The organism is Methylobacterium brachiatum, from assembly GCF_900113845.1.
GTDB classification, from domain to species: domain Bacteria; phylum Pseudomonadota; class Alphaproteobacteria; order Rhizobiales; family Beijerinckiaceae; genus Methylobacterium; species Methylobacterium brachiatum.
The window spans coordinates 168,108-223,779 of the sequence record NZ_FOQW01000012.1; the positions used below are offsets into that span (position 1 = coordinate 168,108).

The 55,672-nt window shown below is 70.9% G+C and carries 55 protein-coding genes (2 of these 55 only partly in view); 33 read left to right on the forward strand and 22 right to left on the reverse strand.

The features are described 5' to 3' along the window. Positions 1-232, forward strand: partial view of a penicillin-binding protein 1A gene (locus tag BMZ47_RS17350; RefSeq protein ID WP_007565241.1) — the 3' portion only. Its footprint begins 2,186 nt before the window's first position; the window shows 232 of its 2,418 coding nt (coding positions 2,187-2,418); its start codon lies beyond the left edge, outside the window; its stop codon occupies positions 230-232. 413 nt (positions 233-645) lie between these two features. Here the strand turns inward: BMZ47_RS17350 and purQ are convergent, their stop codons facing one another. The 5 genes from purQ to BMZ47_RS17375 form a co-directional block, all read right to left on the reverse strand. Then, positions 646-1,326, reverse strand: a complete 681-nt coding sequence (gene purQ / locus BMZ47_RS17355; RefSeq protein ID WP_007565239.1) for a phosphoribosylformylglycinamidine synthase subunit PurQ — start codon at positions 1,324-1,326, stop codon at positions 646-648. Continuing rightward, positions 1,326-1,565 carry a phosphoribosylformylglycinamidine synthase subunit PurS gene (gene purS, locus BMZ47_RS17360; RefSeq protein WP_007565237.1) on the reverse strand — a complete coding sequence of 80 codons (240 nt, stop codon included), beginning with the start codon at positions 1,563-1,565 and terminating at the stop codon, positions 1,326-1,328. Before purS ends, purQ begins: the two co-directional genes overlap by 1 nt. A 147-nt stretch (positions 1,566-1,712) precedes the next feature. Beyond that, positions 1,713-1,946: a hypothetical protein gene (locus BMZ47_RS17365; RefSeq protein WP_007565235.1), complete on the reverse strand. Its 234-nt coding sequence runs from the start codon at positions 1,944-1,946 to the stop codon at positions 1,713-1,715. Positions 1,947-2,064: 118 nt separating this feature from the next. Beyond that, positions 2,065-2,664, reverse strand: coding sequence for an ActR/PrrA/RegA family redox response regulator transcription factor (locus tag BMZ47_RS17370; RefSeq protein WP_007565233.1), 600 nt, complete (start codon positions 2,662-2,664; stop codon positions 2,065-2,067). 58 nt (positions 2,665-2,722) lie between these two features. Continuing rightward, positions 2,723-4,108 (reverse strand): ActS/PrrB/RegB family redox-sensitive histidine kinase, encoded by a 1,386-nt coding sequence (locus tag BMZ47_RS17375; RefSeq protein WP_007565232.1) that lies wholly within the window; start codon positions 4,106-4,108, stop codon positions 2,723-2,725. Positions 4,109-4,401: 293 nt separating this feature from the next. Between BMZ47_RS17375 and BMZ47_RS17380 the strand changes: the two genes are divergently transcribed. From BMZ47_RS17380 to sorB, 12 genes are all read left to right on the forward strand, one after another. Then, positions 4,402-5,682: a polyhydroxyalkanoate depolymerase gene (locus BMZ47_RS17380; RefSeq protein WP_091863613.1), complete on the forward strand. Its 1,281-nt coding sequence runs from the start codon at positions 4,402-4,404 to the stop codon at positions 5,680-5,682. Positions 5,683-6,180: 498 nt separating this feature from the next. Further along, a complete protein-coding gene (locus BMZ47_RS17385; RefSeq protein WP_091863564.1) occupies positions 6,181-7,767 on the forward strand; it encodes an ABC transporter substrate-binding protein in 1,587 nt (528 codons plus the stop codon). 264 nt (positions 7,768-8,031) lie between these two features. Next, complete coding sequence (locus BMZ47_RS17390) at positions 8,032-8,973, forward strand: ABC transporter permease (protein WP_091863565.1); 942 nt, start codon at positions 8,032-8,034, stop codon at positions 8,971-8,973. Further along, positions 8,970-9,944, forward strand: a complete 975-nt coding sequence (locus BMZ47_RS17395) for an ABC transporter permease (protein WP_208601065.1) — start codon at positions 8,970-8,972, stop codon at positions 9,942-9,944. The genes BMZ47_RS17390 and BMZ47_RS17395 overlap by 4 nt, the downstream gene beginning before the upstream one ends. Beyond that, positions 9,941-10,954 carry an ABC transporter ATP-binding protein gene (locus tag BMZ47_RS17400; protein WP_039903295.1) on the forward strand — a complete coding sequence of 338 codons (1,014 nt, stop codon included), beginning with the start codon at positions 9,941-9,943 and terminating at the stop codon, positions 10,952-10,954. The genes BMZ47_RS17395 and BMZ47_RS17400 overlap by 4 nt, the downstream gene beginning before the upstream one ends. A 262-nt stretch (positions 10,955-11,216) precedes the next feature. Then, positions 11,217-12,221 (forward strand): ABC transporter ATP-binding protein, encoded by a 1,005-nt coding sequence (locus BMZ47_RS17405; protein ID WP_244536850.1) that lies wholly within the window; start codon positions 11,217-11,219, stop codon positions 12,219-12,221. Between the two features lie 37 nt (positions 12,222-12,258). Beyond that, positions 12,259-13,398: an amidohydrolase/deacetylase family metallohydrolase gene (locus tag BMZ47_RS17410; protein ID WP_091863615.1), complete on the forward strand. Its 1,140-nt coding sequence runs from the start codon at positions 12,259-12,261 to the stop codon at positions 13,396-13,398. Between the two features lie 300 nt (positions 13,399-13,698). Next, the gene (locus BMZ47_RS17415) at positions 13,699-14,469 is read left to right on the forward strand and encodes an ABC transporter ATP-binding protein (protein ID WP_007565223.1); all 771 of its coding nucleotides are present in this window, start codon (positions 13,699-13,701) and stop codon (positions 14,467-14,469) included. Then, positions 14,462-15,385, forward strand: a complete 924-nt coding sequence (locus BMZ47_RS17420; protein WP_091863567.1) for an ABC transporter permease — start codon at positions 14,462-14,464, stop codon at positions 15,383-15,385. The genes BMZ47_RS17415 and BMZ47_RS17420 overlap by 8 nt, the downstream gene beginning before the upstream one ends. Before the next feature lie 54 nt (positions 15,386-15,439). Continuing rightward, the gene (locus BMZ47_RS17425) at positions 15,440-16,432 is read left to right on the forward strand and encodes an Ldh family oxidoreductase (protein ID WP_007565220.1); all 993 of its coding nucleotides are present in this window, start codon (positions 15,440-15,442) and stop codon (positions 16,430-16,432) included. Positions 16,433-16,600: 168 nt separating this feature from the next. Beyond that, positions 16,601-17,803, forward strand: coding sequence for a SorA family sulfite dehydrogenase catalytic subunit (gene sorA / locus BMZ47_RS17430; RefSeq protein WP_091863568.1), 1,203 nt, complete (start codon positions 16,601-16,603; stop codon positions 17,801-17,803). An 11-nt stretch (positions 17,804-17,814) separates the two neighbouring features. Further along, the gene (gene sorB, locus BMZ47_RS17435; protein WP_091863569.1) at positions 17,815-18,141 is read left to right on the forward strand and encodes a SorB family sulfite dehydrogenase c-type cytochrome subunit; all 327 of its coding nucleotides are present in this window, start codon (positions 17,815-17,817) and stop codon (positions 18,139-18,141) included. A gap of 14 nt (positions 18,142-18,155) precedes the next feature. On the opposite strand, the gene BMZ47_RS17440 is transcribed toward sorB, so the two are convergent. Next, positions 18,156-18,398 (reverse strand): hypothetical protein, encoded by a 243-nt coding sequence (locus tag BMZ47_RS17440; protein WP_007565213.1) that lies wholly within the window; start codon positions 18,396-18,398, stop codon positions 18,156-18,158. Positions 18,399-18,544: 146 nt separating this feature from the next. Between BMZ47_RS17440 and BMZ47_RS17445 the strand changes: the two genes are divergently transcribed. Then, on the forward strand, positions 18,545-19,627 hold the full coding sequence (locus BMZ47_RS17445) for a YeiH family protein (RefSeq protein WP_425285072.1): 1,083 nt from the start codon (positions 18,545-18,547) through the stop codon (positions 19,625-19,627). A 251-nt stretch (positions 19,628-19,878) separates the two neighbouring features. Beyond that, positions 19,879-20,328, forward strand: a complete 450-nt coding sequence (locus BMZ47_RS17450) for a Ros/MucR family transcriptional regulator (RefSeq protein ID WP_007565209.1) — start codon at positions 19,879-19,881, stop codon at positions 20,326-20,328. 40 nt (positions 20,329-20,368) lie between these two features. On the opposite strand, the gene BMZ47_RS17455 is transcribed toward BMZ47_RS17450, so the two are convergent. The 6 genes from BMZ47_RS17455 to BMZ47_RS17480 all read right to left on the reverse strand — a co-directional run bounded on the left by BMZ47_RS17455 (position 20,369) and on the right by BMZ47_RS17480 (position 27,521). Next, positions 20,369-20,635 carry a hypothetical protein gene (locus BMZ47_RS17455; protein ID WP_091863571.1) on the reverse strand — a complete coding sequence of 89 codons (267 nt, stop codon included), beginning with the start codon at positions 20,633-20,635 and terminating at the stop codon, positions 20,369-20,371. 210 nt (positions 20,636-20,845) lie between these two features. After that, positions 20,846-22,450, reverse strand: coding sequence for an ABC transporter ATP-binding protein (locus BMZ47_RS17460; RefSeq protein ID WP_091863572.1), 1,605 nt, complete (start codon positions 22,448-22,450; stop codon positions 20,846-20,848). Between the two features lie 3 nt (positions 22,451-22,453). Next, positions 22,454-23,875 (reverse strand): M20 family metallopeptidase, encoded by a 1,422-nt coding sequence (locus BMZ47_RS17465; RefSeq protein ID WP_091863573.1) that lies wholly within the window; start codon positions 23,873-23,875, stop codon positions 22,454-22,456. Positions 23,876-23,924: 49 nt separating this feature from the next. Beyond that, the gene (locus BMZ47_RS17470; RefSeq protein WP_007565200.1) at positions 23,925-24,866 is read right to left on the reverse strand and encodes an ABC transporter permease; all 942 of its coding nucleotides are present in this window, start codon (positions 24,864-24,866) and stop codon (positions 23,925-23,927) included. A gap of 13 nt (positions 24,867-24,879) precedes the next feature. After that, positions 24,880-25,797, reverse strand: a complete 918-nt coding sequence (locus BMZ47_RS17475) for an ABC transporter permease (protein WP_091863574.1) — start codon at positions 25,795-25,797, stop codon at positions 24,880-24,882. Positions 25,798-25,988: 191 nt separating this feature from the next. Then, positions 25,989-27,521 (reverse strand): ABC transporter substrate-binding protein, encoded by a 1,533-nt coding sequence (locus BMZ47_RS17480; protein ID WP_091863575.1) that lies wholly within the window; start codon positions 27,519-27,521, stop codon positions 25,989-25,991. Positions 27,522-27,697: 176 nt separating this feature from the next. Between BMZ47_RS17480 and BMZ47_RS17485 the strand changes: the two genes are divergently transcribed. After that, complete coding sequence (locus BMZ47_RS17485) at positions 27,698-28,600, forward strand: LysR family transcriptional regulator (protein ID WP_091863576.1); 903 nt, start codon at positions 27,698-27,700, stop codon at positions 28,598-28,600. Between the two features lie 9 nt (positions 28,601-28,609). On the opposite strand, the gene BMZ47_RS17490 is transcribed toward BMZ47_RS17485, so the two are convergent. Next, entirely contained in the window at positions 28,610-29,365 is a 756-nt protein-coding gene (locus tag BMZ47_RS17490) for a CDP-diacylglycerol diphosphatase (protein ID WP_091863577.1), read from the reverse strand. A gap of 109 nt (positions 29,366-29,474) precedes the next feature. Between BMZ47_RS17490 and BMZ47_RS17495 the strand changes: the two genes are divergently transcribed. Then, complete coding sequence (locus tag BMZ47_RS17495) at positions 29,475-30,479, forward strand: DUF2891 domain-containing protein (protein ID WP_091863578.1); 1,005 nt, start codon at positions 29,475-29,477, stop codon at positions 30,477-30,479. A 196-nt stretch (positions 30,480-30,675) separates the two neighbouring features. Here BMZ47_RS17495 and BMZ47_RS17500 read toward each other — a convergent pair whose 3' ends face one another. Beyond that, complete coding sequence (locus tag BMZ47_RS17500) at positions 30,676-32,718, reverse strand: ATP-binding protein (protein WP_244536853.1); 2,043 nt, start codon at positions 32,716-32,718, stop codon at positions 30,676-30,678. A 376-nt stretch (positions 32,719-33,094) separates the two neighbouring features. Here BMZ47_RS17500 and BMZ47_RS17505 point away from each other — a divergent pair, with 376 nt between their 5' ends. The 3 genes from BMZ47_RS17505 to BMZ47_RS17515 all read left to right on the forward strand — a co-directional run bounded on the left by BMZ47_RS17505 (position 33,095) and on the right by BMZ47_RS17515 (position 38,538). Next, the gene (locus tag BMZ47_RS17505) at positions 33,095-34,243 is read left to right on the forward strand and encodes an acyl-CoA dehydrogenase family protein (RefSeq protein WP_091863616.1); all 1,149 of its coding nucleotides are present in this window, start codon (positions 33,095-33,097) and stop codon (positions 34,241-34,243) included. A 137-nt stretch (positions 34,244-34,380) separates the two neighbouring features. Next, positions 34,381-37,695, forward strand: a complete 3,315-nt coding sequence (locus tag BMZ47_RS17510) for a DEAD/DEAH box helicase (RefSeq protein WP_208601066.1) — start codon at positions 34,381-34,383, stop codon at positions 37,693-37,695. Between the two features lie 408 nt (positions 37,696-38,103). After that, positions 38,104-38,538, forward strand: a complete 435-nt coding sequence (locus BMZ47_RS17515; RefSeq protein ID WP_091863580.1) for a GlcG/HbpS family heme-binding protein — start codon at positions 38,104-38,106, stop codon at positions 38,536-38,538. 18 nt (positions 38,539-38,556) lie between these two features. On the opposite strand, the gene BMZ47_RS29180 is transcribed toward BMZ47_RS17515, so the two are convergent. After that, positions 38,557-39,111 carry a PAS domain-containing protein gene (locus BMZ47_RS29180; RefSeq protein WP_091863581.1) on the reverse strand — a complete coding sequence of 185 codons (555 nt, stop codon included), beginning with the start codon at positions 39,109-39,111 and terminating at the stop codon, positions 38,557-38,559. Positions 39,112-39,396: 285 nt separating this feature from the next. Here BMZ47_RS29180 and BMZ47_RS17525 point away from each other — a divergent pair, with 285 nt between their 5' ends. The 3 genes from BMZ47_RS17525 (at position 39,397) to BMZ47_RS17535 (ending at position 41,311) form a co-directional block, all read left to right on the forward strand. Beyond that, positions 39,397-39,627, forward strand: a complete 231-nt coding sequence (locus BMZ47_RS17525; RefSeq protein ID WP_091863582.1) for a hypothetical protein — start codon at positions 39,397-39,399, stop codon at positions 39,625-39,627. Positions 39,628-39,733: 106 nt separating this feature from the next. Next, positions 39,734-40,993 (forward strand): Zn-dependent hydrolase, encoded by a 1,260-nt coding sequence (locus BMZ47_RS17530; RefSeq protein ID WP_091863583.1) that lies wholly within the window; start codon positions 39,734-39,736, stop codon positions 40,991-40,993. Between the two features lie 15 nt (positions 40,994-41,008). Further along, positions 41,009-41,311, forward strand: a complete 303-nt coding sequence (locus BMZ47_RS17535) for a hypothetical protein (protein ID WP_007565174.1) — start codon at positions 41,009-41,011, stop codon at positions 41,309-41,311. 22 nt (positions 41,312-41,333) lie between these two features. On the opposite strand, the gene BMZ47_RS17540 is transcribed toward BMZ47_RS17535, so the two are convergent. Next, a complete protein-coding gene (locus BMZ47_RS17540; protein WP_007565173.1) occupies positions 41,334-41,585 on the reverse strand; it encodes a hypothetical protein in 252 nt (83 codons plus the stop codon). Positions 41,586-41,744: 159 nt separating this feature from the next. On the opposite strand from BMZ47_RS17540, the gene BMZ47_RS17545 reads away from it, so the two are divergent. The 3 genes from BMZ47_RS17545 (at position 41,745) to BMZ47_RS17555 (ending at position 43,587) form a co-directional block, all read left to right on the forward strand. After that, positions 41,745-42,473, forward strand: coding sequence for a polyamine aminopropyltransferase (locus BMZ47_RS17545; protein WP_091863584.1), 729 nt, complete (start codon positions 41,745-41,747; stop codon positions 42,471-42,473). A 56-nt stretch (positions 42,474-42,529) separates the two neighbouring features. Further along, positions 42,530-42,745, forward strand: a complete 216-nt coding sequence (locus BMZ47_RS17550; protein WP_007565171.1) for a hypothetical protein — start codon at positions 42,530-42,532, stop codon at positions 42,743-42,745. Between the two features lie 398 nt (positions 42,746-43,143). After that, positions 43,144-43,587 carry a hypothetical protein gene (locus tag BMZ47_RS17555; protein WP_244536851.1) on the forward strand — a complete coding sequence of 148 codons (444 nt, stop codon included), beginning with the start codon at positions 43,144-43,146 and terminating at the stop codon, positions 43,585-43,587. Positions 43,588-43,619: 32 nt separating this feature from the next. Here the strand turns inward: BMZ47_RS17555 and BMZ47_RS17560 are convergent, their stop codons facing one another. Further along, positions 43,620-43,982: a cupredoxin domain-containing protein gene (locus tag BMZ47_RS17560; RefSeq protein ID WP_091863586.1), complete on the reverse strand. Its 363-nt coding sequence runs from the start codon at positions 43,980-43,982 to the stop codon at positions 43,620-43,622. A gap of 176 nt (positions 43,983-44,158) precedes the next feature. Then, positions 44,159-45,124, reverse strand: a complete 966-nt coding sequence (locus tag BMZ47_RS17565) for a LysR family transcriptional regulator (protein WP_091863587.1) — start codon at positions 45,122-45,124, stop codon at positions 44,159-44,161. Positions 45,125-45,225: 101 nt separating this feature from the next. Here BMZ47_RS17565 and BMZ47_RS17570 point away from each other — a divergent pair, with 101 nt between their 5' ends. The 5 genes from BMZ47_RS17570 (at position 45,226) to BMZ47_RS17590 (ending at position 48,268) form a co-directional block, all read left to right on the forward strand. Then, complete coding sequence (locus BMZ47_RS17570; RefSeq protein WP_091863588.1) at positions 45,226-45,834, forward strand: YceI family protein; 609 nt, start codon at positions 45,226-45,228, stop codon at positions 45,832-45,834. 28 nt (positions 45,835-45,862) lie between these two features. Then, positions 45,863-46,471, forward strand: coding sequence for a cytochrome b (locus BMZ47_RS17575; protein ID WP_091863589.1), 609 nt, complete (start codon positions 45,863-45,865; stop codon positions 46,469-46,471). Then, positions 46,468-47,061, forward strand: coding sequence for a YceI family protein (locus BMZ47_RS17580; protein ID WP_091863590.1), 594 nt, complete (start codon positions 46,468-46,470; stop codon positions 47,059-47,061). The genes BMZ47_RS17575 and BMZ47_RS17580 overlap by 4 nt, the downstream gene beginning before the upstream one ends. Positions 47,062-47,338: 277 nt before the next feature. Then, a complete protein-coding gene (locus tag BMZ47_RS17585) occupies positions 47,339-47,605 on the forward strand; it encodes a hypothetical protein (protein ID WP_007565163.1) in 267 nt (88 codons plus the stop codon). 141 nt (positions 47,606-47,746) lie between these two features. After that, on the forward strand, positions 47,747-48,268 hold the full coding sequence (locus BMZ47_RS17590; protein ID WP_091863591.1) for a lysozyme inhibitor LprI family protein: 522 nt from the start codon (positions 47,747-47,749) through the stop codon (positions 48,266-48,268). 39 nt (positions 48,269-48,307) lie between these two features. On the opposite strand, the gene BMZ47_RS17595 is transcribed toward BMZ47_RS17590, so the two are convergent. The 4 genes from BMZ47_RS17595 to BMZ47_RS17610 all read right to left on the reverse strand — a co-directional run bounded on the left by BMZ47_RS17595 (position 48,308) and on the right by BMZ47_RS17610 (position 52,723). Next, positions 48,308-48,892, reverse strand: coding sequence for a GNAT family N-acetyltransferase (locus BMZ47_RS17595; protein ID WP_091863592.1), 585 nt, complete (start codon positions 48,890-48,892; stop codon positions 48,308-48,310). Then, the gene (locus tag BMZ47_RS17600; protein WP_091863593.1) at positions 48,892-51,237 is read right to left on the reverse strand and encodes an Orn/Lys/Arg family decarboxylase; all 2,346 of its coding nucleotides are present in this window, start codon (positions 51,235-51,237) and stop codon (positions 48,892-48,894) included. The genes BMZ47_RS17595 and BMZ47_RS17600 overlap by 1 nt, the downstream gene beginning before the upstream one ends. 108 nt (positions 51,238-51,345) lie before the next feature. Then, entirely contained in the window at positions 51,346-52,119 is a 774-nt protein-coding gene (locus BMZ47_RS17605) for a LamB/YcsF family protein (protein ID WP_091863594.1), read from the reverse strand. 160 nt (positions 52,120-52,279) lie between these two features. Beyond that, a complete protein-coding gene (locus BMZ47_RS17610) occupies positions 52,280-52,723 on the reverse strand; it encodes a lysozyme inhibitor LprI family protein (protein ID WP_091863595.1) in 444 nt (147 codons plus the stop codon). A 386-nt stretch (positions 52,724-53,109) separates the two neighbouring features. Here BMZ47_RS17610 and BMZ47_RS17615 point away from each other — a divergent pair, with 386 nt between their 5' ends. Continuing rightward, positions 53,110-55,296, forward strand: a complete 2,187-nt coding sequence (locus tag BMZ47_RS17615) for a TonB-dependent receptor (RefSeq protein ID WP_208601067.1) — start codon at positions 53,110-53,112, stop codon at positions 55,294-55,296. A gap of 232 nt (positions 55,297-55,528) precedes the next feature. Continuing rightward, positions 55,529-55,672 carry the beginning of a hypothetical protein gene (locus tag BMZ47_RS17620; RefSeq protein ID WP_244536852.1) on the forward strand. 633 nt of this gene lie beyond the right edge of the window, so 144 of the gene's 777 nt are visible here — the first part of the coding sequence; it begins with the start codon at positions 55,529-55,531; its stop codon lies off the right edge, out of view.

The window sequence follows — 55,672 nt, forward strand, 5'->3', positions numbered from 1 at the left end:
CAAGGACAAGCCGCCGACCCCGTTCCGGGTGCCGCCCGGGATCAAGCTGATCCGCGTCAACCTCGCCTCCGGCACCCGCGCCGGTTCGGGGGAGGGCGCCGGCACGATCCTGGAGGCGTTCAAGCCCGGCACCGCGCCGCCGGATTCCTACGTCGCCCCGGCCCAGAGCGCCGCCCCCGCGGCGGTCCCGGCGGACCCCGACCGGGCCGCACAGGCGGGCGGGCTCTACTGAGGGATCGGCCTCGGTCCTAACCGTTGGGTAGGACCGAGGCCTTTTGCGCCCGATCCTCCGGCGTTGCCCCGTGGGATGCGCTTCACGCCACTGCGACGAAGCGCGGGCGGCCGCGCCCTTCCAGGCTACGATCTTCTACCGCCCTGCCGGATGCGGGCCTCGGACAGACATCTCTTGCGGCCGAGAATGATCGCGGGCCGCGTTGCGTGGATCCGCGAGCCCGAGCGGGACCCGTCGCGGCCTGCGCAGGCAACAGAAAAAAGCCGCCCGGTTGGGGGCGGCTTGGGAGAGTCATCAGGGAGGCATCAAACAGAGCGGACGAGGTCGTCCAACTCGATATCCAGAACTCTGGATGCCTCTTTATGCCGTGTGAACCTTAATCGGCGGTTAAAAACCAGTTTCCGGCGACGAGCTTACGCGGCGAGACTGTCGAACAATCCGCGCCCGTCGGTGCCGCCGATCAGCCCTTCCACGAAGTTCTCCGGGTGCGGCATCATCCCGAGGACGTTGCCGGCCTCCGAGTAGACCCCCGCGATCGCGTTGAGGGAGCCGTTGCGGTTGGCCTCGACCGTGATCGTCCCGGCGGCGTCGCAGTACCGGAAGGCCACGCGACCCTCGCCCTCGATCCGCGCCAGCGTCTCGGGATCGGCGAAGTAATTGCCCTCGCCATGCGCCACGCAGACGTCGATCACCTGCCCCTTCTGGTAGGCGCTGGTGAAGCGCGTGTCGGTGCGTTCGACCCGGAGGGTCTGCCGGTGGCAGATGAAGCGCCGGTTGACGTTGCGCATCAGCACGCCCGGCAGGAGGCCGGATTCGCACAGGATCTGGAAGCCGTTGCAGATGCCGAGCACGAGGCCGCCCCGGGCGGCATGCGCCCGCACCGCATCCATCGCGGCCGCACGGCCCGCGATGGCACCGCAGCGCAGGTAGTCGCCGTAGGAGAAGCCGCCCGGCAGGACGGCGAGGTCGGTTCCGGCCGGCAGGTCGTGGTCCGCGTGCCAGACCATGCTGACCCGCGCACCCGACCGGCGCAGAGCCCGGGCAACGTCGCTCTCGCGATTCGACCCCGGAAAGACGACGACCGCAGCGTGCATCAGAGGATCTCGATCGCGTAGTTCTCGACGACGGTGTTGGCGAGCAGCTTCTCGCAGGCCGTCCGGAGGGTGGCTTCGGCGGTCGGGCCATCGGCGGCCGAGACCTCGAGATCGAACACCTTGCCCTGGCGGACGCTGTCGATGCCATCGATGCCGAGGGACTTGAGCGCGGCCTCGATCGCCTTGCCCTGCGGGTCCAGCACACCGGTCTTCAGGGTGACGATGATACGGGCTTTCATGGATCTTCCGGTCTCACGCGCAGCCGAAAACGTGGGCGCAACCCGCGGCGTCGTTACACGGGCGGCCGTCGCGCGTTCCCTAGCAGGAAGGCCGCCGGCCTGTCGAACGCCGTGCCGGGCACGGGCCCGGCGACACACCCAATCCGGCTACCGCGACGTGGCGCGGGTGCGGATCGGCTCGATGCTGGTCGCCCGGCGCCAGAGCTGGAGCATGATCCAGGCCGCGAACAGGCTGAAGACGCCCATCAGCACATGGCCGACCCGGTCGCCGAGGTCGAACAGGCCGGCAAGAGCCCAGCCGGCCGCGATGGCGACGGCGAAAACCTCCGTGCCGACGAGGACCATCATGCTCACGATGGTGATGGCGTTGCGCCCGTTCACGAGACTCGTCCCCCGGTCGATTGCGAGGCCCCGGACGAAATGCGCCCGGGACCCGCGCAGCTAGCCCACCGGGGAGGGGGGATGCAACCGCGGGACCCGGGATCGGTGGGTCCGGGCTTCAGCGCGGGGCGCGCTTGGCCAGGATCCGCTGCAGCGTCCGCCGGTGCATGTTGAGGCGCCGGGCGGTCTCGCTGACGTTGCGGCTGCACAGCTCGTAGACCCGCTGGATATGCTCCCAGCGGACCCGGTCCGCGGACATCGGGTTCTCCGGCGGGTCGGCCCTCTCGCCGGGCTGCGCCATCAGCGTGCCGTGGATCTCGTCGGCGTCGGCGGGCTTGGCGAGATAGTCGAACGCGCCGAGCTTCACCGCCGTGACGGCGGTCGCGATGTTGCCGTAGCCGGTGAGGATCACGCCGCGCGCGTCGGGGCGCCGCTCCTTCAGGCGCGCGATCACGTCGAGGCCGTTGCCGTCGCCGAGCCGCATGTCGATCACCGCGAAGGCCGGCGGACGGGCCTCGACGGCCGACACGCCGTCGGCGACGCTGTCGGCGACCTGGACATGGTAGCCGCGGCTTTCCATGGCGCGGGCGAGCCGCGTCGAGAAGGGCTTGTCGTCGTCTACGATCAGCAGGCTGCGGTCGGTGAAGGCGGCGAGCGGATCGGCTTCGTTGATCACGGCGGGATCGATCGCTGCCGTGGTCCCGGGCTGCGTCAGCATCCGGCACTCCTTTCGGGTTTTCGTAAGGGAATTACTCAGTCAGTTCTCGGTCTGATCCTCATATAGGTACGACATCGCGCGGTGGCAGGGGCGCGCCGATATTGAGTTCCGGCGAATGGCGCGGGGCTGCACCCCGTTCGAAGATGTGCCGGGCCCAGGACACCCGCACGATCGCTCCATGGGCGTCCGGCGCCGAGACGTTCATCAGGGCGAGCTGTGCGCCCGAGCGCTCGATCAGGGTCTTGGCGATGAACAGGCCGAGGCCCAGGCCGGCGCCCACGGTCCCGCCGGTCTGCGGGCGGTCGCCGCTGCGGGTGGTTACGTAGGGCTCGCCCGCGCGCAGCAGGACCTCGCTGGAGAAGCCCGGGCCGTCGTCGCGGATCTCGATCCAGACCCGCTCCTGAGTCCAGCGGCCCTCCACGGTGACGCGGGAGGTGGCGAAGTCGACGGCATTGTCGAGGATGTTGGCCAGCCCGAACATCACCCCAGGGTTGCGGCGGCAGGCCGGTTCCGGGCCGTCACCGCGGCTGGAGATTTCTAAGACAGCTCCGAGGGCGCGCTGGGGGGCCACCAGCTCCTCTACGAGATGGCTGAACGTCACGGTCTCCAGGAAGCCGACCCCGTCGCCATCCAGGGACGTGAGCTTGCCGAGGATGCCGCGGCAGCGGTCGACCTGCTCGCGCAGCAGGTTCAGGTCCTCGGCCACCGCCGGCGAGGCGGTGGGCCCGAGCTGGCGGATCAGCTCCTTGGTCACCACCATGATGGTCCCGAGGGGTGTGCCCAATTCGTGGGCAGCCGCCGCCGCGAGGCCGTCGAGCTGCGAGAGGTGCTGCTCGCGGGCGAGCACCAGCTCGGTGGCGGCGAGCGCCTGGGCGAGGAGCCGCGTCTCCTCGGCGACCCGCCAGGCGTAGACGCCCGTGAACGCGGTGCCGAGCAGGATCGCGGTCCAGACCCCGGACACGTACAGGAACGGCAATTCGATCCGCCCGTCCGAGAACCAGGGCAGCGGCCGGTGCACCAGGGCGAGCAGCGTCGCCAGCCCCACGGCGAGCAGGCCGAGCGCCAGGGTCCGCTCCGGCGGCAGCGCGGTGGCGGAGATCAGCACGGGGGCGAGGAACAGCAGCGAGAACGGGTTCTGAAGGCCGCCGGTGAGGAACAGCAGCGCGGCGAGCTGCACGATGTCGAAGGCGAGCAGCAGCGCCGCGGAATCGTCGCTCAGCCGGTAGCTCGCCGGGAAGCGGATCCGCAGGGCCAGGTTCAGCCAGGACGAGGTCGCGATCACCAGGAAGCACCAGCCGAACGGCAGCGCCAGCCCGAGACCGAACTGCGCGCCGACCACGGCGGCGCTCTGGCCGGTGATGGCGAGCCAGCGCAGGCGGACGAAGGTGTCGAGCCGGAGGTGGCGGGCGTTGCGGACGAGGCCGTTGAGGTCGCTATCGGGCATGGGGTTATCGGTGGAGCGCCGGTCGGGCCGCGCCGGCGCGGATTTTCAAGATGGGTACCGCGGCACCGGATCCGGAGCGGGCCGCCGGATCCGTCGCGCCGAGGGCGTGGTCACGGGCAAGTCGCCCGGGGCGGGGGATGTTCCGTGATCGTTCAGGGTGGAACCTTATCCTACGCGGCGGGTTGCAGCAGGCTCCGCGCGCAGGCCGGATGTCGGCGGCCCGGATGGTGTGTCGTCCCGCGGCGGACCGGTCCCGGTCGGCCCCGGGCGGCATTCGAGACCGCGAGGTGGCGATGCTCCTGGCTTACGCGATGTTCGAAGGCGCCCGCGCCCTGATGGCGCCGGCCCGGGTCGCCGCGGACCTGACCCGCCACGCCCTCCAGATGCCCGGCAATCCCCTGGCCTACGGGCCCTACGCCCGGGCGATCAGCGCCGGCTGCGAGATGTTCGAGCGCGCCACGCGCCGCTACGGCAAGCCCGCCTTCGGGTTCACCGAGACGCGGGTCGACGGGATCGCGGTCCCGGTCAGCGAGCGCGTCGTCTGGGAGCGGCCGTTCTGCCGCCTGGTCGCGTTCGAGCGCGCCTTCCTCACGCCACCCGCCGAGCCGCAGCCCAAGCTGCTCATCGTCGCGCCGATGTCGGGTCACTACGCCACGCTGCTGCGCGGCACCGTGGAGGCGATGCTGCCGAACCACCGGGTCTACATCACCGACTGGACCGATGCCCGGATGGTGCCGCTGACCTTCGGGAGCTTCGACCTCGACACCTATATCGACTACCTGCAGGAGATGTTCGCGATCCTCGGGCCGGACCTGCACATCATGGCGGTGTGCCAGCCGGCGGTGCCGGTTCTGGCCGCGGTGGCGCTCATGGAGGCCAAGGCCGATCCGGCGGGCGATCCGGCCGTGCCGGCCTCGATGACCCTGATGGGCGGCCCGATCGACACCCGCCGCTCACCCACGGCCGTGAACTGCCTCGCCCAGGAGCGCGGCCAGGCCTGGTTCGAGCGCAACACGATCAGCCTGGTGCCGCCGATCTATCCGGGGGCCTGGCGCCGGGTCTATCCGGGCTTCCTGCAGCTGTCGGGCTTCATGGCGATGAACCTCGACCGCCACGTCACCGCCCATTCGGACATGTTCGACCATCTGGTGAAGGGCGACGGCGACTCGGCCGAGAAGCACCGGGAATTCTACGACGAGTACCTGGCGGTGATGGATCTCACCGCGGAGTACTACCTCCAGACCGTGCAGACCGTCTTCGTCGACCACGCTCTGCCCAAGGGGCAGATGCGCCACCGCGGCACCCCGGTCGATCTCGGGGCGATCCGCCGCTGCGCCATCCTGGCCGTTGAGGGCGAGAACGACGACATTTCCGGGGTCGGCCAGACCAAGGCGGCCCTCGAGCTGACGCCGAACCTGCCCGAATCCCGCAAGGCCTACCATCTCCAGGCGGGCGTCGGGCATTACGGCGTGTTCAACGGTTCCCGCTACCGGACGGTCATCGCCCCGCGGATCGCCGCCTTCATCCGCGCCCAACCGGCGGAGGCCGGCTCGCACCTGCGCCAGGTCAGCTGAGGCAAGTCCCGGTTTCGAAAGGTCCGAGACCTTTCGCGGGTCCAGGGCGGAGCCCTGGCCTCCGGGTGACGCCGCACCGAGCCCCACGAAAGGGCTGAGAGCCCTCTGAAATCCCTTTCGTGAGCTTGCGCTCCCGCCCCGTCCTGCCGGGCGGTCGCGCTGCATTTTGAATTCTCTTCCCCTCACGGTGGCGCGAGGCTTGCGAGGCAGCGCCCGTGAGCATGACGACCGCCGATCCCCCGACGCCCATCCGTGTCCCCTGCCGGCCTGCATCCGGCCGGACGACGGCGCGCGCGAACAGGATGCGGATAACTAGAATTCAAATCTCCAAAACCGTCTTGCGGCAGCAGGGAACTGGCGCATGCTGCTGATCGCGTGAAATGCCAGCCCGCTCCGGCCCCGATACGGGACCGAAGCCTTCCGTCGACCGAGTCACAGGCGCACCCGGGGTGCGGGCCGGTAGCCGGGATCGCAATCCCGCCGGCCAGGGAGATCACGATGGACCGCAGGACCTTCCTCAAGGGCTCGGCCGCACTCGGGCTGGCAGCGCCGCAGATCGCGATGCCGGCCGTGGCGCAGGGCGCCAAGGTGCTGCGCTTCGTGCCCCAGGCGAACCTCGCCAATTTCGATCCGATCTGGGGCACGCAATACGTCGTGCGCAATGCCGGCACCCTCGTCTGGGACATGCTCTACGGGGTCGACGCGCAGCTGAAGCCGCAGCGGCAGATGGTCGAATCCGAGGAGGTCTCGGGCGACCAGCTGACCTGGACCTTCCGGCTCCGCCCCGGCCAGACATTCCATGACGGCGAGCCGGTGCTCGCCAAGGATGTCGTGGCGAGCCTGACCCGCTGGATGGCCCGCGACCCGATCGGCCTGATGATCCGCGGGATCCAGGACGACCTCGCCGCCGTGGACGACCGGTTGTTCCGCTGGCGCCTCAAGAAGCCCTTCCCGAAGCTCCTCTACGCGCTCGGCAAGACCAACGCCCCGATGGCCCTGATCATGCCGGAGCGGATCGCCAAGACCGACCCGTTCACGCAGATCACCGAATATGTCGGCTCGGGCCCGATGACCTTCGTGCGCAACGAATGGGTGCCGGGCGCCCGGGCCGTGTTCCAGAAGTTCGCCGGCTACAAGCCCCGCGCGGAACCGAATTCCTGGCTGGCCGGGGGCAAGCACATCCTGGTCGACCGGGTGGAGTGGGTGATCATGCCGGACGCGGCCACCGCCTCGGCGGCCCTGCAGAACGGCGAGGTCGATTGGTGGGAGAACCCGATCTCCGACCTCGTGCCGCTCCTGCGCAAGAACGCCAACCTCAACGTCGATATCGCCGATCCGCTGGGCAATGTCGGGTCGTTCCGGATGAACCACCTGTATCCGCCCTTCGACAACCCGAAGATCCGTCAGGCGGTCATGACCGCCATGAACCAGGAGGATTACATGCGGGCGATCGTCGGCGACGACGACAGCCTGTGGAAGAAGCTACCGGGCTTCTTCACGCCGGGGACGCCGCTCTACAGCGAGGCGGGGGGCGCCCATGTCGGTAAGGGCGACCTCAAGCTCGGCCAGAAGCTGCTCAAGGAAGCCGGCTACAAGGGCGAGCCGGTGGTCTGCATCGTGGCCCAGGACCAGGGGATCACCAAGGCGCAGGGCGACATCACCGCCGACCTCTTGAAGCAGATGGGCTTTAACGTCGATTTCGTCGCCACCGACTGGGGCACCACCGGCACCCGCCGGGCCTCCAAGGCGCCGCCGAGCCAGGGCGGCTGGAACATGTTCCACACCTGGCACGCGGGCGCCGACTGCATCAATCCGGCGGGCTACCCCGCGGTCCGGGCCAGCGGCGACAAGGCCTGGTTCGGCTGGCCGAACGTCCCGCCCGTGGAGGCGGCCATCGCCGAATGGTTCGACGCGGCCGACCCGGCCGCCGAGAAGGCCGCCATCGACAAGGTCAACGCCGCCGCCTGCGAGGGCGTGGTCTACGTCCCGACCGGGTTCTTCCTCGGCTACCAGGCCTGGCGCAAGAGCGTCTCGGGCGTCGTGAAGGGGCCGATCCCGTTCACCTGGGGCGTGTCGAAGGCGTGATGGGGCGGATGGTTGTCATGTCGGCACGCGCGCCGCGCACATCCTCCCCCCTTTGCGGGGGAGGGTGGCCCCTGCGTCAGCAGGGGTCGGGAGAGGGGAGCCCGGCTGCCGGGAAGGGTGCAGCCTTCATGAAGGCCACCACTTCGTCCTGCGCCGCCGCTCCCCTCTCCCGACCCCCTTCGGGGGCCACCCTCCCCCGCAAAGGGGGGAGGGGACTGCGTCGAGCCCACCGCAACACCCAGCCCACGACATAGCGGAGGACCCATGCTCGGCTATATCGGCAGGCGCATCCTGGCCACCATCCCGGTGATGGCGGTGGTCGGCTTGTTCGTCTTCAGCCTCCTCTACTTCGCCCCCGGCGATCCGGCCGCGATCATCGCGGGCGACCAGGCGACGCCGGACGACGTCGCCCGCATCCGCGCCTCGCTCGGCCTCGACCGGCCGTTCCTGGTGCGGTTCGGCGAATGGTCCTGGCAGATCCTCCACGGGGATCTCGGCACCTCGATCTTCACCAACCTGCCGGTCACCACGATGATCGGCCAGCGGGTGCAGCCGACCGTGTCGCTGATGCTGGTCACCCTGATCCTGGCCATCGTGGTGGCGGTGCCGCTCGGCGTCGTGGCGGCCTGGAAGGCCGGCAGCCTGATCGACCGGCTGGTCATGGGACTCGCGGTGCTGGGCTTCTCGGTGCCGGTCTTCGTGGTCGGCTACGTGCTCGCCTACGTGTTCGCCCTCGAGCTCGGCTGGCTGCCGGTGCAGGGCTACACGCCGATCGAGCAGGGCCTGTGGCCATGGTTCGCGAACCTGATCCTGCCCGCGGTAACGCTCGGCCTCGTCTACATCGCGCTGATCGCCCGGGTGACGCGGGCGACCATGCTGGACGTGCTGAGCCAGGATTACGTCCGCACCGCCCGGGCCAAGGGGCTGGCGCAGGGGCCGGTGCTGTTCATCCACGCCCTGAAGAACGCCGCCGTGCCGATCGTCACCGTGATCGGCATCGGCATCGCCCTGCTGATCGGCGGCGCCGTGGTCACCGAGACGGTCTTCGCGATCCCCGGGCTCGGCCGCCTCACGGTCGATGCGATCCTGCGGCGCGATTACCCGGTCATCCAGGGCGTCGTCCTGCTGTTCAGCTTCGTCTACGTGCTGGTGAACCTCGCCATCGACCTGTTCTACACCTTGCTCGACCCGAGGATCCGCTATTGACCGCGACCGTCGCGCCTCTCTCCGGTCCGCCCCTCGCCCGGGACCCGTCGCTCAAGGACGCGCCGCCCAAGGGGCCGCCCCCCGCGGGCATCGCCGTCGCCACGCCGATGCCGGACGTGATCCCGGCGCGCAAGCGCCGGGGGCCGGTCTGGACCTATGTCCGCCGCCACCCGACCATCGTGGTCGGCGGGATCCTGCTGCTGGTCGTGTTCCTGATGGCGGTGCTGGCCCCCTATCTCGGCACCGTCGATCCCACCGCCCTGGCCCCGGCTAAGCGCACCCGCGTGCCCTCGGCCCAGTACTGGTTCGGCACCGACATGCTCGGCCGAGACATCTACTCGCGGGTGGTCTACGGCGCCCGCGTGTCGCTGCTGGTCGGCTTCTCGGTGGCGCTCCTCGCCTCGGTTGCGGGGCTCGCGGTCGGCCTGATTTCCGGGATGGTGCGCTGGCTCGACGGGATCGTGATGCGGATCGTCGACGGCATGATGTCGATCCCGCCGATCCTGCTGGCCATCACCCTGATGGCGCTCACCCGCGGCTCGGTCCAGAACGTGATCGTGGCGATCACCATCGCGGAGATCCCCCGGGTCGCCCGGCTGGTCCGGGGCGTCGTGCTGTCCCTGCGCGAGCAGCCCTATGTCGAGGCCGCCGTGACCACGGGCACGCGCATGCCGGCGATCATCTGGCGCCACATCCTGCCCAACACCCTGGCGCCCATGACCGTGCAGGCGACCTATATCTGCGCCTCCGCGATGATCACCGAGGCGATCCTGTCGTTCATCGGTGCGGGCGTGCCGCCCTCGACGCCGTCCTGGGGCAACATCATGGCCGAGGGCCGGGCCCTCTGGCAGGTGAAGTTCTACATCATCCTGTTCCCGGCGATCTTCCTGTCCATGACGGTGCTCGCGGTGAACCTCGTCGGCGACGGCCTGCGCGACGCCCTCGACCCCCGCATGGCGAAAGACGCATGAGGAGCCCCGGCGTGAACGGCGTACCCCTCCTCTCCATCGAGAACCTGCAGGTCCATTTCCGCACCCCCGACGGGGCCAACCGGGCGGTGGACGGCGTGTCCTTCGCGATCCAGGCCGGGGAGACCCTGGCGATCGTCGGTGAATCCGGCTGCGGCAAGTCGGTGACCGCGATGTCGATCCTGCGGCTCCTGCCCGAGCCGCCGGCCAGCATCGCCGGCGCCATCCGGTTCGAGGGCCAGAACCTCCTCGACCTGCCCATGAAGGCGATGCGCAAGATCCGCGGCAACGACATCAGCGTCATCTTCCAGGAGCCGATGACCAGCCTGAACCCGGTGCTGACCGTCGGCCGCCAGATCGGCGAGACCTTAAGGCTGCACCAGGGCCTGAGCCGGCGCGAGGCCGAGGCGCGGGCGGTGGAGATGCTGACGCTGGTCGGCATCCCGGAGCCCGGGCGCCGGGTCCGGGAATACCCGCACCAGCTCTCGGGCGGCATGCGCCAGCGGGTGATGATCGCCATCGCGCTCGCCTGCTCGCCCAAGCTCCTGATCGCGGACGAGCCGACCACGGCGCTCGACGTGACCATCCAGGCGCAGATCCTCGACCTGATGCGCGACCTGAAGCGCCGGGTCGGCGCCGCGATCATGCTGATCACCCACGATCTTGGCGTGGTCGCCGAGGTCGCCGACCGGGTGGTGGTGATGTATGCCGGCCGGAAGGTCGAGGAGGCGCCGGTCCGCGACCTGTTCCGGGCGCCGCGCCACCCCTACACCCGCGGGCTGATGGGGGCGGTGCCCAAGCTCGGCGCGGTCGAGCACGGCGCCACCGAGCGGCTCGCCGAGATCCCCGGCATGGTCCCGAGCCTGAAGCAGCGGATCGAGGGCTGCGTCTTCGCCGGCCGCTGCCCGGACGTGACCGACCTGTGCCGCGCCTACGCCCCGGCTCTGGAGCCGAAGGCCCCGGCCCACCTCGCCGCCTGCCACTACGCGCCCAAGGACGCCCTCGCGGCATGATCGTTTGTGACTTGGCTGGCGCAGAATCCCTTCGCCTTCGCAGCGGCCGTCGAATTCACGGGATGCCGGATGCGGCGCGGGTCTCCTCTCCCGTGCGGGAGAGGGACAGGGTGAGGGGACAGGTTTGTCCGGAGAGGGCGTATCCCTCACCCCAACCCTCTCCCGCCCGGGAGAGGGGGTACGTCATCGCCAACACAAGGCGCGGTGAGAGCCTTCCTGCCCGCAGAGGGGAATGGGTCGACGCGATCCTGGGAGGCTGCCCGTGACCACGACCGCCCGCACGCTCCTCCAGGTCAACGACCTCAAGAAGCACTTCGCCCTCGGCGGCGGCCTGTTCGGCCGGTCCGCCCGGGTGCTGAAGGCGGTGGACGGCCTGTCCTTCACGGTGGACCGGGGCGAGACCCTCTCGCTGGTCGGCGAATCCGGTTGCGGCAAGTCCACGGTCGCCAAGGCGCTGATGCGCCTCTACACCCCGACGGCCGGGCAGGTGGTGCTGGCGGGCCGGCGCATCGACGACCTCTCGGCCGGCACCCTGCGGCCGCTGCGCCGCCGGATGCAGATGGTGTTCCAGGACCCGTTCTCCTCGCTCAACCCGCGGATGCGGGTGCGGGCGATCCTGGCCGAGCCGATCCGCAATTTCGGCCTGGCCCAGGGCTCGGCCGACCTCGAGGCGAAGCTCGCCGCCCTGATGGAGCGGGTCGGCCTGCCGCGGGAGGCCCTGGGGCGCTGGCCCCACGAATTCTCCGGCGGCCAGCGCCAGCGCATCGGCATCGCCCGGGCGCTCGCCGCCGAGCCGGACCTGATCATCTGCGACGAGGCGGTCTCGGCGCTCGACGTCTCGGTGAAGGCCCAGATCGTCAACCTGCTGCGCGACCTGCAGCGCGAGCTCGACCTCGCCATGCTGTTCATCTCGCACGACCTCGCCATCGTCGAGCACATGACCCACCGGGTGGCCGTGATGTATCTCGGCAAGATCGTCGAGATCGGCCCGCGCCGGGAGCTGTTCCTGGCCCCGAAGCACCCTTACACGCAGGCGCTCCTCTCGGCGGTGCCGATCCCGGAGCCCGGGGCCGGGCGCACCCGCATCGTGCTCAAGGGCGACGTGCCGAGCCCGATCAACCCGCCCAGCGGCTGCCGCTTCCACACCCGCTGCCCGCAGGCCTTCGACCGCTGCCGGGTCGAGGAGCCGACCCTGGATCCCGTGGGCGCCGGCCACCTCGCCGCCTGCCACCTCAACGACGCGGCCGTGCCGGCCCAGGCGGCCTGACGGATCGGATCCCTGCAGACGGCTTTTGGAGACAACCGTGCATCACGACCTCATCCTGAAGGGCGCGCGGGTGATCGACCCGTCGCAGAACCATGACGGCGTCTGCGACGTCGCCTTCGCGGAGGGTCGCGTCTCGGGCTTCGGCCGCGACCTGCCGGCCGGACCCGCCACGCAGGTCCGCGACATGGCGGGCGCCATCGTCACCCCGGGGCTGATCGACCTGCACACCCATGTCTACTGGGGCGGCACCTCGATCGGGATCGATGCGGACGAATTCTGCCGCACCTCCGGGGTGACCACCTCGGTCGATACCGGCAGCGCCGGGCCGGGCAATTTCGCCGGCTTCCGCAAGCATGTGATCGACCGCTCGGAGGCGCGCATCCTCGCCTACCTTCACGTGTCGTTCGCCGGCATCTTCGCCTTCTCCAAGACGATCATGGTCGGCGAGAGCAGGGACCCGCAGCTCATGGCGCCCCGCGAGGCGGTGGAGGTGGCCGAGGCCAACCGCGACGTGATCGTCGGCATCAAGGTCCGGGTCGGGCGCAACTCCTCCGGGGACCAGGGCACCGCGCCGCTCAACATCGCCCTCCAGGTCGCGGAAGAGACCGGCCTGCCGCTGATGGCCCATATCGACGAGCCGCCGCCGAGCTACGAGGAGGTGCTGGCCACGCTGCGCCCCGGCGACGTGCTGACCCACGCCTTCCGGCCGTTCCCGAATTCCCCCGTGACCGCGCAGGGCGCGGTCAAGCCGGCGCTCCGCGACGCCCGGGCCCGGGGCGTGCTGTTCGATATCGGCCACGGCAAGGGCTCGTTCGCGTTCAAGACCGCCCGGGCCATGCTGGCCGGCGGCTTCCTGCCGGACACGATCTCGTCCGACGTGCACCAGCTCTGCATCGACGGCCCGGCCTTCGACCAGGTCACCACCATGTCGAAGATGCTCTGTCTCGGCATGAGCCTGCACGAGGTCATCGCCGCCTCCACGGTCAACGCCGCCGTGGCGCTCAAGCGGATGGAATACGGCACCCTGAAGGTCGGCGCGCTCGGCGACGCCACCGTGCTGTCGGTCCGGGACGGCGCGTTCGACTACGTGGACACAAGGGGCGAGCACATGACCGGCGCCCAGCGGATCTTTTCCGAGGGCGTGGTGCTGCGGGGCCGGTGGTGGCACCCGGTTTGAGATAGGGAGGCACGCTCGCCATGACGGTGCGGGACCATCGAACGGGCGCTTCGGCCGGGAGATGTACGAGAGACGCCCCTTCGGCTGCCCGCCGGGAACGGCTCTGTTGGATATTCCCGACCCTGAGCGGCAGACCGGGATAGACGAAACAATCGGGCTGATCCGGACAGCAATCCTGGTTTATCAAGAATACGCCGCTTTACAGCCTCTCCTCGCCGACCCTACACTTTCCCGTGAGGCCCGGACCATCTCCGGGCCATCAGCGACACGCGGCTCAAGCTGCGGCGCCAGGGAGGATGGATGGGTACGGGTCAGCCTCTGCTGGAGGTCGACGGCGTCACGCTCCGCTACAAGACGCCCGAGCACCTCGTCACGGCCACCTACCGGGTGAGCTTCAAGGTCTGGCCCGGAGACCGGTTCGTCCTGCTCGGGCCGTCCGGCTGCGGAAAGTCGACCCTGCTCAAGGCGGTCGGCGGCTACATGGCCCCCACCGAGGGGGAGATCCGGCTGAAAGGCCGCCCGGTGACCGAGCCCGGGCCCGACCGGATGATGGTGTTCCAGGAATTCGACCAGCTCCTGCCGTGGAAGACGGTCCGGCAGAACGTGGTCTTCGCCCTCGAAGCCTCGGGCCGGCTGAAAGGCCGCCAGGCGCTGGAGCGGGCCAACCTCTACATCGACAAGGTCAACCTGACGAAATTCGCCGACAGCTACCCGCACACCCTGTCGGGCGGGATGAAGCAGCGCGTCGCCATCGCCCGCGGCATGGCGATGGAGCCCGATATCCTGCTGATGGACGAGCCGTTCGCGGCGCTCGACGCGCTCACCCGGCGGCGCATGCAGGACGAGCTGCTGATGCTCTGGGAAGAGACACGCTTCACGGTCCTGTTCGTGACGCACTCGATCCCCGAGGCGATCAAGGTCGGCTCCCGCATCCTCCTGCTCTCGCCCCATCCCGGTGAGGTCAAGGCCGAGCTCAACAGCGCCGCCACCCCGGAGGCGGCGCTGCGGCTCGAGAACCGCATCCAGCAGATGCTGTTCTCCGAGGAGATCCAGGAGGCCGAGAATGTCTAGCGCCCCCCTTCTGAGCGAGGCTCCGACCGCCGTGCCGCCGCGGCCGGCCGCCGCCGCGGAGCCGGTCCGCCCCGAGATCGTGCGGGAGACCGGCCACGCCCACGGCGCCCCGGTGGTGGAGAAGCCGCTCTCGGCTTTCGAGCGGCTCTACAACCAGGCCTGGCTGCGCAAGATCCTGATCCTGGTCCTGCTGGCGGGGATCTGGGAGGCCTACGGGCGCTACCTCGACAACGACCTGCTGTTCCCGACCTTCTCGGCGACCATGGAGGCGTTCTTCCGGGCGGTCGCCGACGGCACGTTGCCGGCCCGGGCCTGGAGCTCGCTGAAGGTGCTGCTGATGGGCTACGCCGCCGGCATCGTGCTGGCGACCCTGCTCACCGGCATCGCCATCGCGTCGCGGATCGGGACCGATTTCCTCGAGACCCTGACCTCGATGTTCAACCCCCTGCCGGCCATCGCGCTGCTGCCGCTGGCGCTGATCTGGTTCGGTCTGGGCAATGGCAGCCTGATCTTCGTCCTGGTCCACTCGGTGACCTGGGCGATCGCGCTCAACACCCATTCCGGCTTCCTGTCGGTGAGCCGGACGCTCCGGATGGTCGGGCGCAATTACGGGCTGTCGGGACCGCGGCTGATCGGCAAGATTCTGATCCCGGCGGCCTTCCCGTCGATCCTCACCGGATTGAAGGTCGGCTGGGCCTTCGCCTGGCGCACCCTGATCGCGGCCGAGCTCGTGTTCGGCGTCTCGTCCGGGGCGGGCGGGCTCGGCTGGTTCATCTTCGAGAACAAGAACATGCTCGACATCCCGAACGTGTTCGCCGGGCTGCTCACCGTGATCCTGATCGGTCTCGTGGTGGAGAACCTGATCTTCCAGACGATCGAGCGGCGGACCATCCAGCGTTGGGGTATGCAGGCCTGACCGAAGTCCGGCATGGCGTCGGGTGATGTCGCGCAGCCATCCGGAGTCCTGACCATGCCGATCCTGTCCCTCGCGGAGGCGCACGCCCTCGCGGCCGGCGCCTTCCGCCGCTGTGGCGCCTCGGCGGCTGCGGCCGACAGCACCGCCCGGGCCCTGGTGGCCGCCGAGGCGGACGGCCTGAAGGGGCACGGCCTGTCGCGGGTGCCGAGCTACGCCGCGCAGCTGCGGACCGGCAAGGTCGTGGGCGATGCCGCGGTCAGCGTCACCCACCCGCGGCCGGGGCTCCTGGCGATCGATGCCGGACACGGCTTCGCCTATCCGGCCCTCGACGCGGCGCTGGCCGAGCTGCCCGAACTGGCACGCCGGCAGGGGATCGCGGCGGCCGGGATCCGGCGCTCGCATCATTGCGGCGCCGCCGGCCGGCCGGTCGAGGCCCTGGCCGAGGCCGGATGTCTCGCGATCCTGTTCGCCAACACGCCGGCCGCTATGGCGCCCTGGGGCGGCAACCGCGCGGTGTTCGGCACCAACCCGCTGGCCTTCGCCTGCCCGTTGCCCGGTCGCGCGCCGATCGTGATCGACCTGGCTCTGTCGAAGGTCGCCCGGGCCGCCATCGTGGGCGCCAAGCAGCGCGGGGAGGCGATCCCGGAGGGCTGGGCGCTCGATGCCGAGGGCCGTCCGACCACCGATCCCGCCGCCGCCCTCGACGGCACGATGGTATCGCTCGGCGACGCCAAGGGCGCGGCCCTCGCCCTGATGGTGGAGCTGCTCGCTGCCGGACTCACCGGGGGGCGCTTCGCAGCGGAGGCCAGCTCGTTCCTCGACGCGGCGGGCGACCCGCCCGGAACCGGGCAACTGATCCTGGCGATCGACGCCACGGCTTTGAGCTCCGACGCGCCGGAGCGCTTCGCCGTCCTGGCCGGAGCGATCGAGGATCAGGACGGCGCCCGGCTGCCGGGAAGCCGGCGCCTCGATCTGCGCAGCCGCGCCGCGCGCGACGGCTTGACGGTCCCCGACGCCCTCGCGGCCGAGATCGCGGCGCTGGGCTGAAAGCGGCGCAATGTTTCCCGTGAAACACGAATGCCTCGGGAGAGGCCGGTTCGGCCGGACGAAATTCTGATACACCCCCACGGTAGGGCCGCCCCGGGATTGTCGGATCGAGGAGCGTCCGCGCGCAGATCGTTCGGTTTCCCAGGGTGGTGGAAGAAGGACGCGACGATGGCTGATCTCGACAGGCGCCGGGTTCTGCAGGGCGGTCTCGGCGCGCTCGCGGCCGTCGCGGCACCGGCGCGGGCCCGGGCCGAGGAGGTCACGCTTCCCTTCGGCAACGGCATACGGCCGCTGGTCACCTATCCGGGCAAGCGCCCGCTTCTCCAGAATACGGCCCGGCCGCCCCAGCTCGAGACGCCGTTCGCGGTGTTCGATGAGGGGGCGATCACCCCCAACGACGCGTTCTTCGTGCGCTACCACCTGGCCGACATCCCGCTGGAGATCGATCCGGAGTCGTTCCGGCTCGGGGTGACGGGCCATGTCGAGCACCCGGTCTCCCTGTCGCTGGCCGAGATCAAGGCCCTGCCCGGGCGGACCGAGATCGTGGCCGTGAACCAGTGCTCGGGCAATTCCCGCGGCTTCTTCGAGCCGCGCATGGCCGGCGGCCAGCTGGGCAACGGTGCCATGGGCTGCGCCCGCTGGACCGGCGTGCCGCTGAAGAGCGTGCTCGACCGGGCCGGCGTGAAGGCCGGCGCCGTGCAGGTGACGTTCGACGGGATGGACGGCCCGGTCCTGCCCGAGACCCCGGATTTCGTGAAGGCGCTCGGCCTCGACCATGCCCGCGACGGGCAGGTGATGCTGGCCTGGGCCATGAACGGCGAAGACCTCCCCTGGCTCAACGGTTTTCCGCTGCGCCTCGTGGTGCCGGGCTTCTACGGCACCTACTGGGTCAAGCACCTGAACGCGATCACGGTCCGCGACACGCCCTTCGACGGCTTCTTCATGAAGAGCGCCTACCGCATCCCGGACAATGCGTGCGCCTGCACGGAGCCCGGCCAGGCGGCCGCCGCCACGGTGCCGATCGGGCGCCTCAATGTGCGGTCGTTCCTGACCAACCTCGTCGACGGCGCGGACATCCGGGCCGGCAAGGCGCATCTGCGCGGGATCGCGTTCGACGGCGGCTCCGGCATCAAGGCCGTCGCGGTCTCCACCGACGATGGCCGGAACTGGATGCCGGCGGCCCTGGGGCAGGATCTCGGCCCCTACGCGTTCCGTCCCTGGTCGCTCGATCTCGATCTGAATCCGGGGCCGCGCGCGATCCGGGTCCGGGCCACCGCCAACGACGGCAGCACGCAGCCGATGGAGTCGCGCTGGAACCCATCCGGCTACATGCGCAACGGGGTCGAGACCACCCGGGTCCGGGTGGCGTGAAGGGGAACGGGATGCGCGCGCTTCTTGTCGGATCGCTGGCCGCCGGCCTGATCGCGGGCACCGCCCTGTCGGCACCGCGAAGCTACTCCGTGCCGGATCCGACCGCGGAGCTGAAGGCGCCCCGGGACGGGGAGGGGGGCAGCCAGGGCCGGGGCTTCGCGGCGGCGCAGGCCAATTGCCAGACCTGCCACTCGGTCGATTACATCGCCACGCAGCCGCCGGGCCGCGGCAAGGCGTTCTGGGATGCGGAGGTGACCAAGATGATCAGGGTCTACCACGCCCCGATCGACGAGGCGGATGGCCGCGCGATCGCGGCCTACCTGGCCGATACGTATTGAGTGACGACCGCGCCTCAGCGCAGGGCGACGACCTGCGCGGCGTAGGAGGCGACGCTTTCCACCGCCGGCATGTCGTAGGCGTAGACGCGCCCGGCCAGGATCGCCAGCGCGAGCGTCCAGAACACGGCGCCGCCGACCCGACGGGCGGTCCGGTCGCCGGACGCGGTCGGGCAAGCGTTCGCCACGCCTTCGGCGACGGGCTCGCCAAAGGGGTCGAACGCCATCGTCGTCGACCGGGTGTTCGGGGTGGTGCGCATGAGAGTGAATGTCGCGCTCGGACCCTCGCACCGCAATGGACGCGTCTTCCGAAGTTTTCTCGCGTCGTAGAGTGTCCTTCTCTCTTGCGCGTTCGCGGCAAACGTTTTCTTCCCTTTGCTTGAGTGTCGACCACGGAGCGACCGGCGTGAGCTCAAAAACCTCGTCCCGGACGGGCGAAACCGGCGCGGCCGTGCGGGACGGAACCGGTGCCTCCGTGCTGCCGGGCCTCGGCCTGTGCGCGGCGATCACCGCCGTCGCCATGGCCGCGCAGGCGCTCGAGGAGCGCATCGCTGGCCACCCCTATGTCGAGGCGCTGGTGCTGGCGATCCTGATCGGCATCGCCGTGCGCACCGCCTGGACCCCGGATGCCCGGTTCCGCACCGGCATCGCGTTCTCGGCCAAGCAACTCCTCGAGGTCGCGGTCGTCCTGCTCGGCGCCTCCCTCAGTCTCGGGGCGATCCTGGCCTCCGGACCGGCCCTGCTCGCCGGCATCGTCGGCACCGTGGTGATCGGCATCGGCGCCAGCGTCGCGATCTGCCGGGCCCTCGGCCTGCCGCCCCGGATGGCGATCCTGGTGGCCTGCGGCAACGCGATCTGCGGCAACTCGGCCATCGCCGCGGTGGCGCCGGTGATCGGGGCCCAGCCCAAGGACATCGCGGCGGCCATCGCGTTCACGGCGGTGCTCGGCGTGCTGATGGTGCTCGGGCTGCCCTTGTTCGTGCCGCTCGCCGGCTTGAGCGATCACCAGTACGGCGTGCTGGCCGGGCTCACCGTCTACGCGGTGCCGCAGGTCCTGGCCGCGACCGTGCCGGTGAGCCTGCTCGCCACGCAGGTCGGCACCCTGGTCAAGCTCGTGCGCGTGCTGATGCTCGGGCCGGTGGTGGTGGCGTTCTCGCTGATCGCCCCGCGCCTGCCCCAGGAGGCCGGGCTCGAAGCGACCGGCCCGAAGCCCCGTCCCGGCCTGACCAAGCTGGTGCCCTGGTTCATCCTGGGCTTCCTGGCGCTCGCCACCGCCCGCTCCCTCGGGCTGATCCCGGATGCGGCGGTCAAGCCGCTGACGCAGCTCGCGGGCGTGCTCACGGTCCTGTCCATGGCGGCCCTGGGTCTCGGGGTCGACGTGCGCGTGCTCGCCCGCGTCGGGGGCCGGGTCACCCTGGCGGTGACCGCCTCGCTGGCCGTCCTGGTCGCGGTCAGCCTCGGTCTCATCCGCGGACTCGGGATCGGTTGAGACCGTGGACAGAAGCATACTGCGTTCTGAGTTTCGTATTTCGGATTTTCTGCAGATCTGATCGGGACAGGCCCAGCAAATCGCGGGGCGGACGCAGTGAAAACACTCTGTCGGAAACGTGTTTTCCTTAGAGGCTGCATTAAAATGCTGCCGCGAATCGGGATCGGCTGAACAAAGCATCTTGACACTGCGACGGTTTTTGCTTTGGAACCGTGGTGTCACGAACGAAATCTTAGACTGGAACTTGCGCAGTGCCCGAAGCGATCCCCGAGAGCAGCGCCGAACTGGCCGTCTTGGTCGGCGACATCGTCGCCGCCTATGTCTCGAACAATCCCGTCCCGCCGACCGCGCTGCCCGAGCTGATCGCCAGCGTTCACGGCGCCCTGGTCAATCTCGACGGCAAGCCGCCCGTGGAGGTCGAGCCCGTGATCGAGCCGCCGACCGCGGCCCAGATCCGCAAGTCGGTCCAGCAGGACGGCATCATCAGCTTCATCGACGGCCGGTCGTACAAGACGCTGAAGCGCCACCTGACGGCCCACGGCCTGACGCCCGAGCGCTACCGCGAGCGCTACGGCCTGCCGGCGGATTATCCGATGACCGCGCCGGGCTATGCCGCGCAGCGCTCCGCCCTCGCCAAGGCGATCGGCCTCGGCGTTCCGGGTGCCCGCGCCGATCAGCGCAGGACGGGCACCAAAGGCTGACCGGCGCCTCCGCCGATCAGCGGTTTCCTCCGGTCGCCGGTTACCGCTGGCGGAACGGCAGGATGCGCGCGATCATCCCGGGCAACCGCGCCCGGGGCGGACGTCCGAAGGTCTGGGCCCAGCTCAGGTAGATGATCCGAGCGCCGACGATCTCGGCGACAGCCTCCGGCTTGCCCGCGCGGCGGTTGCCGGTGTTGGCCCTGCGGCCCGCCCGGTGCGCCGATCCTTGGCGCCGGGACGGCTGCCCGTCCGGCAGGGACCGCCTGCGCGAGGGCTGAGGATCATCGGGCTTGGCTGAGAACGACACGTCAAGAGTCCCCGTCCGCGTTCGAGGTTCGAGCGGGGACGGACGTTGCGGTCGGCCGTAGATCCGCCGGGGCGCTCTGCCCTCGACAATGCCGGCATTTTACCGGATGGCCCGAAGCGGGACAGTCCGAGTCCGTCCAAAAAACTTGTCTGTGTGTCCAATGGCGGCCCGCGGCGTCTCAGAGAGGGGCCAGGACGTCTCAGCCGCCCGCTACGACGCGCGGGCGCCCGGCACGGCCGCCAGCAGGCTGCGCGTGTAGGCGTGCTCCGGCGCGGCGAACAGGTCGGCGGTGGTGCGCATCTCCACGATGGCGCCGCGATGCATCACGGCGATGCGGTCGCAGATCGTGGCCGCCACCCGCAGGTCGTGGGTGATGAACAGCATCGCCAGCGAGAGCCGCTGCTTCAAATCCTCCAGCAGGTCCAGCACCTGGCGCTGGACCGAGACGTCGAGGGCGGAGACCGCCTCGTCGGCCACCAGCACGTCCGGCTCCATGGCGAGCGCCCGGGCGATGCCGATGCGCTGGCGCTGGCCGCCCGAGAACGCGTTCGGGTAGCGGGCGGCCGCCTTGGGATCGAGCCCGACCAGATCGAGGAGGCTCCGGGCGCGCTCCCGCGCCTCCGCGACCGGCACCCCATGGGCGATCGGGCCGGCGATGATGATCTGCTCGACGGTACGCCGGGGGTTCAGGGACGCGAACGGGTCCTGGAAGATCATCTGGATGCGGCTGCGCTGGGCGCGCAGGTCCGCGGTCCTGAGGGCCGTGTAGTCGAGGCTGCCGAGCCGGACGGTGCCGCCATCGGGCTCGATCAGCCGGATCGCCAGCCGCGCCGTGGTCGACTTGCCGGAGCCCGATTCGCCCACGAGCCCGAGGGTCTCGCCGCGCCGCACGTCGAAGCCGACCTCCTTCACGGCCGCCACAACCCGGGGCTTGCCGAACAGGCCCGCCTTGGTGGTGTAGGTCTTGGACAGCCCGACCACCGACAGGGCCACGGGGGCCGCCTGCACGCTGGGCCGGACCGGCGGGGTCAGGCTCGGCACCGCGGCGAGGAGCGCCCGGGTGTAGGGCGCCTGCGGATCGCGCAAGACCGCCTCGGCGCTGCCCGATTCCACCAGCCGGCCGCGCTGGAGCACCGCCACATGGTCGGCGATCTCGGCGACCACGCCGAAATCGTGGGTGATGAACAGGACGCTCATCCCGCGCTTGCGCTGCAGGTCGCGGATCAGCTTCAGGATCTGGGCCTGGGTGGTGACGTCGAGGGCGGTGGTCGGCTCGTCGGCGACAAGCACCGACGGCTCCAGGGCCAGCGCCATGGCGATCATCGCCCGCTGCCGCTGGCCGCCGGAGAGCTGGTGCGGATAGGCCCGCACCGCCTCCTCGGGATTGGGCAGCCCGACCTCGGTGGCGAGCGCCACCGCCCGGGCCCGCCGCTCGGCCCGGGTGAGCAGGTTATGCGCCTCGAACATCTCGGCGATCTGGTCGCCCACGCGCATCACCGGATTGAGCGCGGTCATGGGCTCCTGGAACACCATGGCGATGCGCCGGCCGCGCAAGGCGCGCCAGGCCGGCTCGTCCAGCGTCAGCAGGTTCCGTCCCTCGAACAGGATCGAGCCGGATTCGGGTTTCAGCGCCCGGGGCAGGAGGCCGGTCAGCGCGTAGGCGCTCATCGACTTGCCCGAGCCCGATTCCCCGACCACGCAGAGGATCTTGCCGGGCTCGAGGTCGAGGTTCAGGCCCTCGACGGCGTAGGGACGGTCGGCGCCCTTGGGGAGCGCGATCGTCAGGTCACGGATGCGGACGACCGGCTCGCTCATGGGTCAGGCCCTCGCTTGACGGCGACGCAGGATGTCCGGACCGGCCTCGCCGAGATCCCAGAACAGCCCGGCCATGATCGCCAGACCCTCGCGGGTGCTGGAGGCGAGCATGTGCTCGTCCGGCCCGTGCTGGCGGCAGGCCGGGTAGGAATGCGGGACCCACAGGGTCGGCAGGCCCAGGATCTCCGAGAAGGCGTCGTTCGGCAGCGAGCCGCCGAGATTGGGCAGCAGGGCCGGCTTCTTGCCCGCGCTCGCCGTCATCGATTCGAGCGCCCAGTCGACCCACGGGTCCTCCACGGGCAGCCGCGTCGCGTGGAACACCTCCGAGGCCCGGGCCGGCTTGACCTCGATCATCGGGAAGCCGTTGGCGTCGAGATGGGCGCGGATATTCGCGATCAGGTTCTCCCAGTCGGTGCCGACGACGAAGCGCAGCTGCAGGGTCGCCTTGGCGTGGGGCGGCACGGCGTTGAGCGGCCCGTCGGGATCGCCGGTCTTGAAGGCCAGGACCTCCAGGGTGTTCCAGGCGAAGACCCGCTCGGCCGGGGTCAGCCCGGGCTCGCCCCAATCGGCATCGATCGCCGGCGCGGTCGGATCCTCGCCGACCCGGATGTCGCGGAGCGCGGCGCGCACGCCCTCGGGGATCGGCGGCGGCCGCAGGGCGTCGACCCGGATGCTGCCGCGGGCATCGACCATGGACGCGATCGCCGAGGCCAGGACGGTGCCGGGATTGCGCAGCAGGCCGCCCCAATTGCCGGAATGGTGCGGGCCCTCGCGCAGGTTGAGGCTCAGCTCGAAATTGTAGGCGCCCCGGGAGCCCAGGAACAGGGTCGGGCGCTCGGCGCTGAGCCGCGGCCCGTCCGAGGCGATCAGCACGTCGGAGCGCAGGGCTTCGGCCTGTGCCCGGCAGAACGGGCGCAGGCCCGGCGAGCCGGATTCCTCGCCCATCTCGATCAGCAGCTTCACGTTGAAGCCGAGGCGGCCGTCGCGTGCCGCGATCACCTGCTCAAGGGCGGCGAGGTTGATGATGTGCTGGCCCTTGTTGTCGGCGGTGCCGCGCCCGTACCAGCGGTCGCCCTCGACCACGATCTCCCACGGGCCGAGCCCCTCGCGCCACTGCTCGGGATAGCCCCGCACCGTGTCGCCGTGGCCGTAGATCAGCACGGTCGGCAGATCCGGCCCCTCGTGCCGCTCGGCGATCAGGAACGGGCCGTGCACCCCGTCCGGATTGTCGAATTTCTTCGGAACGGCGAAGCCGAGGCGCGTCACCAACGGGGTGATGTAGCTGTCGAGATAGGCGTGCAGGGCCGCTTCCTGGCCGGGCGCCTGGCTCTCCGTCGGGTAGGCGACCGCCTCCCGCAGGAGCGCGAGGAACGCGCCCGAATCGAAGGTCTCGGTGGCGCGCGCGATGGCGGCGTCTCGCGTCATGGTGTGTTTCCCGTGAAACATTGGGGGGCTTCGCCGGACTCGATCCGCGTCAGTTGCGCCCCTCGGGCGCCGTGATGTCGCGCAGGCCGTCCCCCAGGAGATTGATCGCCAGCACGAGGAGGAGGAGCGCCACGCCCGGGATGGTGATGACCCAGGGCTGGAAGAACATGTACTGCTTGCCCTCGGCGATCATCAGGCCCCAGGAGGGCAGCGGCGGCTGCACCCCGAGCCCCAGGAACGAGAGGGCCGCCTCCAGCAGGATCGCGTGCGCCATCTCCAGCGTCGCCACGACGATCAGCGCGTTGAGGATGTTGGGCAGGATTTCCTGGCGGATGATGCGCAGGTCGGTCAGGCCGGCGGCCCGCGCCGCCGAGACGAAATCCTGGTTGCGGATCTGCTGGGTGGCGGCCCGGGTCACCACGGCGAAGCGGTCCCAGAGCAGGAAGCCCAGCACCAGCACCACGACCTTCAGCGAGCCGCCGACCAGCGACGCCATGGCGAGCGCCACCAGCACCACCGGCATCGCCAGCCGGGTGGTCACGATGTAGCTCACGACCGAATCGACCCAGCCGCCGAAATAGCCGGCGCAGAGGCCGAGCACCGTGCCGATCACCCCGGAGATCAGCGCCGCCGAGATCCCAATCAGCAGGGAGATCTGGCCGCCATAGAGCAGGCGGCTCAGGTAGTCGCGTCCGAGCTTGTCGGTGCCGAGCACGTGGTCCCAGGTGCCCTTGGCCTGCCAGACCGGCGGGATCAGGCGGCGCGAGACGTCCTGCGCGTAGGGGTCGTGCGGGGCGATCAGCGGGGCGGCGAGCGCGGCCAGCACGATCAGCCCGAGGATGCCGGCGCCGATCAGGAAGCCGCCGTGGCGCAGGCCGCGCCGGAGGACCAGACCGGTCGGCGAGCGCACCGGCGCCAGGGCGGTCGGGACCTCGATCTCCGGCGGGAGGGCGGGGGCGGCGAGCGCCGCCGTGTCGGTGGGCAGGCTCATGGGGCGAGCATCCTCACGATTGGCGCAGGCGCGGATCGAGGAAGGCGTTCAGCAGGTCGGCCGCGAGCGTCAGGGCGATGTAGATCATCGCCAGAACCAGCACGATCGCCTGGACCACCGGGAAGTCGTTGCGGGCGATGGACTCCCAGGCGAGCTGGCCGAGCCCCTGCAGCGAGAACACCGCCTCGATCACGATCGAGCCGCCGAGCATGAAGCCGAACTGCACCGCCGCCAGGGCGATCACCGGGATCACGGCGTTGCGCAGGGCATGCCGGACCAGGACCGTGCGGGGCGGCAGCCCCTTGGCCCGGGCGGTGCGGACGTAGTCGGAGGCCAGGACCTCGAGCATGCCGTTGCGGGTGAGCCGCATCACCGCCGGCATGGCGTAGTAGCCGAGCGCCACCGCGGGCAGGACGAAGTTCTTCCAGCTCGCATTGCCGGAGACCGGCAGCCACCGGAGGTTGACGGAGAAGACCAGGATCAGCGTCAGCCCGAACCAGAAGCTCGGCATCGCCTGGCCGAGCACCGAGATCGACAGGGCGAGCCGGTCGATCCAGGTATCGCGCTTGACCGCGGCGATCACCCCGAGCGGCACCGCCACGAACAGGGCTACGCTGAGCGCGATGATCCCGAGATAGAGCGTGATCGGCAGGCGGGCGGCGAGCAGGTCGATCACCCGCTCCCGGAAGTAGAAGGAATTGCCGAAATCGAGGTGCAGCGCCCGCCAGGCCCAGGCGAGGAACTGGGACAGCAGGGGCTGGTCCAGGCCGTAATCCTTGCGGATCTGCACGATCTGGGGGCCGGTGGCCTCGGGCCCGGCGATCGCCGTGGCGAGGTCGCCCGAGAGGTGGAGGAGCATGAAGCTCGCCACCGAGACCGTGAAGGCCACCGCCAGGGCGACCAGGATGCGCCGGAGCGTGAAAGCCAGCATGGATCAGGCTCCCTTTCGGCGAAGCGGACCGGATTGGCTTCCGCCTTCGGAACCCGGCTGGATCGCGTGTCCCCTCTCCCGTGCGGGAGAGGGACAGGGTGAGGGGCGTGCCCTGTCCGGGAAGACCTGATCCCTCACCCCAACCCTCTCCCGCACGGGAGAGGGGGCGCGGTGCGCCGTGTCCACCGCCGTCACTTCCAGGACGCCGCGTAGAAGCGCGGCACCTCGTCCGGCTGGGCGGTGAAGTTCAGGTCTGACGTGAAGGCGTAGTTGGTCGCGTAGGAGAACATCGGCAGGGCGTAGGCCTGGGCGGCGATCCGCTGGAGCGCCTTGGCGTAGGCGACCTTGCGCTTCTCCGGATCGGTCGAGCCGTCGCCTTCCTGCAGGTCGGCGATCACCTGGGGATCCTTGGTCAGGTCCTCCTCGCCGCCGCGGAAGAACACCCCGTCGAAGGCCGAGACGTCGTAGACCGAGAACGAGCCCCAGGTCTGGTAGCCGATCGAGATCTTGCCGCTCCGCAGGGCATCCCGGAACGCGGCGTAGCGCAGGTAGTTGAGCCGCACCTTGATGCCGACCGCCCCAAGATAGCCGATCACCGCCTCGGCATAGTCCCGCTCGCGATAGGCGCCGAGATCGATCTCGAACCCGTTCGCGTAGCCGGCTTCCTTGAGCAGCGCCTTGGCCTTGGCCGGATCGTAGGGGTAGCGCATCACCCCCTGGTCGTTGCAGCCGAACTGGTCGACGAAGCAGAGCGCGTTCATCACCCGCGAGGCGCCGCGCACGAGGTTGTCGACCATGGCCTTGCGGTCGATGGCGTAGGAGATCGCCTGCCGGACCCGCACGTCCTTGAGCGGCGAGTTCTCCTTGGCGCGACCGAGCGTGTCGAATTGCAGGAAGCCGACCCGCATCGTCTCGGAATTGAGCACGGTGACGTTGGGCGCGGCGCGCAGCTGCTCGGCCTGGTCGCTCGGCACCCGCCAGATCCAGTCGACGCCGCCGGTCATCAGCTCCGCCATCCGGCTCTCGCCGTCCGGGATGACCCGGAATTGCAGCTTGCCGATCTTCGGCTTCCCGAGCGGGCTGCCGGTCCAGTACTGGGCGAAGCGCTCCATGGTGACGCCGCGGCCGCTATCGACCTTGGTGATCTTGTACGGGCCGCTGCCCACCGGCGCCTTGGCGAAGCCGTCGAGGCCGACCTTCTTGAAGTAGGCGGCCGGGAAGATCGGCGTCGGGCCGGCGAGGTATTCGAGCGCCGCCGGGAACGGCGCCTTGAGATGGATCCGCACGCTGTGCGGGCCGGTGACCTCCACCGACTTCATCCAGTCGACGTTCTGCCGGGTGACCGTGCGGGCCTCGGGCGTCAGCACGAAGTTGAACGTGAAGGCGACGTCCTCGGGCCCGAGCGGGTCGCCGTTGTGGAAGGTCACGCCCTCGCGGATCGTCAGGTCCAGGGTGGTGTCGTCCGTCCAGGTCCAGGCGGTGGCGAGCATCGGCTTGTAGGTGCCGTCCGCGGGGTCGCGGTACAGCAGCGTGTCCCAGCAGTTCCGGGCCAGGACGAGGCCTTCGCGGGCGCTGTTGTGATAGGGGCTGACATTCTCCGGCTCGCTGTCGGAAGCGTAGACCAGGGTGTCGTCGGCCTTGCCGGCCAAGGCCGGGCTCGCAGCGACCAGCGCGATCAGGGATACTGCCAGGGAAGCGGTGAGGGGGATCGTCCGTACCGGCATGTCGACTCCGTCTCCGACGGCGGAGCGGCAGGATGCCCGGAGAGACTCCGCGACTGCCGCGTTTTTCACCCTGCGATGATGTTGTGCATCTGGGATCGCAACAAGTAGAATTTGGCGAGCGCTGCATTGCCGTTTCGGCAACGGGGCTGCGGTATAAGTGATATCGAGGCAGGATAATGCAGGCAACCGGGCTGCGCTACTTCCTGGCGGTCGCCCGCACCGGCTCCATCGCGGCGGCCTCGACCCAGCTCAACGTCGCCGCCTCGGCGATCAGCCGGCAGATCGCCAACCTCGAGGCCGAGCTCGATTGCGTCCTGTTCGAGCGCCGCCCGCGCGGCATGGTGCCGAGCCCGGCCGGGGAGCTTCTGGCCCAGCACGCCCACCAGATGCTGATCCGCTCCGAGCAGGTGGTCGCCGAGATCCGCGAGCTGGAGGGGCTCGCCCGGGGCCTGATCCGGGTGGCCAGTTCCGAGGGGTTTTCGCTCGACATCGTGCCGAGCGCCGTGGCGTCCTTCCACGCGGCGCATCCCGGCCTGCGCTTCGAGGTGACGGTGCTGCCCCCCGCCCAGGTGACCCAGATGGTGGCCGCCGGCGAGGCCGATCTCGGCATCACCTTCGCGCTCGCGCCGACCACGCAGGTCGAGGTGCTGTATGACGGGCAGGTCGACATGCGGGTGCTGGCCGCGCCCGATCATCCCCTGGCGCGGGCGAAGGTCGTGCAGCTCTCCGAGCTGCCGCATTATCCCGTCGCCCTGCCGACCCGGGACACGACCCTGCGGCAGGTGTTCGATGCCGCCTGCCTGCACGAGGGGATCGTGATCGAGCCGGTCCTGACCGCCAACAACCTGGCCACTCAGCTGCCCTTCGTGCGCAGGTCGCGCGGTCTCGCGCTGATGTCGGCGCTGTCGGTGCGGACGCCGGTGGACCTGAACGCGTTGATCAGCCTGCCGATCCGCGCCCGGGCGAGCCTCGCCCGGGGCATCCAGATCCAGGCCATGCGCGACCGGCGGTTGCCCCGGGCGGTGCGCGGCTTCCTGCGCCAGCTCATGGACGCGCTGCCGCCGGCGGGCGTCGCTTAGGATGCCGGGTCAGGCGCCGCCGCGGCCCGAGGCGACGGCGCAGCTATGGTCCATCACGTCCTCGGCGCTGGCGCTCGGCGCCCGGTAGGCCAGCAGCAGGAAACCCGGCTCGGGATCGCCCGGCGGCGTCGCCACGGCGGCAAAGCTCGTCCGGTGCAGGTCCGGCCGGGGGCCCGGCAGGGTGCGCAGGGCCGCGAACGGGTTGAAGCGCGCGGCCTCCGCTTCCGGCACCCGCATCGCGTGGAAGCGATCCCCGGCGAGCGGCACCGGGAAGCGCGTCCAGGTCCCGCGGATCTGGCGGCCATGCGCCTTCACGGCGGCCAGCACGCTCGGCTTCAGGCAATCGAGGTGGATGTGGAGCTGGTCCTGGCTCCGGCCCCGGGCGGAGTTGACCGCGAGCCCCACGGCCTCGAGCGGCAGCCTGCCCTTCAGGGCATCCGACACGAACGGGCGCGCCGCCAGCGCCGCCCGCCAATAGGCGGCCCCGCGCGGCCCGCGCAGGACCGGGGCTTCGAGCCCGGGCGTGGTGTCGGTCGGCATCACCACGATGTGGGTCGGCTCGCCGGGCGCGCGCAGCACCGCCGAGCCGGGACGGTCCTTGTCGCCGAGATCGACCGAGAGGCACGGAAACGTCCGGTCGGCGATCCGCTTGGCGAGCACGCAGGTCTTGAGCGCGGCCCAGAGCATGTCCCGGCTGGGATCCGGCGCCGCCGCGGCCGGCATCGCGAGCGTAACGACGAGGGCGGCGATCGGCGCACGGCGCATGGACAGTCCCGATGAGGCCAAGCCGGCGGACTGCCCGGCTGGCCGGGCTTGCGATAACCGTCTCGCACCGCGCCGGCAAAGCGCCCGGCGCCGCATTGGGAGTTCCGCGATGCCGCACGCGCTCACCCCGGAGATCGGTGCCCGCTTCGCGGCACTCGCCCTCGGCCACGTCACCCGCGAATATCCGAACAAGCCGGGCCACGTCCTGGCCGGCCCCGAGGATGCGCGCACGCCCGCGGCGCTGCACCCGGTCTTCCACGGCAGCTACGATTGGCATTCCTGCGTCCACGGATACTGGCTGCTGGCGCGGGTGCTGCGGCGTTTCCCCGACGGGGCGCAGGCCGGGGCGATCCGCACGCGGTTCGACGCGCAGCTGGTGCCCGACAAGGTGGCCGGGGAATGCGCCTACTTCGCCGCCCCGACCGCCCGGGGCTACGAGCGGCCCTACGGCTGGGCCTGGCTCCTGAAGCTCGCCGACGAGCTGGCCCGCCTGCCCGAGCGCCGCTGGGCCGAGGCCCTGGCGCCGCTCACCGCGATGATCGCGGATCGCGTGCGGGAATTCCTGCCGGTCGCGCCCTATCCGGTGCGGGTCGGCACGCATTTCAACACCGCCTTCGCGCTGCGGCTGGCGGCCGACTACGCCGAGGGCGCGGGCGACGCGGCCCTGTCCGACCTGCTGCTGCGCACCGCCGAGCGCTGGTACGGGGCGGACGCGGATTGCCCCGCCTGGGGCGAGCCCGGGGGCGACGATTTCCTGTCCTCCGCGCTGATCGAGGCCGAGTGCCTGCGCCGCCTCCTGCCGCCGGACACGTTCGGGCCCTGGTTCGACCGGTTCCTGCCCGACCTCGCGGCGGGGCGGCCCGCGACCCTGTTCCGGCCCGCCAGCGTGACCGACCGCAGCGACGGCAAGATCGCCCATCTCGACGGGCTGAACCTCAGCCGTGCCTGGTGCTTCCGCGCGCTCGCCGCCTACCTCGACCCGGACGACCCCCGCCGCCCGCCGCTCCGGGCGGCCGCCGAGGCCCATCTGGAGGCCGGCCTTCCGCATGTGACCGGCGACTACATGGGCGAGCATTGGCTCGCGACCTTCGCGCTGCTGGCGCTGGAGGCCTGAGCCGGATCGGACCCGCGGCGGCTAATGATGAGAGATTCTTGAGAACCTTTCGCCGCAGGCGGCGTTGTTCTCCGTCGGGGTGAAGCAGGACCCCGAACAAAAAAAGGACCGCCCCCGAGAGGGCAGCCCGAAGTCTTGGGAGGAAACGCCCACGAGGGGCAGCAGCGCGGCGACGCCATCGCCGTGCTGCATCGCATCAACCGGAGAGCGGGGGCCTTGTTCCCCGCCCGATCCGGCGCTGCGTCGCCTCGTAGAGCACCTGGGCGAGCTGCTCGGCCGAATAGGGCTTGCGCACCAGCGCGAATCCGTGCGCGTCGTCGGTCGCGAGCACGTGGCTGTAGCCGGAGGTCAGGACCACCGGCAGCTCCGGCCGGCTGCGCTGCAGATGGCGGGCGAGGGCGACGCCGCCCATCCCGGGCATGACCACGTCCGAGAAGACCGCGTCGAAGCGGCTCGGCGTCTGCTCGAGCTCGGTGAGCGCCTCTTCGGCGGATTTCGCCCAGATCGGCGCGTGACCGAGATCCTCGAGGATCTGGGTGCAGAAGCGCCCGACCCCGAGATTGTCCTCCACGACCAGGATGCACAGGCTCCGCTGCGGTTCGGCCTCCCGGCGGTCGTCGCGGTTCGGATCCGCCGCCTTCGTGGGGGCGTCGACCTGCGGCAGGTAGAGGGTGAAGCGGGTGCCCTGGCCCGGCTCGCTCGACACATCGATATCCCCGCCCGACTGCTTGGCGAAGCCGATGACCTGGCTGAGCCCGAGCCCCGTGCCCTTGCCGATCTCCTTGGTGGTGAAGAACGGCTCGAAGATCCGGCCGAGGTCGGGGGCCGGGATGCCGGCGCCGGTATCGATCACCACCACCGCCACGAACGGCCCCGCGGCGCCGGCATGCCCGCGGATCGGCGGCATCGGGCGGCCGCTCTCGAGGCGCAGGGTCAGGCTGCCTTCCCCGTCCATCGCGTCGCGGGCGTTCACCGCCATGTTGATCAGCGCGGTCTCGAACTGGCTCTCGTCGGCTCGCACGAAGCAGGCGCTCTCCGGCAGGTCGGTCTCGACATGGATGCGGGCACCGGTGACCGAGTCGATCATGTCGGCGATGCTGCGCAGGCGCTGGCCGATATCGAAGACCTGGGGTTTGAGGGCCTGGCGCCGGGCGAAGGCCAGCAACTGGCCGGTGAGCTTGGCGGCCCGGTCCACCGTGTCGGACACGGCGTCGAGGTAGCGGCGCTTGCGCTCCTCGGCGAGGTCCGGCCGGCGCAGGAACTCGACGGACGAGCGGATGATGGTCAGCAGGTTGTTGAAGTCGTGCGCGACGCCGCCGGTGAGCTGGCCGATCGCCTCCAGCTTCTGCGATTGCCGCAGCGCCTCCTCGGCCTGGCGCTGCTCGGTGATGTCGCGGCCGAAGCCGTAGAACAGCCCGTCCTCCGGCACGACGGTCCAGAGCACCCGCCGCCGGTCGCCGTCGCGGGTCATGCATGACAGCTCGACATCCTCGGCCCGGCGGCCCTCGCAGAGCGGCCGGAGCGCCGCCAGCGCCGTCTCGCGCTCCGCGGCGACGACGAAGTCGATGGCTTTCCCGCCCAGGGTCTCGTCCTCGGACCAGCCGAGCGCCCGGCTCCAGGACGGGTTGACCGACTGGACCTGCCCATTCTTGTCCGAGACGATCTTCAGCACCGGCGACAGGTTCCAGACCCGGTCGCGGTCCCGGGTCTGGGCGGCGACCTGCGCCTCCAGCCGGTCCGCCCGGGATTGGAGCAGCGCCTCGTCCCGGTGCCGGGCCGCGGCGGCGCGCCGGCTCTCGAGCAGGCTCATCAAGGTCCGGGCGAGCCCCTCCAGGATGGCGACCTGCGGCCCGGTCAGGCCGCGCGGCTCGGGATCGAGGAGGCCGAGCGTGCCGATCGCCCAGCCATCGGGGGTGACGAGCGGGACGCCGGCGTAGAGGGCGAGGCCCGGCGCGCCGGTGCCGTCCTGCAGCACCAGGGTGCCCGGCTGGCACAGGGTCCGGATGCACAGCTCGGCGTCGAGGGGCCGCTCCGGCCCGTCCCCGCCGATGGCGGCCGCGGTCCAGAGCCGGTCGGCGTCGACGAAGGTGATCCGCGCCAGCGCGGTGCCGCAGGACGCGGCGGCGATCCGGGCGATGTCGTCGAATACGGGGTCCGGCGGGGTGTCGAGAACGGCATAGCTGTGCAGCGCCGCGAGGCGCTGGGGGTGGTGGCGTTCGAAGCCCGACGGGCAGGACATGGTCTCGTTCCGCGACACGGCTGCGTCATAGCTCACGGCACCGACCTCCCAAACTGGGGCGATCGCCCACGGCCTGCCGACTTGTTAAGCCGGTTCTCCCTACAACGCATGGGTGCAGATTTGAGTCCGGCTGCCCGGTGCAGATCGCCGCGTCGCCAGGCTGTCCGCGCTTGAGCCACCGCCCGACGGTTTGCGATGTGCAGTATCGTCGCACGGTGGGCCGAAATCCTGAGCGGCAAGTTGCCCGTGGGCAGCATGCTTCCGAGGGGTGGTCGCCGGCGTTCGGGAGACGATGATGGCAAGCCAAGGCCCTGGCGCGTCGCCCCGGATCCGGTATCCAGGGTGACGGGCTGGGCTCGTCATGACCGGAGCAGCCGTGGACCTCAGACTCGACGACATCGCCTGGGGCACGCGGGGCGATCCGGTTGCGGCGGCCCGCGCGGTCGCGGCCGGGGCGGCGCGTCGGGCCGGCCGCCACGATCACGATGGCGGTTTTCCGGCCGAGGATGTCGCCGAACTCGCCCGGGTCGGCCTGCTAGCCGCGCCGGTCCCCCGGCGTGACGGCGGCGCGGGTCTCGGCGAGGAGCCGGACGGGGCGACCCTGCGCGCGGTGCTGACGCGCATCGGGGCCGGCAGCCTCGCGCTCGGGCGCGTCTACGAGGGCCACGTCAACGCGGTCCAGCTCGTCGCCCGCTTTGCCAGCGGCGAGGCACGCAACACCCTGCTGGCGGATGCCGCGCAAGGCCACCTGTTCGGGGTCTGGAACACCGAGCCGCCGGGCCAGGGCCTCAAGATCGACGGCACCGACGGCACCCGGGTCCTGCGCGGCGTGAAGACCTTCGCGTCGGGGGCCGGGTTCGTGACCCGCGCCCTCGTGACCGCGCAGCCCGCCGCGCCCGGGTCGCAGATGATCGTCGTCGCCCTCGAACCCGGCGAGCGGGCGGACCTTTCCGCCTGGCGGGCGCAGGGGATGCGAGCCTCGGCCACCGGCACCGTGGATTTCACCGGGCTCGGCGCCGATCGCTTCACGCCGGTCGGCGCGCCCGACGATTACCAGGCGCAGCCGCATTTCTCGGGGGGCGCCTGGCGCTTCCTCGCGGTGCAGCTCGGCGGCCTGGAGGCGCTGCTCGACGCCTGGCGCGGCCATCTCGTGGCCACCGGCCGCGGCGAGGATCCGCACCAGCTCGCCCGTCTCGGCGAGGGCGTGATCGCCGCCGAGACCGCGCGCCTCTGGGTGGCGCGGGCGGCCGCGATCGTGGGCGAGGAGGGCGATCCGGACGGGATCATCGCCTACGTGAACCTCGCGCGCCTCGCGGTGGAGCGCGCCGGGCTCGACCTCTTGGAACGCGCGCAGCGCTCGGTCGGCCTGCAGGGCTTCCTGCGCGACCACCCGCTGGAGCGCCTGACCCGGGATCTCGCCACCTACCTGCGCCAGCCCGGCCCCGACCGGGCGCTGACCGAGGGCGCCCGCCACGTCCTGCACGCGCCGCTGGCGAGCGGCGATCTCTGGCTCGACGAGGCCTGACCCCGAGGGGCGGCGGCCCGGATCCGGGACGCAAGCCTTTTCGAATGCGGCATCGGGTCTGTGGATCGGATGGCCGCGGCCGGGAGCCCTAACCGTCGCCCGGCGTTTCCAGCGGCCGGGACAGGTTCGGATCATAGATGGCCAAGCGCAGGACGAAGACGGTCGCCCAACCGGAGACCGAAGACGCGCCATTGATGCCCACCGGCGCGCTGGCGGTGGCGCTGCTGGACCTGGCCGAGGGCACGGCCCCCCTGGTCCATGTCGCCCGGGATGCCCGGCGGCTGGACGAGCTGGCCGCAACCCTCAGGGCCCTGGACCCCGAGGCGCGCGTCGCCGTCTATCCGGAATGGGATTGCCTGCCGCTCGACCACGCCTCGCCCTCGCGGGGCATGATGGGCGCTCGGGCCGCCACGATGCGCTGGCTCACCGACCGGGACGCCCTGCCGGGCTTCGTGCTCACCACCGCCCCGGCGCTGATCCAGCGCGTGCCCCCGCCCGAGACCTGGGCCGATGCCCGGGTGACCCTCCGGGTCGGCGACGCCCTCGACGTCGCCGCCGCGATGGCCGACCTCAAGCGCCTCGGCTACATCCTCGACGAGCGGGTCGACGAGCCGGGCGAGATCGCGGTCCGGGGCCGCACCATCGAGGTGTTTCCCGCCGCCGCCCCGCGCCCCTGCCGGATCGAGCATGCCGAGGGCCGCGTCACCGCGATCCGCTCCTACGACCCGATCTCGCAGCGCTCCGTCGCCGAGGTCGCGGACTTGGTGATCGACCCGGCCACCGAGATCATCCTGGCGCCGGATTCCGGCCAGAGCTTCGAGCCCTTCACCGGGCAGGAACACCGCCTCGAGCGCTACTATCCCCGCCTCGTCACCCTGCTCGACTACGTGCCCGAAGCCCGGCTGGTGGTCGAGGACGGGACCCAGGCCCGAGTCGACGCCTTCTACGAGCAGATGGACGAGGCCGGAGCCCGCCGGGCGCCGCGCGGCGGCCGGCCGGAGGGCGGCGCGGACCTCTACCTCGCCCCCGAGGCGTGGCGGGCCATCGTGGCGGAGCGCACCCGCGCGGTCGCCACGGACGCGGCGGCCGAGCCGGTGGCGGTGCCGGTCTTCGCCCGGGAGCGCCGGCCCGAGGCGGCCTTCGCCAAGGCGATGCGCGAGCGGCTGAAGGCCGGGGACATCGTCGTCCTGGCCGGCTCCCGCCAGCCGCTGCGGCGCCTCGTGCGCCAGGCCGGCAAGATCGCCGAGCGCCCGGTCCGGCTGATCGACGGCTGGTCCGACCTCGCCGACGCGGCCCCGGGCGACATCCTCGCCCTGGAGGCACCGGTCGGGGCCGGCTTCCGGGTTCCGGCCAGGGGCGCGACGGTGTTCGCCGCGGCGGACCTGTTCGGGCCGGATGCCGCGGTGGCCGGCACCGCCCGGGCGATCCTGCCGATGGGCGAGGTCGACCTGCGCCCCGGCGACGTCGCGGTTGATCGCGACCACGGCCTGTGCGTGTTCGAGGGGCTCGAGCCGGTCGAGACGCCGACGGGCATCGCCGCGGAAGCCGCCTCCGAGCCGTCCGAGGCCCTGCGCCTGCGCTTTGCCGGCGACGCGATCCTGATGGTTCCGGTGACCCAGGCCGACCGGATCTGGCGCTACGGCCCGGAGCCGGATGCCGTCACGCTGGACAAGCTCGACGGCGGCACCTGGGCCCGCCGCCGCCTGGAGGCCGAGGCCACCATGGCGCGCACCGCCCGGGCGATGCTGGAGGCCGCCCGCGCCCGCCGGGACACCGAGGCGCCGGTCCTGGCGCCGCCCTCCCGCAACATGGAGCGGTTCGCCGCCGGCTTCGGCTACGCCCCGACCCCGGACCAGGCCGCCGCGGTCGACGCGCTGATGGCCGACCTCGCCTCCGGCCGGCCGATGGACCGGCTGGTCTGCGGCGATGTCGGCTTCGGCAAGACCGAGGTCGCGCTGCGGGCCCTGGCGGCGACGATTTTTGCCGGCAAACAGGCTGCGCTGATCGCCCCGACCACGGTGCTGGCCCGCCAGCACGCCGAGACCCTGCGCCGGCGGTTCGGCCGGTTCGGCATCGAGGTCGCGCAGCTCTCGCGCCTGGTCTCGCCGGCCGAGGCCAAGCGGGTGAAGGCCGGGCTGGCCGACGGTTCGATCCCGCTCGTCGTCGGGACCCAGGCGCTTGCCGGCCGCGGCGTGCGATTCGCCGATCTCGGCCTGACCGTGATCGACGAGGAGCAGCGCTTCGGCGCCAAGATGAAGGCGGATCTGCGCCGCCTTGCCGCGGGCGGGCACGTGCTGACGCTCACCGCCACCCCGATCCCGCGCACCCTCCAGGCGGCGCTCGTCGGCCTGCAGAGCCTCAGCGTGATCGCCACGCCCCCGGTGATGCGCCAGCCGGTCCGGACCGTGGTGGCGCCGTTCGAGGCCGACGCGGTGCGCGAGGCCCTGATCCGCGAGCATCGCCGGGGCGGGCAGAGCTTCGTCGTCTGCCCGCGCATCGAGGACATCGCCCCCATGGCCGAGCGCCTGCGCGGCCTCGTGCCGGGCCTCGACGTGCTGGTGGCGCATGGCGACCTGAAGCCCTCGGCCATGGACGAGGTCATGGTCCGCTTCGCCGACGGGGACGGCGACGTGCTGCTCGCCACCGCCATCGTGGAGAGCGGGCTTGACGTGCCCCGGGCCAACACCATGCTGGTCTGGGAGGCGGCCCGGTTCGGGCTGGCGCAGCTCCACCAGTTGCGCGGCCGCGTCGGGCGGGGCCAGCGGCGCGGGGTCGTCCACCTGCTCAGCGATCCGGCCGCGCCGCCCCCGCCGGCGGCCCTGCAGCGCCTGCGCGCCCTGGAAGCGCTGGACCGCCTCGGCGCCGGCTTCGCGGTCAGCGCCCGCGACCTCGACCTGCGCGGCGCCGGCGACCTCGTCGGCGAGGACCAGGCCGGCCACGCCAAGCTGGTCGGGCTCGGCCTCTACCAGCACCTGCTGCAGCTGGCGCTCACCGCCGCCAAGGGCGAGCCGGCCGAGGATTGGAGCCCGGAGATCGAGATCGGGCTGCCGAGCCGGATCCCGGCGGATTACGTCCCGGAGCCGGAGATCCGCCTGAGCCTCTACACGCGGCTGCTGCGCCTGCGCGACGGCGAGGCGATCGAGGCGCTCGCCGGCGAGGTCGAGGACCGCTTCGGCACGCCGCCGGCGCCGGTCCTGGCCCTGTTCACCCTAGCGCGGCTGCGGGCCGCCTGCTGCGGGCTGGGCGTGGCCCGGCTCAGCGGCGGTCCCCAGGGCGTCGCGGCCGATATCCGGCCCGACCGGCCCCTGCCGCCGATGCCGGCCGAGGACGGGATCATCCTGCGTGCGGGGCGCGTGGTCTGGCGGCAGGCCTGCGCCGACGCGGAGGCGCGCGCGGGCCTCGCGGCAGATCTGCTCGACCGCATCCGGACCGCCCGGGACCGCGCCGCCTGAGGCGGATCCGAACCCGGGCGGCCCTCACGCGCTTGTGAGCGGCGCCCGGGCCGGACCGGTAAAATCGTATCAGTGACAGCGGGCCCGCCGCAGCCCATCTGCGGCGGGCCACATCCCGACCGAGCGCTCCGTGCCACCCGGCGGCACGCCGGACCGGTCGGGTCCCGACGTTGTACCGGGGTCTCTTGCCCTTTCGTCTCCGGTACGGCCGCATGGCCGGGCGCCCATGACCCCGTGCAAGGCGGGTGCCCGGCCTGTCGTCCGTGGAGGCCGGGCCGGGCGATCGGCCCGATCCGGAGTTGACCGGCGCCGTCCGCTCGGGCCTTCTCACCCAGAACGGGAGACGCCCGGGTTCGATGGAATTTCTCCGCGATCCTGCGCCGACCCGGGGTCAACCAGGGAGGTATCATGCACGTCACGATTGAGCAGGCCGAGCGGGCGATCGCCGCGGCACGGGCGAAGGCCCAGGAGCTGGGCACCCAGATGTGCATCGCGGTCGTCGATTCCGGCGGCAACCTGAAGGCGTTCCACCGCATGGACGATGCCTGGGTCGGCTCGATCGACATCGCCCACAGGAAGGCCAAGACCTCGGTGTTCTTCGGGATGATGACCGGCCAGATCGGCCAGCTGTCCCAGCCGGGCGGCCCGCTCTACGGCATCGAGCATTCCAATGACGGGCTGATCACCTTCCCGGGCGGTATCCCGATCGTCGACGCCGACGGTGTCATGTCGGGCGCGATCGGCGTCAGCGGCTCCACGATCGAGAACGATCACGTCGTGGCGGAGGCCGGCGCCAAGGCCATCGGCCAGACCGAGCTCCCGGCCCATCCCTGGCGGACCTGAGACCGCTCCGGCCCGGCCTTACGGGTCGCGCTGCGCCAGCGCCCGGCCGATCCCGAGCAGCAACATGCTCGAGATCAGCCGGAGGTTCTCGTCGCCGTAGCGATCGAGCGCGGAATGGACCCGGATGCAGTGGTCGGCCGCGGATTCCAGATGCTTCACCTGCGCGGCATCCGCGTCCAGTCCGGCCGGGACGGAACCGGGATAGAGGTCCGTCACATCGATATAGGCGCCGCGCCCGCGCAGCGCCCCGCCGGTATCCGGGGCCAGGCGGCCGCGGTTGAGGATCCAGCGGACCTCGCCGGTCGCGCTCAGGACGCGGAATTCCAGCGAGACCAGGCCGCCGGTCCGGCGCACCTTGCGGATCCGGTCGAACACCCAGCCGCGATCCTCGGGGTGGATGCGCCCCAGGGCCACGTCCAGCGGCAGGGGCTTGCCGGCGAAGCTCGGATTTCCGGACAGCAGGGTGGCCGCGCCCGCGTCGAGCACGGAGCGGCCGGCCAAGACATCCGTGTCCCAGGTCCCGACAAATCCCGCATCGTGCAGGGCGGAGGTCGCCGTGGAGGCCAACGCCATTCAATCCCCCGAAGCGGCTGTGTCGGGCCCGGCACCCGACAACCTGCTGCGACACAAGCCAGCGACAATTCGGTTGTCGGCGAATCGATCCAAGTCCGGCGCCGCCCCGGCCCTGACATGTCGTCACGGGTCTCCGGCACCGGGCCGACGCTGTGAGCCCGCAGGCGGGCCGAGCAAACGCGGCGTAAAGCTTTTCGTGATGCGGTCTCGGCGCCGTTGAGACTGTATCCACGTCGGCGGTGAGCACCCACGATGCTCGGATACCGTATCGTTCCAGGTCTTTTGATGCGCAGCTACATCTTCCGGGCGATCCGCCGCGAGCCGGACGGGATGCTCGGCCCGGACCTGTACCGGCAGCCCTTCGAGGCCGCCGGCGACGCGGCCGCGGTGGTTGCGGCCAAGCGGATCGATCTCGATCTGGCCGAGCTCGGAGCCAACGCGGTCTACGTGACCGCCGAGGATGGACGGGCGATCTGGAGCCTGCACGCGCAGGACTTCTCCGATCTGCGCCTCTGACGGCGATGTCCGCCCCCGCCGCCCGTCCCTGGTGCTGCGCGGGATCACGGCCTAACCTTGTCGGCTCCGGTATACGGTCGGCCAGGGCGCGCGGGATCACACCAGCATGGATCGCACCAATCTCCCGCTCTCGCAGGAGCGCCTCTGGGACAGCCTGATGGCGCTCGCCCGCATCGGCGCGCTCCCCAACGGCGGCAACGACCGGCAGGCCCTGACCGACCGGGACGCCGAGGGGCGCGCCCTGTTCCAGCGCTGGGGCGAGGCGATCGGGCTGACGCTCACCGTGGACCGGATCGGCAACATGATCTTCCACCGGCCGGGGCGTGACCCGGGCCGGAAGCCGGTCGCCATCGGCAGCCATCTCGACACCCAGCCCACCGGCGGCAAGTTCGACGGGCCGCTCGGCGTCCTCGCCGGCCTGGAGATCCTGCGCGCCCTGCATGAGGCCGGGATCGAGACCGAGGCGCCGCTCCTGCTGATCAACTGGTGCAACGAGGAGGGCGCGCGCTTCGCCCCGCCGATGAGCGGCAGCGGCGTCGCCATGGGGATTGTGCCCGAGGCCGACGTGATGGAGACCCGCGACCTCGACGGCCGCGTCTTCGGCGACGAGCTGCGCCGGATCGGCTGGCAGGGGGAGGCGGATCCCGCGGCTCTTCGCGGCATCGGCGCCTATTTCGAATTGCACATCGAGCAGGGCAAGCGCCTCGAGGATGCCGGCCTGACCATCGGCGTGGTCGACCGGGCGCTCGCCCAGATCTGGTACGAGATCACCGTGCTGGGCGAGGAGGCCCATGCCGGCAGCCCCATGGCCGGGCGGCGCGACGCCATGATGGCCGCCGCGGCGCTGATCGGGGCCCTGGAGGACATCGCCCGGGACGCCGTCGGCCCGGAGGGCGAGCGCGGCCGCGCCACCGTGGGGGTCCTGAAGGCCGAGCCGGCGAGCCGCAACATCACCCCGGGCCGGGTCTGGTTCAGCCTCGACACCCGCCACGGCGATCCCGGGCAGCTGGAGGCGATGCGCGGGCAGGTCCTGGCCCGGGCCGACGCGCTCTCCGCCGAGCGGGGCGTGACGATCCGGGTCGAGGAGTTCTGGCGCGCGCCGCTCACGCCCTTCGACCCGGTGCTGGTCGACCGCGTCCAGGCGGCCGCCGAGGCGCGGGGCCATGCCTGGACCCGGATGCCGACCGCGATCTATCACGATGCCGTCTACTGTGCCCGGACGGTGCCGGCGGCCCTGGTGTTCTGCCCCTGCCACGGCGGCATCAGCCACAACGAGGCCGAGAGCATCACGCCGGACTGGGCCCGGGCCGGCATGGAGGTGCTGGCCGACGCGGTGCTGGCCACCGCCGGTCTCGCGCGCGCCTGAGGAGGCTGGTTCGGCATGTCCGACGACAACGTCATCCGTCCGACCTTCGGCGCGCCCCGCCCGGCCGCGCCCCCGGAGCCCGATCCCGGGCAGCCGCCGATGCGCCTGTTCGGTGCGGCGGCGGGCCACCGGGTCGGCCTGATCCGCGACCCGGCCGCCCAGGAGGGCGACGTGTTCCGGATCGTGGTCGGCCCGGAGGACGAGCACGCCGTCGAGACGGTGGCGCTGCTGCCGGCGGCGGGCGACACGGAAGGGGAGGCGGAGCGGATCGGCTTCGCGATCCTGCGGGCGCTCGAAGTGGTCGAGGGGGCGGTCTGATCCGGGCTGCCGGCCCGGCCGGTCAGGCGATCGGCTTCGGCTTGATGATCGGCGAGCGCGTGAGGCTCTGGATCTCGCGGCCGGGCCGTCCGGCCTTGAGGGCGATCTCCTCCTCCTGCTCGGCGATGACCTGCCGGGCCGGCTCGTCGCCGTCCAGCCCGCCGAGGATCTCGGCCGGGACGCGCCGGTTCGAGGCCCGGGAGCCGTCCTCGAAGACGACGTCGAACAGAATGAAGCCCCGTTCCTGGGGTCTCGACTTGATGCGCTTAGCCATAGGTGCTGATACGCCAGCGCGATCCCGCGTGGCAGGGGGCACCGCCGCGCAGGGGGTTGCGCCGCGCGCAGCGCCGAACCCGCCCGCGGCCCCGCTCTCGCCGTGATCTTTCGTGCCGACGGTCCCGGACCGGCCGCACCGCCAATCGAGGAAACGTCCGTGATACCCTGGGTTCATCTCGACACCGGCTCCGTCCCGGGGGGCGGCACCGACCTGCGCCTGATGCAGCGGGGCGACGAGTTCTCGATCCTGGCCGACACGATCGAGCTGATGAACAACCGCCGCAGCGGCTCCGAGGCGGCGCTCGCCGCGATGACCTGCGAGCGGCTCAAGGACCGGCCCCGGGCCCGGATGCTGATCGGCGGCCTGGGCATGGGCTTCACCCTGCGAGCGGCGCTCGAGGGGCTCGGCCCGGACGCGCGGGTCGTGGTGGCCGAGTTGGTGCCCGCCGTGATCGCCTGGGCCCGCGGCCCGCTCGCCCATGTCTTCGGCGATTGCATGGACGATCCCCGGGTCGACGTGCAGGAATCCGACGTGAACCGCCTGATCCAGGCGGGGCCAGGCCAGTACGACGCCATCCTGCTCGACGTCGATAACGGCCCGGAGGGGCTGATGCGCCGCTCGAACGACCGGCTCTATGACAATTGGGGCCTCAAGCGGGCCCGCTGGGCCCTGCGGCCGGGCGGCATCCTGGCCGTCTGGTCGGGCGCCCCGGACCGGAAGTTCAAATCGCGCCTGCAGCGCTCCGGCTTCGCGGTCGAGGAGGCCCGCGTCCACGCCAGCGGCCGCGGCAGCGGGCCCAAGCACGTGGTCTGGCTCGGCACCCGGACCGAGGGTCCGGTCGCGCCGGACCGGCCCGAGACCGGCCTCCCGAAAGCGGCCCGGTAAGCGCCGGGCTGCCGCCCACGGTCGCACCCCCTGGGCCGGCGCGCGGGAATCCGCACATGCGGGTCATGGGTGCGAATGGCGGGCATCTCTACACGGTTGAGGTCAGGCCGAGCCGGCATGACCCGGGCCGTTTCACGTGGGCGATCCGCGACCGCGGCAAGCTGGTCCGCGGCTCGTACCGCCCGCATGCCTCCGAGGGGGCCGCCCGGGCGGTCGCCCTGGCCGAAGTGGACCGGCTCATCGGGCATGACGAGCCGCAGAACGACGGCTGACCGGCCGGAGCTATGGCCTGGACGCGCATCTCGACGACCAGGCCGTGTCATCCATGCATGCAGAAACAACCCTCGGTCTGTTGCATGCCGCAATGCGGTAGCCTATCTGTGCAGTGCGGGATGGCGATGGCGTCGCGATCCCGCTGCCCTTCTTGGGCGTTTCCTCCCTAGACTTCGGGCCGCTCCTTCGGGAGTGGCCTTTTTTCTGTGCTGTATCCGCCGCGGGATATACGCCCGAGATCCGCGCCCTGGGCCTGGAGCTTCGGTCAAGCGGAACCATGACCTTGGCTGTTCGTTCTGCCGTCATGGAACACTACAGATCCACCCTTGCGACGACCGCGATCGCCGTATTCGGCCTGGTCGTAGCCGCCCATACTCTGCATCCGGGTAATTATGAGGTGCAGCCGCGCCCCGTCCGGACGGAGGCGGCGCAGGCCGCGCCGTCGACCTGGATGGATCCGCCGGCCCGGATGGCCGGCGCGATCAAGCCCGAACCCGCCGTCTCCGAGACGGCGCGCGCGCCCGCTGCCGACCTGCTGTCGCCCCGGCTGGCCGCGGCGCTGCCGCCGGGCGCCGTCACGGCCCCGGCGCTGCCGAGCGCGCTGGTGGCTCCGGCCGAGAAGGTGCGCAAAACGCTCGTGGCGAGCCGGGTGAAGGTGGCGGATCGCGGCCTGCGTCGGACCGCCCGCCTGCGCCATGCCGGCCTGGACCGCCCTGCGGCCGTCGAGCCGATCGTCGCCGCCGCCGCACCGAATTCGGCCCCCGCGCAGGCGGCCCAGAGAATCGATCCGATCGGCGACCTGATCCGCGGCCTCGGCCTCGCTCACGACAGCGAGGGCTGAGCCGGGCAGGCTCAGCCATACCCGCCCACGCCCTACTGGACGTGGATGGTCAGCTTCATCTTCGGGTGGATGCCGCACTGGATGACGAAATCCCCCGGCTCCTTCAGGACCAGCCGGGTCTCGGTGCCGGGCTCCTGATCGCCGGCATCGAAGGAGAACCTGTCCGCCTCGATGAAGGCGTGGTGGGTCTGGTTGGCATCTTCGTTGCGCAGGGTGATCGTGTCGCCGCGCCGCAGGAACAGGTCGGTCGGCACGTAGTGACGCCCCTTCTGCAGGACGAGCCGGGTCGTGGCCGACAGCGTCGCCCAGGCCGTGTGCGGCGCGACGCACAGACCCGCCAGAACCACCGTCCCGACGAGGAGCAAGGGCTGCAGGCGCCGGTCGCGAAGGGGCATGTTGGGTGTCCGCTGGAAAATGGGATGCGCCGGGGCCAAGGGATGAGGACCGGATCGCCCGCCGAGCGGCCCGGGAAACCGCGACGCCCATGGTGCGCCGAGGCCCTCAACATCCCGCTACGCCAAATCGTAAGATTGTCTCAATCGCCCGATGAATAAGCGCCGATATTTAGTATCTACAAGTCTTGATTGTATTCGTCGCTAGAAAGCGGCTCACCGTCATGCGCGCCGCACAGCCTCAGCGCGCCGCGCACATGCTCCCGGAAGACCTGGACCCGCGCCGGCAGATCGCGCCCGGCCAGGGTCACGGCGCGCAGCACCGCTCCGCGACTCGCCCAGGGCGCCAGCACGCGCACGAGCTGGCCCGCCGCGACCGCCCGGGCGGCGACAAGGCTCGGGATATGGCCGATCCCGGCCCCCACCAGGGTCAGGCGGTGCACGGTCGCGAAGTCGCTGACCCGGATGGCCGGGCTCAGGACGATCCGCTCGGTCCGGCCGCGCCCGTCCGTGAGGGGCAGGGCGCCCGAGCCCGGCCGATCCCGGGACAGGATCAGGTCGTGCGCGTCGAGCCCGGCCAGGTCGGTGGGCGCCGGGCGGCGCAGCAGGTAGGCGGGCGCGGCGTAGAGGCCCACCGACAGGGTCGCCAGGACGACGGCCCGGTAGCCGGTCTCCTCTGCGCCGCCGAGCCGGAGGGCGAGGTCGATCCGGTTGGCCGCCAGGTCGAGGCGGGCATCGGTGTTCAGCATCTCGACCGTGATCTGCGGATAGGCCGCCCGGAAGCTCGCGACGATCTCGGGCATCACCTCGATCCCGAAATCGATCGAGGTGGTCAGGCGCAAGTGCCCGGCCGGCACCGTCCGGGCGTCGCGGGCGGTCTCGGCGGCCTCGTCGAGGAGCGCGAGGCTCTCATGGGCCTTGGCGTAGAAGGCCAGCCCCTCCGCGGTCGGCGAGACCGCCCGCGAGGTGCGGGCCATCAGCCTCGTGCCGAGCGCCCGCTCCAGCCGGGACAGGCGCCGGCTGACGCTGCCCTTGGTTTCCCGCAGGCTCGCGGCCGCGGCCGTGACGGTGCCGAGATCGACGACCGTGCAGAAGGCGCGCACGTCGTCGAGGCCGCCCTGGAAGGTTTCCGTTCTCGCAACCATGGGGTTCCGGATAGCAGGCTCAACCGCGGCCGTGAACGGGTCTACAGGGCGGCTGCGGCGCACCGAATCGCGCACGATCGTCTGCTGTGTAGGAGACACCCTTGAAGTCGATTCTCGCCTCCGGCCTTCTGGCCCTCCTGGTCGCCACCCCCGTCCTGGCCCAATCCCCCGCGACCCGCGACCCGGCCCAGATCCAGGCCGGCACCTACGCGGTCGATCCCAACCACACCCAGGTCGGCTGGCGGGTCTCCCATATGGGCTTCTCGAACTATGCCGGCGGCTTCTCGGACGTGTCCGGCACCCTCGAGCTGCAGCCGAAGAACCCGGCGGCCGCGAAGCTGTCGATCAAGATCCCGGTCGTCTCCGTGACCACGACCAGCGCCAAGCTCACCGACGAGCTGAAGGGCGACCAGTGGCTCGACGCGGCCAAGTTCCCCGACATGACCTTCGTGTCCACCAAGGTCACCCCCGAGGGCAAGGACAAGGCGAAGGTGACCGGCAACCTCACGCTCCACGGCGTGACCAAGCCGGTGACGCTGGACGTCACCCTGGTCGGGGCCGGCGTGAACCCGCTGAGCAAGAAGGTTACGGTCGGCTTCGACGCCACCGGCACGCTCAAGCGCTCCGAGTTCGGGGTGAAGACCTACCTGCCGCTGATCGGCGACGACCTGCACCTGACCATCGCGGGCGCCTTCGAGCGTCAGGACTGACCCGGTACCGCGGGGCGGGAGGATCGCCATGGCACCCGACGCGTCGGCGCGGCGCTACTCCGCGGTGGCCATCCTGCTGCACTGGGCGAGCGCGCTGGGCGTTCTCGCCCTGATCGGCATGGGCCTGACCATGACCCATGCCGGGCTGGCGCCGATGCGCCTGTTCCCGCTCTACCAGTGGCACAAGTCGGTCGGGATCACCGTGCTGGTCCTGACCGGGCTGCGCCTCGCCTGGCGGCTGGCTCACCGGCCGCCGCCCTATCCGGCGACCATGCCGGCCCGGGAGCGCCGGGCGGCGGGGGCGGCGCACGCCGTCCTGTACGGGCTCCTCATCGGGCTGCCGCTGACCGGCTGGGCCGTGGTCTCGCTCTCGCCGTTCAACATCCCGACGGTGCTGTACGGGCTCGTGCCCTGGCCGCACCTGCCGCTCGCGCCGCTCCTGACCGATCCCGCGGGCGCGGAGGGGCTGCTCAAGGCGCTGCACGCCTCCGGCGCCTGGATCCTCACCGCGCTGCTGGTGCTGCACGTGGCGGCGGCGCTGCGCCACCATCTCATCCTGCGGGACGGCGTGCTGGAGCGGATGCTGCCCGGCCGCCGCCCGGCGGGGCTCCCCGACGCCCTGGAATCGCCCCGATGATGCCGCGCCGCCTGCGCCTCGCCCTGTGCCTGTCGGCCGCCCTGTCGGGTGCCGTGTCCCCCGCGCTATCCGCCCCGTGGGCGGTGGATCCGGCCATGAGCGCGATCCGGTTCTCGGGCGTGCAGGTCGGGACCCCGTTCTCCGGACGCTTCGAGCGCTTCGAGGCCCGGGTGGAGTTCGACCCCGCCAAGCCCGAGGCGGGCCGCGCCACGGTGCTGGTCGATCTGGCCAGCGCTCGCACCGGCGATACCCAGCGCGACACGGCCCTGCCCCAGAAGGACTGGTTCGACGTGGCGAGCGCCAGCCACGCGCGCTTCGAGGCGAGCCGCTTCGTCGACAAGGGCGGCGGCGACTACGAGGCCGTCGGCGACCTGACGATCCGGGGTACGAAACGCCCGCTGACGCTGCCCTTCCACCTGTCGCTCGACGGCGACCGGGCGCACGCCACCGGGCATGTCGGCCTCGTCCGCACCGCGTTCGGTGTCGGCCAGGGCGCCTGGGCCTCCGGGCAATGGGTCGCCCTCGAGGTCGGGGTCGATGTCGACCTCGTCGCCACCGCCCGGCCCGACGCTCCGGCGGAAGCGCACTGAGCGCGCGCCGCCGACCCGGATGCGGGCTCGGCGTGAGCCCCGGCCACTGCCGAAACGTCCTCCAGCCCGACGCACCGGAACGCGCCGCCTCCGCAGGGATCGGGAGGGCGCCAGGGCGCCTGGTTTTCGCGCGCACAACCGACGTGCTCTGACACACCTAAGACCTGAGCCGGCAGCGGTATGTCATTCCGCGGCGGCTTACTGATTTCAACGGATTGGCCGCCAGATTTACTGTCAACGAAACGAGTCCGCTCGTTATCTGGCAAAGGCGCCAATCATGAAATCACTCATCGTTGCTGGAATGCTGTCGGCGGCTTGCATGGGCTCCGCCTATGCCGGGCCCGCCATCCCCATGGATGCAGGCCTCGCGACCGGCGGTCAGACCGCGGTGACCAACGTCGCCTGGCTCAGCCGCTACGGCAAGCTCTGCTATCACGGCACGCGGTGGATCCCGGCCTGCCACGCCACCAATCGGCCGGTCGGCTACATGAGGGGACACTGGAACGCGACCCGCACCCGTTTCATCCCGGGGCGCTACTATTGAGGTCCTGTACCGCCGCGGCGATCGGACGGCACGGCCCGCGATCCCGATCATCACCCTGAGCGCGGCGCCGCCGATCCGTACGATCGCCCCGGCCATGCGCCCAGGCGCAGGATCCCCCGCAAAGTCTGGTTGGACGTCGTCATGAGCAAGCACGTTCTCGGCGCCCTTTTGGGGGCGTGGGCCGGTGTCATCGCGACCGTGAGCGTCGCTCCTCCGGCCGTGGCGGCCCCGCCGGCGCCCGGAACCTGCGACACGGACGAGCCGACGGCCTGCATGAACCGCTACGGCGAGGGCGCGGCCCGCAGCCTGTCCAGGGCCTACGGGAAGGCCGCCGGCCAGGTCGATGCGCTCTGCGCCGAGGCCACCAGCTCTGGGATCGCGTATTGCCTGGAGCCCGCTCAGCAGGTTGCCGACAGAGACCTCAACGCGACCTATGCCCGGGCCCTGGCCTCGATCGGCGACGACGCCGAAGGCCGGACATGGCGCGCGCGCCTCAAACAGGCGCAGCAGGCCTGGCTGCGTTTCCGCGACGCCGATTGCGGGGATCTCACCTTTTCCGAATGGGGGAGCGGCACGGGAGCCGGCCCGGCGATGTCGGCCTGCCTCATCGCCCATACCGTGGAGCGCACCGCCGAACTCCGCCGGCGCTACGACCGTCGATGACGGTCACGGACAAGGTCACGGGCGGCCCGGAACGCGCTTCTACGTCCCCGGCTGGTCCTCGGAGCCGGTGCCCAGGGCCCGCTGCACCATCACGCTGTCCGACCAGCGCCCGTATTTGAAGCCTACCGCCTTCAGGTAGCCGACGCGGACGAAGCCGCAGGTCTCGTGGAGGCGCAGGGACGCCTGGTTCTCGGCGTCGATGTAGCCGATCATCTGCCGGTAGCCGCCGGCCGCGCAGGCCTCGATCAGCGCCGGCAGGAGGCGCCGCCCGATCCCGGCATGGAGGTGGTCGGGATGCACGTAGATCGAGTGCTTGAGGGTGTAGCGATAGGCCGGTCGCTTCCGGAACGGCACCGCGTAGGCGTAGCCCGCCACCTGGCCGCTGCGCTCGGCGACGAGGTGGGGCAGGCGCTTCTTGCGCATGGTCTTGCGCCGCCGCTTCAGGTCGTCGGGCAGCAGGCGCGCCTCGTCGTCGAAATCGGCGACGTTGCCGACGCCCTTGCCGATATGATGCTCGTAGATCGCCACCATGGCCTCGACATCCGCGTCCGAGGAGGCGCGGATGATGATGTCCGGGCTCGGATGCGCCGGGACTGGGGCGCCCGCCTCGGGCTCGATCTCCATCAGGCGCCGTCCCGCACGACGTAGGTGTGGAAGCGGATCCGCCCGTCCGGATCGACCTCGCGGTAGACGCCCTGGATCTCGGCCTCGAAGCCCGGGAACAGGTTGGCGGAGGCCTCGAACATCTTGAAATAGTCGAGCATCGGCTTGGCGCGGTCGTCCAGGCGCTCGCCCGGCAGCACGGTGCCGATGCCCGGCGGGTAGACCAGCATCAGGGTCGTGGCGATGCGCCCCTCGGCCTCGGCGATCGGCACGTAGTCGACCTTGTTGCGGGTCAGCATCTGGGCGGCCTTCTTGGGCGCCATCACCATCTCGGGCAGGTGCTCGGGGGCGAATTGCCGGCGCTGGAGCGCGGAGGTGCCGGCCTCCCGGTGGAAGGCGTGGAACTCGGCGCAGAGGTCGCGCAGGCGCACCCCGCGGTAGCGGTTGGGCCGGCGGTTGACGAATTCCGGCATGGCCTCCTCGAGCGGCACGTTGTCGTCGTGGAGCCGCTTGAAGGCGACGAGCCCCGAGATCAGGGTCCCGGCCTTGGAGGATTCGACGCCCGGCGTCAGCAGGAAGAGCAGCGAGTTCAGGTCGTTCTTCTCGGCCACGATCCGGTTCTCGCGCAGGTACTGCGCGACGATCGGGGCCGGCACGCCGTGATCGGCATAGGCCCCCGTGGCCCGGTCGAAGCCCGGGGTGAGCACCGTCAGCTTGTTCGGGTCGGTGATCGCGTAGCCCGGCGCCACGTGGCTGAAGCCGTGCCAGGCCGCCCCCGGGGTGAGCTCCCAGTAGCGCGGCTCGGATGCGAGCGCATCGGTGGGCACCCGCTCCCAGGCGATCTCGGCGCCGTCCGGGCCGGTCACCCGGTCCGGCACGAACGGGTCGAAGAACCAGCGCCGCAGCGGATCGGCCTCGTTCTCCTCGAATTCCCGCCGGATCGCCCGGACCTTCTTGCGCCACTCGATCCCGAGCCGGATCGTGTCGTCCCACAGGATCATGCCCGAGCGGCCCTTCATCATCTGGGCGCCGACATCGAGGGAGGCGAACAGGGGATAGAACGGCGAGGTCGAGGCGTGGACCAGGAAGCTCTCGTTGAGGCGCTTGTGCTCCACGCGCCGGGTCTGGCCGCGGATATGGCCGTCGCGGGTGTGGATCTGCGACGCCTGGGAGAAGCTCGCGAGCTGCTTGTGGGTCGATTGCGTGGCGACGATGCCGGGCGAGGTCTCGTCGAGCCCGGTGAGCCCCATGGCGAAGCGGCGGGCGAAGAGCGGGTGGAACTTCATGAAGCCCGCCCAGGCCTCGTCGAACAGGATGTAGTCGCAGAGGTGGCCGATCCGCTCCAGGATCTCCTGCGCGTCGTAGATCGTGCCGTCGTAGGTGCATTGCTCGATCACCGCGACCCGGAACGGCCGCTCCCGGCGCCAGGCCTCGGGATCGGTCACCAGCGGGTTGGTCCGGATCTTCTCGCGGATCCGGGTCTCGTCCAGGGCCTCGTGGTAGATCGGGCCGATCAGCCCGAAGGCGTTCCGGTCGGTCTCCAGGAAGATCGGGATGCCGCCGCCCAGGAACAGGGCGCCGTGATGGGCCGCCTTGTGGTTGTTGCGGTCGAACAGGACGAGGTCGTCCTCGGCCACCAGCGAGGACAGCACGATCTTGTTGGAGGCCGAGGTGCCGTTGAGGACGAAATAGGTCTTCTCCGCCCCGAAGATCCGGGCGGCCTCCTTCTGGGCCTTGAGGGCCGGACCCTCGTGGGTCAGCAGGTCGCCCAGATCGAGCACCGAATTGTCGAGGTCGTCGCGGAAGATCGCCTCGCCGAGATGCTCGACGAAGATCCGGCCGATCGGCGAGCGGTTGTAGAAAATGCCGCCGTTATGGCCCGGGCAGGTCCAGAGCTGGTTGCCCTTCTCGGCGTAGTCCACGAGGGCGCCGAAGAACGGCGTCTTCAGGGTCTCGGCATATTGCGTCACCCGGCTGACCAGGCCGCGGGCGATGAATTCGGGGGTCTCTTCCGCCAGGAAGATGTAGCCGTCGATGAAGTCCAGGAGCTCGACCGGGATGTCCTCGAGCCGCTTGCGGCGGACCATGATGACGATCGGCATCTCCAGGCCGCGCTTGCGCATCATGTCGATGAGCGCGGCGGCCTTGCCGTCGAGGCCGCGCTTGCCCCAGTCGACCACCATGCAGCCGATGGCGGCATCGGTCTGCACCGCGATGGCCGCGTCCTCGACACGCCGCGCCCGCACCACCTCGAAGCCGCGATTCTCCACCGCCGCCACGATCTGGGCGACGCGCGCGCCCTCCAGGTCGTCCGGATCGAAGGCGGGAGCGCACATCAGAACCGTGAAGCGACGGTGGAAATCCATGGAGCCCCTCTCAGCCTTGCAAGCAGCGAGTGGCTTTCTGGCCCATCTGCGACGTTTGCATGACATCGCCCGGGATCGCGGCCGAAACCGGCTCGGGAATCGATGCGCTCAGGCGCCGATCACTTCGGCCATGGGCCTGACCGCGATCCCCCGGTCGGCGAGGTCGGCGCGCAGCTGCGCGGCCATCGTGACGGCCCCGTGGGTGTCGCCGTGGACGCAGATGCTGTCGATCCGGGCCGGGATGCGCCGCCCGGACAGGCAGAGGATCGCGCCGTCCTCGATCATCCGCACGACGCGCTCGGCCGCCTCCACGGGATCGTGCAGCACCGCCCCCGGCAGCTTGCGCGACACCAGGTTGCCGGTCTCGGCATAGGCGCGGTCGGCGTAGATCTCCCGGGCCAGGGGCAGGCCGAGCCGCTCGCCCGCCCGCTCGGTCTCGAGGCCGGGCATCACCACGAAGATCAGGTCGCGGTCGAGGGTGCGAATCGCCCGGGCCACCGCCAGGGCGAGGTTCGCATCCGCGTTGGCGATGTTGCCCAGCGCCCCGTGGGTCTTCACGTGCCGGACCGGGCAGCCGGCATCCTGCGCGAGCGCCAGCAGGGCGCCGACCTGGTAGAGCACGGCCTTCTCGACATCCGCCGGGCGCTCGCCGTGGATCGGGCGCCGCCCGAAGCCCCAGAGATCGAGGAAGCCCGGATGCGCCCCCGCCTGGACGCCGGCCCGGGCGGCGAGCGTCAGGGTCTCGTGCATGACCAGCGGGTCGCCGGCGTGGAACCCGCAGGCGATGTTGGCCGAGCTGGCGATCGCCAGCATCCCGGCATCGTCGCCCAGGCGATAGACGCCAAACCCCTCGCCCATGTCGCAGTTCAGGTCGACGATCATCCGGGTCCCTCGCAAGCGCGACGGCTCCGCGCATTCAAGGGTCGGACCAAACGCATCACCCGGCGGCTCAGCGTGAGGGCGGTTGCCCGGACGGGGCGGGCGTCGTGCGAACCCCGAAACCTCCGCGCTGTCATTTCGGCTCGCGGACAGGAACGGCGCCTCAATCGAGCGGGTACCGGCTCAGGATATCCTCGGTCCGCTGGACGGTCTTGTCGTATTGGCAGGCATACAGCGCGCCGGTGGTGCCGCTGCCGTTGTTCCACTCGCTGAAGGTGAGATCGCCGCAATCGGCGTCCCGGAAGGCGATCCAGGCGCGCTGGGCCGTTGCGAACTGGGCCTTCCAGGCCGCCTTCGCGTCCTCCGGGCGGTCGTCCTGGTCGATGATCGACAGGGCCTTCCTATAGGCCGCATTGAGCTTCGCGTCGGCGGCTTCCAGCGCCTGGTGCAGACAGGTCTGGGTCTCGGGCGTCGAGGTCGCGTCCTGGCACAGCTTGGCCGAGGGCTGGTCGGCCCGCGCGCCTGCGGACGGGAGCGCGCACGCCCAGAATGCGGCGAGGATCAAGATCCCGGCCGGGCGCGCGGGCTTGGGCGGATACGGACGCATCTATGTCTCCCCGGGGCGAAGCGGGCCGGCTCGGGCGAAAGGCCAGGCCGCCTGACGCTGGCCGGAAAGGCATGAAGACTTCTTTGGCGCGTCGCATGCCCGATCCCGCTTTGCACCGCTGGGTGCGGGGAGGAGGATGCAATGCTCAGACTTCGACGGGCGCTGGCTGTGAGTCTCGTCATGTCGTTCAGTTAAAAAATTGGACTGTCGTGTGCTTCCGCAAGATTGGTCATTCGTATCAAGTCGTAGTGTCTGTTTTTGCCTTCAGAACTATAATTATTACAACATAAAACCACGATTGTCTTACAGTTTGTCGTTGACTTGCTTCACGCGGGATGAAACGCCGCCCGTGATCGGCTCGGCGCCGAGACAGCGAGTCGTTTCCCATGGGTATGATGCGTTCGGGCCGGTACGTGCCGCTGTTTGGCGGCTCCCCTGCGATCCTGAGCGCCGGTGTCCTGATCCTGGTCACCGCCGGCACGGCACGGGCCGAGGACGGGCGCCCCGGATCGACCGTCCAGCTCGAGGAGCTCTCGGTGGAGAGCACCGGCGCGGCGCGCGGGATCGTGCCGGCCTATGCCGGCGGTCAGGTCGCGCAGGGCGGGCGCGTCGGCCTGCTCGGCAACACCGAGGCGAAGAAATCGCCGTTCAGCATCACCAGCTACACCGACACGTTCGTGCGCGACCAGCAGGCCCGCACCGTGTCCGAGGCCCTGAGCCGCGACCCGTCGGTGCGCGCCACCCAGACCACCGGGGCGCCGTTCGATTCCTTCTCCATCCGCGGCTTCCCGTCCGGCGAGGGGACGAGCGGCGAGATCGCGTTCGACGGCATCTACGGCGTCGCGCCGAGCTTTCGCGTCTTCACCGACTATGCCGAGCGGATCGAGGTGCTGAAGGGCCCCTCCGCGGCACTCTCTGGCGTCTCGCCGAACGGCGCGGTCGGCGGCGTCGTCAACGTCGTCCCCAAGCGCGCCGGCGAGGACCTGACCCGCTTGACCCTGGATTACGGCTCGGTCGCCCGGGGCGGCGGCCAGCTCGACGTCGCGCGCCGCTTCGGCCCGGGCCGGGAATGGGGGGCGCGCGTCGTCGGCAGCCTGCATGGCGGCGACACGCCGTTCGCGCGCCAATCCGAGACGACCGGCGTCGGGGCGCTCGCCCTCGACTACCAGGGTGACCGTTTCCGGGGCTGGCTCTACCTGCTGGCGCAGAATGACCGTTTCGACGCGCCCCTGCGCCCGTTCCAGCTCAGGGCCGGCGTACCGGTCCCGCGGGCGCCGGACGGACGCCTCAACCTGACCCAAAGCTGGGAATATTCCGATATCGACGACCGCGGCGCCCTGCTGCGGCTGGAATACGACCTCACCGACGCGGTCACGCTGTTCGCCGATGCCGGCGGCGCGCAGACGGAGGTCCAGCGCTACTTCCAGTCCGCGCCGACGATCCTCAATGCCCGCGGCGATACGACCAGCACGCCGCAATTCTACGCGATGGGCATCGCTCGCTCGACCGTCGATGGCGGCGCCCGGGCCCGGTTCGACACCGGTGTCATCCACCACGCGCTCGTGGTGCAGGCCTCGACCTACGACGAGGATACGGCCCGCCAATTCCCCGCCGGGCGCGGCGCCTACCTGTCGAACATCTACGCGCCGCGTCTGGCCGCCTACATCCCCCCGCCGATCACCGCCGGGCGGCCGCGCCTGTCCGACAGCACGCTGTCGGGAATCTCGGTGGCCGACACGCTCTCGGCCCTCGACGAGCATATCCTGCTGACGGTGGGCGTGCGCCGGCAGCGGGTCGAGGCGCACAATTACCTGGCCAATGTCGGCACGCTGAGTTCCGCCTACGACAAGAGCGCGACCACCCCGGTGGTCGGCCTGGTGATCCGGCCCTGGGACGCCGTCTCGCTCTACGCCAACTCCATCGAGGGGCTGAGCCGCGGCGACGTCGCCCCGCTGGCGGCGAGCAATGCCGGCGCGATCCTGGCACCCTACGTGGCGCACCAAATCGAGGCCGGCGTGAAGCTCGATCTCGGCCGGATCGGCGCGACGTTCAGCGCCTTCCGGATCACCAGGCCGAATGGCGAGGCGAACCCCGTCACCCGGAGCTTCGCCCAGACCGGCGAGCAGCGGATCAGCGGGCTCGAGTTCAGCGTCTACGGCGAGATCACCCCGGAGCTGCGGGTGCTGGGCGGGCTCAGCCTGCTCGACGGCGTCCTGACCCGGACGGCCACCGCCGCCAATCTCGGCCACGTGCCGGTCGGGGTGCCGGACGTGCAGCTCAATCTCGGCGCCGAATGGGACCTGCCCGGGCTGCCGGGCCTGACGGTCGACGGGGCGGTCATCTATACCGGGCGGCAATTCATCGACCTCGCCAACACCCAGGCGCTGCCGGACTGGGCGCGGCTCGACCTCGGCCTGCGCTACGCCACCGTGATCGACGGGCGCCGGACGACGTTCCGGGCCAACGTGCTGAACGCGACGGGGACGCGCTACTGGACCGGGGTCGCCTCGTTCGGGACGTTCTTCCAGGGCGGACCGCGCACCTACCTCCTATCGATGTCGGTCGATCTGTAGGCATCGACAGGGCGCGGCCGCATGCGGATGCGGCGATGTTTCACGGGAAACACTTTCTTAAGCCTGCTCGCCCGAACCTATGGCCAGGATGCCGTCGCCTCCCCCGCGTCGCGCGCTAGAGCGCACGCCGCCGAAGTGGAGACCGGTTCGGCCTAAGCGAGCGCGTCATATGAAGGATTTAGAGGCGAGCCCGATTGCAACGCGATCGGGAACGGCTCTAGCACGGCCCGACATGACGGTCTCGATCACGACATCCAGCTGGCGCGACCTGAAGAACGCCAAGGCCCGGGCCCGGCTGGAACGGGCGCTGCCGGCGATTTTCCCGGCCCCGGTCCTGCACCACGCCCTGACGCGGCCCCTGATCCCGCCGACCCCG

Coding starts and splice junctions, on each gene's coding strand:
- BMZ47_RS17460 (WP_091863572.1), bottom strand. CDS start 22,450: ATGAGCGAGCCGGTCGTCCGCATCCGTGACCTGACGATCGCGCTCCCC.
- BMZ47_RS17605 (WP_091863594.1), bottom strand. CDS start 52,119: ATGATCGTCGACCTGAACTGCGACATGGGCGAGGGGTTTGGCGTCTAT.
- purS (WP_007565237.1), bottom strand. CDS start 1,565: ATGAAAGCCCGTATCATCGTCACCCTGAAGACCGGTGTGCTGGACCCG.
- BMZ47_RS17535 (WP_007565174.1), top strand. CDS start 41,009: ATGTCCGACGACAACGTCATCCGTCCGACCTTCGGCGCGCCCCGCCCG.
- BMZ47_RS17500 (WP_244536853.1), bottom strand. CDS start 32,718: ATGTCCTGCCCGTCGGGCTTCGAACGCCACCACCCCCAGCGCCTCGCG.
- BMZ47_RS17440 (WP_007565213.1), bottom strand. CDS start 18,398: ATGCGCACCACCCCGAACACCCGGTCGACGACGATGGCGTTCGACCCC.
- BMZ47_RS17425 (WP_007565220.1), top strand. CDS start 15,440: ATGCCGATCCTGTCCCTCGCGGAGGCGCACGCCCTCGCGGCCGGCGCC.
- BMZ47_RS17550 (WP_007565171.1), top strand. CDS start 42,530: ATGCGGGTCATGGGTGCGAATGGCGGGCATCTCTACACGGTTGAGGTC.
- sorA (WP_091863568.1), top strand. CDS start 16,601: ATGGCTGATCTCGACAGGCGCCGGGTTCTGCAGGGCGGTCTCGGCGCG.
- BMZ47_RS17525 (WP_091863582.1), top strand. CDS start 39,397: ATGCGCAGCTACATCTTCCGGGCGATCCGCCGCGAGCCGGACGGGATG.
- BMZ47_RS17540 (WP_007565173.1), bottom strand. CDS start 41,585: ATGGCTAAGCGCATCAAGTCGAGACCCCAGGAACGGGGCTTCATTCTG.
- BMZ47_RS17560 (WP_091863586.1), bottom strand. CDS start 43,982: ATGCCCCTTCGCGACCGGCGCCTGCAGCCCTTGCTCCTCGTCGGGACG.
- BMZ47_RS17510 (WP_208601066.1), top strand. CDS start 34,381: ATGGCCAAGCGCAGGACGAAGACGGTCGCCCAACCGGAGACCGAAGAC.
- BMZ47_RS17575 (WP_091863589.1), top strand. CDS start 45,863: ATGGCACCCGACGCGTCGGCGCGGCGCTACTCCGCGGTGGCCATCCTG.
- BMZ47_RS17485 (WP_091863576.1), top strand. CDS start 27,698: ATGCAGGCAACCGGGCTGCGCTACTTCCTGGCGGTCGCCCGCACCGGC.
- BMZ47_RS17480 (WP_091863575.1), bottom strand. CDS start 27,521: ATGCCGGTACGGACGATCCCCCTCACCGCTTCCCTGGCAGTATCCCTG.
- BMZ47_RS17465 (WP_091863573.1), bottom strand. CDS start 23,875: ATGACGCGAGACGCCGCCATCGCGCGCGCCACCGAGACCTTCGATTCG.
- BMZ47_RS17370 (WP_007565233.1), bottom strand. CDS start 2,664: ATGCTGACGCAGCCCGGGACCACGGCAGCGATCGATCCCGCCGTGATC.
- BMZ47_RS17585 (WP_007565163.1), top strand. CDS start 47,339: ATGAAATCACTCATCGTTGCTGGAATGCTGTCGGCGGCTTGCATGGGC.
- BMZ47_RS17490 (WP_091863577.1), bottom strand. CDS start 29,365: ATGCGCCGTGCGCCGATCGCCGCCCTCGTCGTTACGCTCGCGATGCCG.
- BMZ47_RS17475 (WP_091863574.1), bottom strand. CDS start 25,797: ATGCTGGCTTTCACGCTCCGGCGCATCCTGGTCGCCCTGGCGGTGGCC.
- BMZ47_RS17495 (WP_091863578.1), top strand. CDS start 29,475: ATGCCGCACGCGCTCACCCCGGAGATCGGTGCCCGCTTCGCGGCACTC.
- BMZ47_RS17515 (WP_091863580.1), top strand. CDS start 38,104: ATGCACGTCACGATTGAGCAGGCCGAGCGGGCGATCGCCGCGGCACGG.
- BMZ47_RS17580 (WP_091863590.1), top strand. CDS start 46,468: ATGATGCCGCGCCGCCTGCGCCTCGCCCTGTGCCTGTCGGCCGCCCTG.
- BMZ47_RS17615 (WP_208601067.1), top strand. CDS start 53,110: ATGGGTATGATGCGTTCGGGCCGGTACGTGCCGCTGTTTGGCGGCTCC.
- sorB (WP_091863569.1), top strand. CDS start 17,815: ATGCGCGCGCTTCTTGTCGGATCGCTGGCCGCCGGCCTGATCGCGGGC.
- BMZ47_RS17375 (WP_007565232.1), bottom strand. CDS start 4,108: ATGCCCGATAGCGACCTCAACGGCCTCGTCCGCAACGCCCGCCACCTC.
- purQ (WP_007565239.1), bottom strand. CDS start 1,326: ATGCACGCTGCGGTCGTCGTCTTTCCGGGGTCGAATCGCGAGAGCGAC.
- BMZ47_RS17400 (WP_039903295.1), top strand. CDS start 9,941: ATGAGGAGCCCCGGCGTGAACGGCGTACCCCTCCTCTCCATCGAGAAC.
- BMZ47_RS17595 (WP_091863592.1), bottom strand. CDS start 48,892: ATGGAGATCGAGCCCGAGGCGGGCGCCCCAGTCCCGGCGCATCCGAGC.
- BMZ47_RS17600 (WP_091863593.1), bottom strand. CDS start 51,237: ATGGATTTCCACCGTCGCTTCACGGTTCTGATGTGCGCTCCCGCCTTC.
- BMZ47_RS17530 (WP_091863583.1), top strand. CDS start 39,734: ATGGATCGCACCAATCTCCCGCTCTCGCAGGAGCGCCTCTGGGACAGC.
- BMZ47_RS17565 (WP_091863587.1), bottom strand. CDS start 45,124: ATGGTTGCGAGAACGGAAACCTTCCAGGGCGGCCTCGACGACGTGCGC.
- BMZ47_RS17385 (WP_091863564.1), top strand. CDS start 6,181: ATGGACCGCAGGACCTTCCTCAAGGGCTCGGCCGCACTCGGGCTGGCA.
- BMZ47_RS17390 (WP_091863565.1), top strand. CDS start 8,032: ATGCTCGGCTATATCGGCAGGCGCATCCTGGCCACCATCCCGGTGATG.
- BMZ47_RS17610 (WP_091863595.1), bottom strand. CDS start 52,723: ATGCGTCCGTATCCGCCCAAGCCCGCGCGCCCGGCCGGGATCTTGATC.
- BMZ47_RS17380 (WP_091863613.1), top strand. CDS start 4,402: ATGCTCCTGGCTTACGCGATGTTCGAAGGCGCCCGCGCCCTGATGGCG.
- BMZ47_RS17420 (WP_091863567.1), top strand. CDS start 14,462: ATGTCTAGCGCCCCCCTTCTGAGCGAGGCTCCGACCGCCGTGCCGCCG.
- BMZ47_RS17590 (WP_091863591.1), top strand. CDS start 47,747: ATGAGCAAGCACGTTCTCGGCGCCCTTTTGGGGGCGTGGGCCGGTGTC.
- BMZ47_RS17415 (WP_007565223.1), top strand. CDS start 13,699: ATGGGTACGGGTCAGCCTCTGCTGGAGGTCGACGGCGTCACGCTCCGC.
- BMZ47_RS17470 (WP_007565200.1), bottom strand. CDS start 24,866: ATGAGCCTGCCCACCGACACGGCGGCGCTCGCCGCCCCCGCCCTCCCG.
- BMZ47_RS29180 (WP_091863581.1), bottom strand. CDS start 39,111: ATGGCGTTGGCCTCCACGGCGACCTCCGCCCTGCACGATGCGGGATTT.